The sequence below is a fragment of the Streptococcus gordonii genome, assembly GCF_001553855.1.
Taxonomy (GTDB): domain Bacteria; phylum Bacillota; class Bacilli; order Lactobacillales; family Streptococcaceae; genus Streptococcus; species Streptococcus gordonii.
This window is the reverse complement of sequence record NZ_LQWV01000012.1, coordinates 230,687-288,357: the sequence shown is the minus strand read 5'-3', so window position 1 is coordinate 288,357 and position 57,671 is coordinate 230,687. Positions and strand designations below refer to the sequence as shown.

At 42.5% G+C, this 57,671-nt stretch carries 55 protein-coding genes and 2 pseudogenes (2 of these 57 running past the window's edge); 17 read left to right on the top strand and 40 right to left on the bottom strand.

Features of this window, described 5'->3' with window-relative positions; all coding sequences use genetic code 11:
• Positions 1–835: the 5' portion of a dihydroorotate oxidase gene (locus AWH02_RS04410; protein ID WP_060553134.1), read on the bottom strand. 104 nt of this gene lie to the left of the window's left edge; only the first 835 of its 939 coding nucleotides appear in the window; the start codon lies at positions 833–835; the stop codon falls past the left edge of the window.
• A 235-nt stretch (positions 836–1,070) separates the two neighbouring features.
• On the opposite strand from AWH02_RS04410, the gene gdhA reads away from it, so the two are divergent.
• The 3 genes and pseudogenes from gdhA to AWH02_RS04395 form a co-directional block, all read left to right on the top strand.
• Positions 1,071–2,417, top strand: a complete 1,347-nt coding sequence (gdhA, locus tag AWH02_RS04405; protein ID WP_060553135.1) for an NADP-specific glutamate dehydrogenase — start codon at positions 1,071–1,073, stop codon at positions 2,415–2,417.
• A gap of 30 nt (positions 2,418–2,447) precedes the next feature.
• Positions 2,448–2,933, top strand: a complete 486-nt coding sequence (locus AWH02_RS04400; RefSeq protein ID WP_060553136.1) for a GNAT family N-acetyltransferase — start codon at positions 2,448–2,450, stop codon at positions 2,931–2,933.
• Between the two features lie 15 nt (positions 2,934–2,948).
• Positions 2,949–3,098: pseudogene (locus tag AWH02_RS04395) on the top strand (NADP-specific glutamate dehydrogenase); the annotation flags it as partial.
• 50 nt (positions 3,099–3,148) lie between these two features.
• On the opposite strand, the gene AWH02_RS04390 reads toward AWH02_RS04395, so the two are convergent.
• Positions 3,149–3,517: an EXLDI protein gene (locus AWH02_RS04390; RefSeq protein ID WP_060553138.1), complete on the bottom strand. Its 369-nt coding sequence runs from the start codon at positions 3,515–3,517 to the stop codon at positions 3,149–3,151.
• A 64-nt stretch (positions 3,518–3,581) separates the two neighbouring features.
• Positions 3,582–4,484, bottom strand: a complete 903-nt coding sequence (locus AWH02_RS04385) for a DUF2268 domain-containing putative Zn-dependent protease (RefSeq protein WP_060553139.1) — start codon at positions 4,482–4,484, stop codon at positions 3,582–3,584.
• Positions 4,485–4,866: 382 nt separating this feature from the next.
• Here AWH02_RS04385 and sstT point away from each other — a divergent pair, with 382 nt between their 5' ends.
• On the top strand, positions 4,867–6,081 hold the full coding sequence (gene sstT / locus AWH02_RS04380; RefSeq protein WP_060553140.1) for a serine/threonine transporter SstT: 1,215 nt from the start codon (positions 4,867–4,869) through the stop codon (positions 6,079–6,081).
• Between the two features lie 79 nt (positions 6,082–6,160).
• Here the strand turns inward: sstT and AWH02_RS04375 are convergent, their stop codons facing one another.
• From AWH02_RS04375 to AWH02_RS04335, 9 genes are all read right to left on the bottom strand, one after another.
• Positions 6,161–6,775 (bottom strand): DUF4352 domain-containing protein, encoded by a 615-nt coding sequence (locus AWH02_RS04375; RefSeq protein WP_060553141.1) that lies wholly within the window; start codon positions 6,773–6,775, stop codon positions 6,161–6,163.
• Between the two features lie 36 nt (positions 6,776–6,811).
• The gene (locus AWH02_RS04370; protein ID WP_060553142.1) at positions 6,812–7,651 is read right to left on the bottom strand and encodes a mechanosensitive ion channel family protein; all 840 of its coding nucleotides are present in this window, start codon (positions 7,649–7,651) and stop codon (positions 6,812–6,814) included.
• Between the two features lie 143 nt (positions 7,652–7,794).
• The gene (locus tag AWH02_RS04365) at positions 7,795–9,234 is read right to left on the bottom strand and encodes an APC family permease (protein WP_060553143.1); all 1,440 of its coding nucleotides are present in this window, start codon (positions 9,232–9,234) and stop codon (positions 7,795–7,797) included.
• 250 nt (positions 9,235–9,484) lie between these two features.
• Positions 9,485–9,799, bottom strand: a complete 315-nt coding sequence (gene trxA / locus AWH02_RS04360) for a thioredoxin (protein ID WP_002898369.1) — start codon at positions 9,797–9,799, stop codon at positions 9,485–9,487.
• An 84-nt stretch (positions 9,800–9,883) separates the two neighbouring features.
• Complete coding sequence (locus tag AWH02_RS04355; RefSeq protein WP_060553144.1) at positions 9,884–11,302, bottom strand: C69 family dipeptidase; 1,419 nt, start codon at positions 11,300–11,302, stop codon at positions 9,884–9,886.
• 101 nt (positions 11,303–11,403) lie between these two features.
• A complete protein-coding gene (locus AWH02_RS04350) occupies positions 11,404–12,048 on the bottom strand; it encodes a GNAT family N-acetyltransferase (protein WP_060553145.1) in 645 nt (214 codons plus the stop codon).
• Between the two features lie 10 nt (positions 12,049–12,058).
• The gene (locus AWH02_RS04345; RefSeq protein WP_060553146.1) at positions 12,059–14,392 is read right to left on the bottom strand and encodes an endonuclease MutS2; all 2,334 of its coding nucleotides are present in this window, start codon (positions 14,390–14,392) and stop codon (positions 12,059–12,061) included.
• A gap of 55 nt (positions 14,393–14,447) precedes the next feature.
• The gene (locus AWH02_RS04340) at positions 14,448–14,996 is read right to left on the bottom strand and encodes a CvpA family protein (RefSeq protein WP_060553313.1); all 549 of its coding nucleotides are present in this window, start codon (positions 14,994–14,996) and stop codon (positions 14,448–14,450) included.
• Complete coding sequence (locus AWH02_RS04335) at positions 14,996–15,301, bottom strand: hypothetical protein (protein ID WP_008808274.1); 306 nt, start codon at positions 15,299–15,301, stop codon at positions 14,996–14,998. Before AWH02_RS04335 ends, AWH02_RS04340 begins: the two co-directional genes overlap by 1 nt.
• A 149-nt stretch (positions 15,302–15,450) precedes the next feature.
• On the opposite strand from AWH02_RS04335, the gene rnhC reads away from it, so the two are divergent.
• From rnhC to recD2, 3 genes are all read left to right on the top strand, one after another.
• Positions 15,451–16,341 carry a ribonuclease HIII gene (rnhC, locus tag AWH02_RS04330; RefSeq protein WP_045505412.1) on the top strand — a complete coding sequence of 297 codons (891 nt, stop codon included), beginning with the start codon at positions 15,451–15,453 and terminating at the stop codon, positions 16,339–16,341.
• 3 nt (positions 16,342–16,344) lie between these two features.
• Positions 16,345–16,947, top strand: a complete 603-nt coding sequence (gene lepB / locus AWH02_RS04325; protein ID WP_048776365.1) for a signal peptidase I — start codon at positions 16,345–16,347, stop codon at positions 16,945–16,947.
• A 94-nt stretch (positions 16,948–17,041) separates the two neighbouring features.
• Positions 17,042–19,396, top strand: a complete 2,355-nt coding sequence (gene recD2 / locus AWH02_RS04320) for an SF1B family DNA helicase RecD2 (protein WP_060553147.1) — start codon at positions 17,042–17,044, stop codon at positions 19,394–19,396.
• Positions 19,397–19,446: 50 nt separating this feature from the next.
• Here the strand turns inward: recD2 and AWH02_RS04315 are convergent, their stop codons facing one another.
• From AWH02_RS04315 to dinB, 5 genes are all read right to left on the bottom strand, one after another.
• Entirely contained in the window at positions 19,447–20,085 is a 639-nt protein-coding gene (locus AWH02_RS04315) for a TetR/AcrR family transcriptional regulator (protein WP_060553148.1), read from the bottom strand.
• Positions 20,086–20,160: 75 nt separating this feature from the next.
• Positions 20,161–20,910, bottom strand: coding sequence for a CPBP family intramembrane glutamic endopeptidase (locus AWH02_RS04310; RefSeq protein WP_060553149.1), 750 nt, complete (start codon positions 20,908–20,910; stop codon positions 20,161–20,163).
• Positions 20,900–21,694, bottom strand: coding sequence for a CPBP family intramembrane glutamic endopeptidase (locus AWH02_RS04305; protein ID WP_060553150.1), 795 nt, complete (start codon positions 21,692–21,694; stop codon positions 20,900–20,902). Before AWH02_RS04305 ends, AWH02_RS04310 begins: the two co-directional genes overlap by 11 nt.
• A 317-nt stretch (positions 21,695–22,011) precedes the next feature.
• Entirely contained in the window at positions 22,012–22,338 is a 327-nt protein-coding gene (locus AWH02_RS04300; RefSeq protein WP_060553151.1) for a hypothetical protein, read from the bottom strand.
• Between the two features lie 211 nt (positions 22,339–22,549).
• On the bottom strand, positions 22,550–23,614 hold the full coding sequence (gene dinB, locus AWH02_RS04295) for a DNA polymerase IV (protein WP_060553152.1): 1,065 nt from the start codon (positions 23,612–23,614) through the stop codon (positions 22,550–22,552).
• A 248-nt stretch (positions 23,615–23,862) separates the two neighbouring features.
• Here dinB and pflB point away from each other — a divergent pair, with 248 nt between their 5' ends.
• The 5 genes from pflB to AWH02_RS04270 all read left to right on the top strand — a co-directional run bounded on the left by pflB (position 23,863) and on the right by AWH02_RS04270 (position 30,171).
• Positions 23,863–26,178, top strand: a complete 2,316-nt coding sequence (gene pflB / locus AWH02_RS04290; protein ID WP_045505398.1) for a formate C-acetyltransferase — start codon at positions 23,863–23,865, stop codon at positions 26,176–26,178.
• 137 nt (positions 26,179–26,315) lie between these two features.
• Positions 26,316–27,074 carry a threonine/serine exporter family protein gene (locus AWH02_RS04285; protein WP_045505396.1) on the top strand — a complete coding sequence of 253 codons (759 nt, stop codon included), beginning with the start codon at positions 26,316–26,318 and terminating at the stop codon, positions 27,072–27,074.
• 4 nt (positions 27,075–27,078) lie between these two features.
• Positions 27,079–27,534, top strand: coding sequence for a threonine/serine exporter family protein (locus AWH02_RS04280; RefSeq protein ID WP_045505394.1), 456 nt, complete (start codon positions 27,079–27,081; stop codon positions 27,532–27,534).
• 187 nt (positions 27,535–27,721) lie between these two features.
• On the top strand, positions 27,722–28,900 hold the full coding sequence (locus AWH02_RS04275) for a hydroxymethylglutaryl-CoA synthase (RefSeq protein WP_060553153.1): 1,179 nt from the start codon (positions 27,722–27,724) through the stop codon (positions 28,898–28,900).
• Positions 28,897–30,171 (top strand): hydroxymethylglutaryl-CoA reductase, degradative, encoded by a 1,275-nt coding sequence (locus tag AWH02_RS04270; RefSeq protein WP_060553154.1) that lies wholly within the window; start codon positions 28,897–28,899, stop codon positions 30,169–30,171. Before AWH02_RS04275 ends, AWH02_RS04270 begins: the two co-directional genes overlap by 4 nt.
• Positions 30,172–30,211: 40 nt before the next feature.
• Here AWH02_RS04270 and fni read toward each other — a convergent pair whose 3' ends face one another.
• From fni to gla, 8 genes are all read right to left on the bottom strand, one after another.
• Entirely contained in the window at positions 30,212–31,219 is a 1,008-nt protein-coding gene (gene fni, locus AWH02_RS04265) for a type 2 isopentenyl-diphosphate Delta-isomerase (RefSeq protein WP_111705851.1), read from the bottom strand.
• On the bottom strand, positions 31,200–32,219 hold the full coding sequence (locus AWH02_RS04260) for a phosphomevalonate kinase (protein WP_060553156.1): 1,020 nt from the start codon (positions 32,217–32,219) through the stop codon (positions 31,200–31,202). Before AWH02_RS04260 ends, fni begins: the two co-directional genes overlap by 20 nt.
• The gene (gene mvaD / locus AWH02_RS04255; protein ID WP_060553157.1) at positions 32,209–33,156 is read right to left on the bottom strand and encodes a diphosphomevalonate decarboxylase; all 948 of its coding nucleotides are present in this window, start codon (positions 33,154–33,156) and stop codon (positions 32,209–32,211) included. The genes AWH02_RS04260 and mvaD overlap by 11 nt, the downstream gene beginning before the upstream one ends.
• Positions 33,138–34,016, bottom strand: a complete 879-nt coding sequence (gene mvk, locus AWH02_RS04250) for a mevalonate kinase (protein WP_060553158.1) — start codon at positions 34,014–34,016, stop codon at positions 33,138–33,140. The genes mvaD and mvk overlap by 19 nt, the downstream gene beginning before the upstream one ends.
• Positions 34,017–34,145: 129 nt before the next feature.
• Entirely contained in the window at positions 34,146–35,081 is a 936-nt protein-coding gene (locus tag AWH02_RS04245) for a serine hydrolase domain-containing protein (RefSeq protein ID WP_060553159.1), read from the bottom strand.
• The gene (locus AWH02_RS04240; RefSeq protein ID WP_060553160.1) at positions 35,078–35,815 is read right to left on the bottom strand and encodes a CppA N-terminal domain-containing protein; all 738 of its coding nucleotides are present in this window, start codon (positions 35,813–35,815) and stop codon (positions 35,078–35,080) included. Before AWH02_RS04240 ends, AWH02_RS04245 begins: the two co-directional genes overlap by 4 nt.
• A gap of 127 nt (positions 35,816–35,942) precedes the next feature.
• The gene (locus AWH02_RS04235; protein WP_060553161.1) at positions 35,943–37,223 is read right to left on the bottom strand and encodes a hypothetical protein; all 1,281 of its coding nucleotides are present in this window, start codon (positions 37,221–37,223) and stop codon (positions 35,943–35,945) included.
• A gap of 138 nt (positions 37,224–37,361) precedes the next feature.
• Complete coding sequence (gene gla / locus AWH02_RS04230) at positions 37,362–38,234, bottom strand: aquaglyceroporin Gla (protein ID WP_398576917.1); 873 nt, start codon at positions 38,232–38,234, stop codon at positions 37,362–37,364.
• A 118-nt stretch (positions 38,235–38,352) separates the two neighbouring features.
• On the opposite strand from gla, the gene AWH02_RS04225 reads away from it, so the two are divergent.
• The gene (locus tag AWH02_RS04225) at positions 38,353–40,632 is read left to right on the top strand and encodes a Xaa-Pro dipeptidyl-peptidase (RefSeq protein ID WP_060553163.1); all 2,280 of its coding nucleotides are present in this window, start codon (positions 38,353–38,355) and stop codon (positions 40,630–40,632) included.
• Between the two features lie 32 nt (positions 40,633–40,664).
• Here AWH02_RS04225 and AWH02_RS04220 read toward each other — a convergent pair whose 3' ends face one another.
• Positions 40,665–41,072, bottom strand: coding sequence for a glycosyl transferase (locus AWH02_RS04220; RefSeq protein ID WP_008808251.1), 408 nt, complete (start codon positions 41,070–41,072; stop codon positions 40,665–40,667).
• A gap of 191 nt (positions 41,073–41,263) precedes the next feature.
• Here AWH02_RS04220 and AWH02_RS04215 point away from each other — a divergent pair, with 191 nt between their 5' ends.
• Positions 41,264–41,563 carry a YbaB/EbfC family nucleoid-associated protein gene (locus AWH02_RS04215; RefSeq protein ID WP_048777428.1) on the top strand — a complete coding sequence of 100 codons (300 nt, stop codon included), beginning with the start codon at positions 41,264–41,266 and terminating at the stop codon, positions 41,561–41,563.
• Positions 41,564–41,604: 41 nt separating this feature from the next.
• On the opposite strand, the gene AWH02_RS04210 is transcribed toward AWH02_RS04215, so the two are convergent.
• On the bottom strand, positions 41,605–43,365 hold the full coding sequence (locus AWH02_RS04210; protein ID WP_060553164.1) for a glycerophosphoryl diester phosphodiesterase membrane domain-containing protein: 1,761 nt from the start codon (positions 43,363–43,365) through the stop codon (positions 41,605–41,607).
• A 55-nt stretch (positions 43,366–43,420) separates the two neighbouring features.
• Entirely contained in the window at positions 43,421–43,915 is a 495-nt protein-coding gene (locus AWH02_RS04205; RefSeq protein WP_008808248.1) for a DUF536 domain-containing protein, read from the bottom strand.
• A 267-nt stretch (positions 43,916–44,182) separates the two neighbouring features.
• On the opposite strand from AWH02_RS04205, the gene AWH02_RS04200 reads away from it, so the two are divergent.
• Complete coding sequence (locus AWH02_RS04200; RefSeq protein ID WP_060553165.1) at positions 44,183–45,358, top strand: BaiN/RdsA family NAD(P)/FAD-dependent oxidoreductase; 1,176 nt, start codon at positions 44,183–44,185, stop codon at positions 45,356–45,358.
• A gap of 55 nt (positions 45,359–45,413) precedes the next feature.
• Here AWH02_RS04200 and AWH02_RS04195 read toward each other — a convergent pair whose 3' ends face one another.
• From AWH02_RS04195 to tsaB, 8 genes are all read right to left on the bottom strand, one after another.
• A complete protein-coding gene (locus AWH02_RS04195; RefSeq protein WP_060553166.1) occupies positions 45,414–46,154 on the bottom strand; it encodes a MerR family transcriptional regulator in 741 nt (246 codons plus the stop codon).
• Positions 46,155–46,254: 100 nt separating this feature from the next.
• Entirely contained in the window at positions 46,255–46,926 is a 672-nt protein-coding gene (locus tag AWH02_RS04190; protein ID WP_060553167.1) for a hypothetical protein, read from the bottom strand.
• A gap of 298 nt (positions 46,927–47,224) precedes the next feature.
• Positions 47,225–47,971: a class I SAM-dependent methyltransferase gene (locus tag AWH02_RS04185; protein WP_045505362.1), complete on the bottom strand. Its 747-nt coding sequence runs from the start codon at positions 47,969–47,971 to the stop codon at positions 47,225–47,227.
• Between the two features lie 108 nt (positions 47,972–48,079).
• Positions 48,080–48,412, bottom strand: a complete 333-nt coding sequence (locus tag AWH02_RS04180) for an AzlD domain-containing protein (RefSeq protein ID WP_060553168.1) — start codon at positions 48,410–48,412, stop codon at positions 48,080–48,082.
• A complete protein-coding gene (locus tag AWH02_RS04175; RefSeq protein WP_060553169.1) occupies positions 48,402–49,097 on the bottom strand; it encodes an AzlC family ABC transporter permease in 696 nt (231 codons plus the stop codon). The genes AWH02_RS04180 and AWH02_RS04175 overlap by 11 nt, the downstream gene beginning before the upstream one ends.
• A gap of 9 nt (positions 49,098–49,106) precedes the next feature.
• Positions 49,107–50,117, bottom strand: a complete 1,011-nt coding sequence (gene tsaD, locus AWH02_RS04170) for a tRNA (adenosine(37)-N6)-threonylcarbamoyltransferase complex transferase subunit TsaD (protein WP_060553170.1) — start codon at positions 50,115–50,117, stop codon at positions 49,107–49,109.
• A complete protein-coding gene (gene rimI, locus AWH02_RS04165) occupies positions 50,107–50,559 on the bottom strand; it encodes a ribosomal protein S18-alanine N-acetyltransferase (protein WP_060553171.1) in 453 nt (150 codons plus the stop codon). The genes tsaD and rimI overlap by 11 nt, the downstream gene beginning before the upstream one ends.
• Entirely contained in the window at positions 50,556–51,242 is a 687-nt protein-coding gene (gene tsaB, locus AWH02_RS04160) for a tRNA (adenosine(37)-N6)-threonylcarbamoyltransferase complex dimerization subunit type 1 TsaB (RefSeq protein WP_060553172.1), read from the bottom strand. Before tsaB ends, rimI begins: the two co-directional genes overlap by 4 nt.
• A 276-nt stretch (positions 51,243–51,518) precedes the next feature.
• Here tsaB and AWH02_RS04155 point away from each other — a divergent pair, with 276 nt between their 5' ends.
• The gene (locus AWH02_RS04155; protein WP_060553173.1) at positions 51,519–51,749 is read left to right on the top strand and encodes a DNA-dependent RNA polymerase subunit epsilon; all 231 of its coding nucleotides are present in this window, start codon (positions 51,519–51,521) and stop codon (positions 51,747–51,749) included.
• Positions 51,750–51,752: 3 nt separating this feature from the next.
• Complete coding sequence (rnjA, locus tag AWH02_RS04150; protein WP_011999752.1) at positions 51,753–53,435, top strand: ribonuclease J1; 1,683 nt, start codon at positions 51,753–51,755, stop codon at positions 53,433–53,435.
• On the opposite strand, the pseudogene AWH02_RS10655 reads toward rnjA, so the two are convergent.
• From AWH02_RS10655 to glnA, 4 genes and pseudogenes are all read right to left on the bottom strand, one after another.
• Positions 53,413–54,913: pseudogene (locus AWH02_RS10655) on the bottom strand (IS1182 family transposase). The gene rnjA and the pseudogene AWH02_RS10655 overlap by 23 nt on opposite strands.
• A gap of 208 nt (positions 54,914–55,121) precedes the next feature.
• Positions 55,122–56,456 carry an Nramp family divalent metal transporter gene (locus AWH02_RS04135; RefSeq protein ID WP_002896638.1) on the bottom strand — a complete coding sequence of 445 codons (1,335 nt, stop codon included), beginning with the start codon at positions 56,454–56,456 and terminating at the stop codon, positions 55,122–55,124.
• A 234-nt stretch (positions 56,457–56,690) separates the two neighbouring features.
• Positions 56,691–57,095 (bottom strand): GNAT family N-acetyltransferase, encoded by a 405-nt coding sequence (locus AWH02_RS04130; RefSeq protein ID WP_048778117.1) that lies wholly within the window; start codon positions 57,093–57,095, stop codon positions 56,691–56,693.
• A gap of 53 nt (positions 57,096–57,148) precedes the next feature.
• Positions 57,149–57,671 carry the 3' portion of a type I glutamate--ammonia ligase gene (glnA, locus tag AWH02_RS04125; RefSeq protein ID WP_060553174.1) on the bottom strand. The gene runs 824 nt beyond the window's last position, so 523 of the gene's 1,347 nt are visible here — the last part of the coding sequence; its start codon lies beyond the right edge, outside the window — the gene reads right to left on this strand; its stop codon occupies positions 57,149–57,151.

Here is a 57,671-nt window from a genome sequence, read left to right as displayed (position 1 = left end):
CCACTCCTTCTTTATGAAGGGTTGTTCCGACCTGCACCATACTGGCTCCACAGAGGATATGCTCAAAAGCATCCCGCCCCGTCAGGACACCACCAGTTCCTATGATTTGGATTTCTGGTTTCAGGCGTTGGTAAAAAGCATGGACATTGGCTAGAGCGGTTGGCTTGATGTACTGACCTCCGATACCTCCAAAGCCATTTTTCGGACGAATGACTACTGACTCATCTTCTATATAAAGACCGTTTCCGATAGAGTTTACACAATTGACAAACTTGAGCGGATATTTGTTAAAAATCTCAGCGGCCTGGTCAAAATGCACAATGTCAAAATAAGGAGGCAGCTTGATGCCTAGGGGCTTTTTGAAATAAGCAAAAACCTCTGACAAGATTTTTTCCGTCGTTTCAAAGTCATAAGCAATCTGCGGTTTACCAGGAACGTTGGGGCAGGAGAGATTGAGCTCAGTAATCCCTTTAAAATCACTTGCCTGAACTTTCTTAAGAATGGTATGAGTTTCTTCTGGCGACATACCGACCAAAGAGAGGAAGAAAGTCCGATTTGGTTCGCTTTCCTGGAGTTCCAGCAGATAGTCAAGATAGTAGTCTAAGCCATTGTTGGGCAGACCCATGGAGTTGATAGACCCCAGCGGAACATCCTGATAGCGCGGTTCTGGGTTTCCCTGACGAAATTCTAACGTTGCCGTCTTGGTCACAAAGGTTCCTGCAGCAGAATCTTTGACTTCCGCCAGTTCCTCTTTTGTCATACAGGCAACTCCAGCTGCATTCATCAGGCAATTATCAAATAAAAAACCAGCAATCTGTGTCGATGTCGAAACCATAGTAAAATACTCCTTTTCCCTATGAAGCCTAATGCCTCTATCTCTTTTTCCTCATTATATCACCAAACTTCCCTTTTTCGTTTTTTAAACTGGAATTTTCTAGCAAATGTTCGGGAATCTATCCGAAAGTTAGTTTTGCAAATTTTCAGAAAATTCAACTTTTTTCTTTACACCCCCAAAAAATTCTGCTATAATGGCTCATGTAATAAAATATAACAACAAAAAGGAGAACGATATGACATCTGCTAAAGAATATATCCAAAGCGTGTTTGCAACTGTGAAAGCTCGTAACGGGCATGAGGCTGAATTTCTCCAGGCGGTTGAGGAATTCTTCAGCACTTTGGAGCCTGTATTTGAAAAACACCCTGAGTATATCGAAGAAAACATCTTGGCACGTATCACTGAGCCTGAGCGCGTGATTTCTTTCCGTGTTCCTTGGGTTGACCGTGAAGGCAAAGTACAAGTCAACCGTGGTTACCGTGTTCAATTTAACTCAGCTGTTGGACCATATAAAGGCGGACTTCGTTTCCACCCAACTGTAAACCAAGGGATCTTGAAATTCCTCGGCTTCGAACAAATCTTTAAAAACGTCTTGACTGGACTTCCAATCGGTGGAGGTAAAGGGGGATCAGACTTCGATCCTAAAGGGAAGACTGATGCTGAAGTGATGCGCTTCTGCCAAAGCTTCATGACAGAATTGCAAAAATACATTGGACCATCACTTGACGTCCCAGCCGGCGATATCGGTGTTGGTGGACGTGAGATTGGTTACCTTTACGGACAATACAAACGTCTTAACCAATTTGATGCTGGTGTCTTGACTGGTAAACCTCTTGGATTTGGTGGTAGCTTGATTCGCCCAGAAGCAACTGGTTATGGTTTGGTTTACTATACTGAAGAAATGCTCAAAGCTAACGGTAACAGCTTTGCTGGTAAGAAAGTGGTTATTTCAGGTTCTGGTAACGTAGCCCAATACGCTCTTCAAAAAGCGACAGAACTCGGCGCAACAGTCATCTCTGTATCTGACTCAAACGGTTACATCATTGATGAAAATGGTATTGACTTTGACCTCTTGACAGATATTAAAAATAATCGCCGTGCCCGTCTGACTGAGTATGCAGCTGAGAAAGCAACTGCTACTTACTATGAAGGTTCTGTATGGACTTACGCTGGTAACTACGACATCGCTCTTCCATGTGCAACTCAAAATGAAATCAACGGTGACGCAGCTAAACGCTTGGTTGCTCAAGGCGTTATCTGTGTATCTGAAGGTGCCAACATGCCTAGTGACCTTGATGCGATTAAAGTCTACAAAGAAAACGGAATCCTTTACGGACCTGCCAAAGCTGCCAACGCCGGTGGTGTAGCTGTATCTGCCCTAGAAATGAGTCAAAACAGCCTTCGTCTTTCATGGACACGTGAAGAAGTTGATGGACGCCTCAAAGACATCATGACAAACATCTTCAACACTGCTAAAACAACTGCTGAAACCTATGGTCTTGGTACTGACTACCTTGCAGGAGCTAATATCGCTGCCTTCGAAAACGTGGCAGATGCTATGATTGCACAAGGATTAGTTTAATTAATCGATACATCCTATCGGAGGACTATCATGAACTTACGGCCAATAGAAGTGAGAGACAATCTAGCTGTAGCACAGCTCATTCGAGCCAGCCTTGAAGAATTCGGGCTTGACAAACCAGGAACTGTCTACTTTGATTCTCATCTAGACCATTTGGCCGACTATTATCAACAGCAAGAGAGAGCAGCTTACTTTGTTCTGGAAGATGAAGGACAGATGGTTGGCTGCGGTGGCTTTGCACCTGTGTCCGATAAGATTGCTGAATTACAAAAACTGTATGTCACTAAAAATAGTCGTGGCAAAGGTTATTCCAGTCGGCTGATAAAGCGGATATTCCAGGAAACACGTCAAGCAGGTTATGAACAGCTTTATCTAGAAACCTCTACTGAATTAGCTACGGCCGTGGCTATCTATCAGCACTATGGTTTTACAGCACTGCAACAACCACTTTCTAACGCTGCCGGACACCCAGCTATGAATATCTGGATGATAAAATCCCTCTTATCAGATGAATAGATATTAGTATACTCTGGTCGTCTCGAGGACATCATGACCAAGATCCTCAACACAGCTAAAACAACTGCTGAAACATACGGTCTTGGTACAGACTACCTGGCTGGTTCTAACATCGCTGCCTTCAAAAACGTAGCCAATGCTATGATTGTGCAAGGTATTGTTTAAGCACAATTAAACTAGAATAAATCCGACTGCTTATCAAAGCAGCCGGATTTTTATATATCTAATTTTTCAAAAAATGTGCCTGCTGACTGCTTTTCTTTTAGCTTCTCAAGCAGCTCGTTCTCCAGAAAAGGACTTAGTTCATCAAAATCTTGGCAAACCTTAAAAACCGTCTCTCTGTCCATCTGACCATAAGCTAGTTCGTAATAGTCCTTATTATGATGCCAGTTCTGATCATAGTTGACATCTGTACGTTGATAGTAAACGATATTCTGCTTCGGAGTCAGGTAAAGCTTCTGTGTTAGAATGCTTTTCTGATCTTTGGACAGTTTGCTACGGCTGAAAATCTTAACACCTTGAAAAATCTTGCGCTCATGAATACCTTGATTTGTGACTTTCAATTCAACTCTTTTATAGTACATATAGTCACCTCCAGAAATTACCTACATTATATCAAGTTCTGGTAGATTTTCAAGCAAAAAAATGTTATTGCCAAAAGTCTTTCGTCGCCTCTAAAATTTCTTCTGTCGGTGTCACGGTAGCCTCAATAATGCTCTTGCCAGTCTCTTTCAGATAAGCTTGTATCAGATGATAGCCATAAGCATAGCCCGCAGCATAAGGCATACCGACTGGTATTTGACCTTGAATCTCAGCGATTTCATCACCGTAGAGATAAGGAGCCATTTCCGCCATCCCCGTTAGCTGAAGCTGACTGGAGATGATGGGCTTAATATCTTCTAACTGCTCGGAACTGGTTGAAGTAACCCAAGGCCCAATGAGATCTTTGCCATAGAGTTCAGCAGCAAAAGACTCTGCCAGACCTTCACTGACTACCCAGTCTGCTAGTGTCGTCTGCTGGTTCCATTTGATAAATTGGAAGCGGACATTGTGGTTGCACTCGTGGGCCAACGCTGCCTGCACACGTGGTAAAGTATAGTCATTCGGCAGCAGACTAAGCATGAGGTAGCCTGGAATTCCGCCATCTCCGCTGTAACCCTTATTGAGCTGGAGCATGGGCTTTTCTGGATTGCCTAATAAAATAGTAAAATGGTAATCCTCAACCTCTAAGTCATAGCCAGCTTGCTCGAAAAGACCGATACTCCTTTTGATGGTATCCTGGCAATTTTGCCAGAGTTGATCAGAGCTCAGAGCGTCAATAGACGGTCTATCCTTTTCTGAGAGAGTTGCGGGCAACAGATTCATAAAGCCAAGCAGAAACAGAGCATCAAATCCTCCAGGGTACTTTGCTTTCAGAGGAATATGTTGAGTTTGGTATTTGGTTGCAAAAGGTGCTAATATTTTCGCTCGAAAGCAACCTTCTCTCTTTTCTAAAGGAAGCTCGAGCATCTCTTGATAAACTTTATCTGAACGAATCATATTGATTTGCATAATAATCTCCTTTCTTATCTTGTATTACTATACACCCTCCTCTAAGGTCAGGGTCAAGAAAAAGATTTAAAACTTTTCTAAAATTGTCTTATCGTTCATGAAATCATCTAGTACCACTTGAAGATTTTTGAGAAGATAGGGAATGACCAGCTAGGACCAGCATTGCTTTCACTAGCTTTCTATTGTATAATGGAGAAATACTCTGTGGCGCATTCAGATAAATACGAATCTAATGAGTATGATTTTTACTGCTTTCTAAGCAATTAAAAAGCCACTGAACTAATTTATCTATCAACGAGAGAGCTCTGCTTTCTTACACCCAAGCTTCAGCAATTTCTTTAACTGTTGGAGCAGACTTTCTATCGTAACGAAAGGAATAGCCATGCTTCATCGAATAATTCTTACTTGGAAAAAAACAAATCTTATTAAACGAATTTCACTAGGTATCCTATGCGGGGCTTTATTAGCTGTCCTCTTTCCCCAAGCTTCAGCAATTGGCCTGTTGGGTGAAATTTTCGTTGGCGGTCTAAAAGCAATTGCCCCTCTCTTGGTTTTTGCTCTTGTAGCCAATGCTCTTTCTCAGCAGAAAAAGGGAGAAAAGAGCAATATGAAAACAGTGATTATGCTCTATCTGTTGGGAACATTTGCGGCTGCCCTTGTTGCAGTTCTTGTTGGCTTTGTCTTTCCACTTGAAATTGATTTGGCAGACGCTAAACAGTCCCTCTCACCTCCTGACGGCATCGGACAAGTTCTAAGCAACCTTTTGCTAAAGCTAGTTGACAATCCTCTCAATGCTCTTATTTCAGCCAATTATATCGGCGTTCTCTCTTGGGCTGTAGTTTTTGGAATTGCCATGCGTGAAGCGAGTCATCACAGCAAGGACCTGCTTCGAACCTCAGCCGAAGTTACTTCTAAAATCGTCGAATGGATCATTAACCTCGCCCCCTTCGGGATTTTAGGGCTGGTTTACACTACCATTTCCGGCAAGGGATTTCAGGCACTGCAAAGTTATGGTCTATTACTCTTAGTCCTAATTGCCACCATGCTAATTGTCGCCCTGATCATCAATCCCCTGATCGTCTTTATCATGCTTCGAAAAAACCCCTATCCTCTTGTTTGGCGTTGCCTCAGAGTTAGTGGTGTTACAGCATTCTTTACACGTAGTTCTGCAGCCAATATTCCAGTTAACATGAAACTTTGTCGAGACTTAAATCTAAACCCTGAAACTTATTCTGTCTCGATTCCTCTAGGGGCCACCATCAATATGGCTGGTGCTGCGATTACTATTAATACTTTGACCCTTGCTGCTGTTCATACTTTGGGAATCCAAGTAGACTTTGCGACTGCTTTTGTCTTGAGCATCGTTGCAGCTATCTCTGCTTGCGGTGCGTCCGGAGTTGCAGGTGGCTCTCTTCTGCTGATTCCTGTAGCTTGTAGCCTCTTTGGCATTTCCAATGATTTGGCTATGCAAGTCGTTAGTGTTGGCTTCGTGATTGGAGTCATTCAGGATTCTTGCGAAACTGCCTTGAACTCCTCTACAGATGTCCTCTTTACTGCTGTTGCAGAAATGAGAAACTGGCCTAAAGAAAATCGCTAATAAAAAATCCCCAAGCTCATCCTATCGACAGGAAAGTTTGGGGTTTTTATTTATTTTAGTTGATTCATTGAAATGATCGCTATTTTTTTGATTTGGGCTTCATCCACTTATCTTCACCATAAGTTACGGTATAGGAATGCTCATCCCCCTTCTCACCATCAAACACCAAGTCGAAGCTAATCGTCTTCCCAGGAACTAAATCCATCCCTACCTGAGCATGGTCAAAGGTAGAACCATCTAAAATATAAAGATTTCCTTTTTCATCATATAAGTCGAAATTATAGGGATTTAATAATATCCTCCGATTGGAAGTATTCTTAACCTTTATAGACACAACAACAGCAACTCCAGCAGCATCGTCACTCATCTTTTTATTAGTATCCATCTTTGCTGACTGAACAGTGATTTTAGTTCCATTTTGAAAAAAGACAGCATCGCCAAAATAATGATTAGGATGCTCATTTTTATAATCGTAAGCTCGATTTGAACTATCCATCCTACCATTTATCTTCAAACTATCCTCTGAAAGGCTGAAATTAATGAGCAGTAAAGCAACTGTTACCAAAGATAGAATGATGACCAAGCCAGAACTGATGACACTGGTCCAAAATAATGGCTGTTTAAGTAAAGGCTTCTTAATTTGATAGAGATTCCCATCGGCATCAATCATTTCGTGTGGGGGGGCATATTTCATATTTTCTCCTCTGTCTAAAGGACTAGCTTTAGAATATTAATTTGGCAAATCAATGCCTTCTTTTAGTAAAGCTTCATGATAAAGTCTGTAAAAGGAATGGTAGATTTTAGTTTGAGTCCCACTTTGAACCATCATGCTAACACGAAAAACAAACTGGCTATTTTCTTCTAACTGAGGTCCCAAAATATCTGGCTCTTGTAAAATTTCAGGATAATCTTTAAGGGATGCTTGGTTGACTTTCTCAATCACACGAGCAATATTATCTAAATCTGTTTGTGCATTAATCGGAATATCAATCAAAACCCGCATATCTCCGCGCGAAAGATTGCTGACGACCATAATATTGCGATTAGGAATATAGTGAAGCGAGCCATCTGCATCCCGAATCTGAGTTGTTCGAATCCCAACACTAACGACTGTTCCCGCTATATTGATAGGACCATTGGTCAAGCGAACGCTATCGCCCACATCTAGCTGGCGTTCCAAAAGAATAAAGAAGCCATTGACCAGATCCGATAAAAAGCCTTGAGCACCCATCCCAATAGCTACTCCGGCAATCCCTGCACCAGCTAAAAGACTAGAAACTGGCAAACCTAAAATGGATAAAATCCAATAGATCAAAAGAAAATAAAGGGCATAATTAAGAACATTCTCTATCAAGCGACTAATGGTTTTCTGTCTGGCGATATCAGTACTGGAAAACTTTAAGGATGGGGAGATAATTCTTCTAACAAAGACATGGAGAAGCTTCTTGGCAATGTAAAATAAAATAAATAAAAAGAGCAGAGAAATCAACTTGGAAACAGCATCATCTAAAATAGCCGTCCAATCAAACTGCTTAAAATAACGAGAAAAAATATTGCTTGAAAAAAACATTGCTTACCTCATACAATCACATTTATTCCAGTACCAGAAGAAATATAATCTATTATAACACAAAGCCCATACTTGAAAAAGGCTAGATCCCTAAGACATCTTAAAAAAAGCTGGGACAGTCTTTTGACTTGTCCCAACTTTCTTTATTTCTTCTCATGGCGTGCAACCAGCGGTAGAAGCAAGCCTAGACCCAAGAGAGCTATCGGAGTGATAATATTCGTGATGAGGGTGAACCACCACTCAGTTGGATGAGTTGCCATATCTACTTGTGGAGCCATACCCAGAATACAAGCAAAGGCTGTGAAAGCAAATCCCCAAGCCCCCATTAGAAACCCTAGTCTACGATTTTTCATAAATTTGTATTCAACGTTTTTAAATTTGTCCCATTTACGATACAAGAACATATAAGCTACAAATACCCAAAGGAAACACATGGGAGAAACGATAGCATTGAGATTGGTCATCCATACGACCAGACCATCGATTTCCTTCAATCCAAAAAGTGGCAGTACAATGATAATTGCTACTAGTACTCCTGTTAAAAGATAGCCATTAATCAGCATTCCTGACTTGGTACGCTTACGCAACCAGCTTGGAATAAAATCTTTATCTGCGCTACCCAAAAAGATTTGCAGAGGTGCATCGATACAAATAGCTAGTGTAGCCGCTTGTCCTATTGCTTGGGTAAGAGCATAGATAGTAACTAATAAATTGCCTATTCCCCAATGCTTTCCTAAAACAGCAAAGGCTTGGTAGGCACCATTCCTCATCAAATCGGCTGGAATATGGTTGCTATCAAAAATCATGGCCATGGCAAGAGAGCCTAAAATAGCACAGGCTCCTATCATGACAACCATAGCTATCATACCTTTTGGAAAGCCCTTTTCAGGATTTTTTACTTTATTAACATAAGGAGAGATAGCTTCCGCTCCTCCTACTGAGAAGACTAAGAGTGCAATCGTTGTAAAATAGGAGAAGTCAAATTTTGGAATATAAGTCGATAACTGGTCCATATGTTGAGTGGCCAATTGTAGATCTGGCTTAATCAATGGCACACCAACAGCCATTAGAATAAAGAGAACCGACATGACCAGCATGGCTCCACCGGCTAATGTTCCCAAAAATTTCAAGGCTTTCAAACCCTTGGTCGAAATATACAAAAGGAGTAGGAAAGTTAGTAAAGAAAGGCAGACAATCATTGGCATGGATAGACTATCTAAAATCCTTCCATTTCCTTGAAAGGCCCATCCTAAAGCAATTAAGATTGTTTGAGGTTTTTGAGCCAAATATGGTATCTGCACAACCCAGTAGGTCCAAGCCGCAAAAAAAGCTAGCTGTTTGGTAGAGGTAAACTTAATCCAGTCACTAACCCCGCCTTCACTATCCTTAAATGTTGAACCTAACTGCCCAACCATTAATGTGTAAGGAATAAAATAGATAATCAGCAAGAGAATCCATGAAGTGATCACGACAATTCCCTGCTGAGCAAAATTATTCACGACATTGCCCAAGCCCCAAACAATATTAAAGGCTATCAAGGCTATCATGAGCCAACTTAACTGCTTAGAATCTTTTTCTTCCATACGATTTCCTCCTTCCAATCGTTAAAAGTTCTTTTTGTCTCTCAAATAGAGGCAGCAGTTGGATAAATTATTAATATATTTCACTGTTATTATAACACTTTAAAAAATAAAATAAAGCGCTTTCATATTTCGTTTCTGTTTCAAACTTTTGAATTTCTGTATAAAGGAAGCTATTTTCCTGCCAAATCGAAAGGACATGTTCTCTAAGCAAAAAACCGTTGCAGTAAGCAACGGTTTTGACAAGTTTTTATTAACTCAATTCCGCGATAATAGCCTTGAGCTGGTCTTTGGTGTGAACACCTGCGACTTGCTTAACGACTTGGCCATCTTTCTTGAAGAGAAGAGTCGGAATGGACATAATGCCAAATTCACGGGCAGTATTTGGATTTTCATCCACATCCATTTTAAGGATTTTCAATTCGTCCTCATGGACTTCTCCTGCCAACTGCTCCAAGATAGGCGCCTGCATACGACATGGACCGCACCAAGTTGCCCAAAAGTCAATCAGAACCAGTCCGTCCTTTGTTTCTTCTGCGAATGTTGCATCTGTAACTGCTGCTACCATAAATTTTCTCCTTTAATAGCTTACTTTTGTTAACATTTTACACCAAAAACAAGAGAAAGAAAAATATTTGCTACGGGTAAGGGATTAGTCACTCAATGAGAAGTGGCTGGTCATGAGATTGCTGGCATCCAAGAGAACCTTCTCCAAGAGCTGGTCTGTCGCTTCTTGCACCTTGTCGCTCATAGCTTGATTTTCAGCTTCAAAGTCAACATCCTCGCCCTTAGCCAGAGCTTGGTCTACCCGACCGATCATTTCATGTCCCCAAGCCATGGTCGTTTCCTGATAATCATCCAAGTCTCCGACATGACTACTAAAATGAGCATCAGCCAGCCCAGCAATTAAGCGATTAGCCCAGTAGAAGGAATCCGTCGAAACCTTATCCGTCGTATTGGCAAAGTAGTCTGGTGTAGTTGAGATCTGAGTAAAGAAAGGAACAGCTGTATTGTAAGGCATAGAACCATAACAGATCCACTGGATCCCAGTCGTTTCCTGCGGTTGGTTAGGGCGCAGCTGCAAGATGGCTGTCTGACTGGTCCGATTGATCCCGATAGTCCTAAAGGCCCGCCTGCTATGGTGGTCTCCCTCTGCTCCATAAGGATCATAAGGTGAATCCTGATAGTGACTGCTCAGGACATACTTGACATCTTCGATCGTGATCTTGCGGTATGGCTTGCGGCACCATGGAATGAAGAAACTCCTTGGATCTTGCTCTACTTCTGGATTGAGAAAACGTTGGATGTCCCAAGCTCGCGGTGTATTGTAATGGCGATCCTTATCCTTCTGGCTGCCAAAAGCATAGCGCGGATTGAAACTCTCGTTCGAGTAATTCAGATTGAGATGATTTTCCTCGATAAAGTTTTTAAGATTTGGATGACAGAGGAAGTGTTCTGGATTGTCAAATTCAAAATAATCACTGCCCAGCTGATTTGGATTGGTCACATAGGCATCATCTGGCACGCGCCGCGCCATCCAATGGTGACCGCCAATGGTTTCCAGCCACCAGATTTCGTTGACATCTGAGATTGCAATTCCATTGGACTCATAAGTGCCGTATTCCTCTAGGATTTTCCCTAAGCGTAGAACCCCTTCACGAGCCGTTTTGATATAAGGAAGAACCAGCGTAAGGATATCTTCCTCGCTGATACCTGACTCTACCAAAGGATCAGCCCCCAGCACGCGACTATTGGTTGTAATCGTCTCCGTTGCGCTAACAGCAACATTATAGCTGTTAATTCCAGCCGCTCCCCAAATCCCATCCTTGGGAACTGCATCTGGCACTGCCGTATAGCGGACCGGATTGTCCGGCAAATCCATCTCAAAGGATGTCAAAACTGACTGATAATGGCGAGGCTGGTCTTGGGGTTCCACTACGATAAATTTCTTGGGTGTAAAGACCCCATTTTGCGAATCCTCCGTACGAGCCACAATGGTTGAACCGTCGTAACTGGCCTTCTTGCCTACCAAAATAGTCGTACAGGAATCTGATGCATGCTTTATTCTCATTATTTTCCCTCCGGTACTCTTTTATGCTACTTACATTATAGCAAAAAGCAGGCCCTCATAAAAGAACCTGCTGTTATCTCTACGCTGAAACTTCCAATGCCCTATTCGATTTTCAAGACATAGGTATGCTCTTTGTAAAGCTCATCAATCTCAAAATGCTCTAAATCTTCTTTCCTTGAGACAATATAATGCCCTTCTCTTTGATAATAGCCTAAAGAATTTCCTGACTTGTCTGTCAGGCAGATTGTCTTCTGCTTAGCATCAACGCTAAAAGAAAATGCTATTTGATCTTTGGGGCGTCCTACCACTAAATAATCTTGACAAATCAGCTTGCCGCCCCACTTCTGATAGAGGTGATTTGCTTGTTCTCCGTCTCTGGTAAAGATGATCAAGGCCTCAACTTTCTTTTCATGCAGCCGCTCCCAAGCAGTTTGAAAGAGTTGACTAGCTATCCCTTGATTCTGAAAATCAGGATGGACAGCCAGATTAGCGAAGTAAGCTATCTTTTTTCCTGGATAATATGGATAAGAATGACTTGCTTCTTCGGTGTAAATACCAATATCTAGAAGCCCTGCAACCTGATCATCTTCCACTGCTATGAGCTCAACCGAATCTTGGTAAGGCTCTTCAGTAAACTCGTCCTTGCTGCGGCTCATATCATCAAAGAAAGGCGAAAAGAGATAACTCAAAGCTTTTGTATAAACCCAACTTTTCTCATAAGTCGAGTCATAGGTTTGTATTTTCATTTCTGGCCTCTTACTTAAAGATCACAATCGTTGCACCGCTGCCGCCAGCATTTTGCGGAGCATAGCCGAAGGACTTGACGTGCTTGTTGCGACGGAGGTATTTAGTCACTCCTTCACGGATGACCCCGGTCCCGATACCATGAATAATATCTACCTGAGCCATATTATTAAGAAGGGCCTGATCGATAAATTCATCTAGCTCTTTCATAGCTTCTTCGTAGCGTTTGCCTCGCAAATCCAGTCTAGCTCTTGGTCCAGCAGTATTAGCTCGCTTGACCACATTGACCTGCTTGCGCTTAGGTTGTTGCTCTTTTTCAGCCTTGAGAAGATTAAATTCCTGCTCCTCTAGAGTCATCTTAATGAGACCGACTTGGGCTTCCCAACGGCCGTCTTTGAGCTGCTTGACCAAGGTTCCCCGCTGACCATAGCTGGTGACTAGGATATCGTCTCCCACCTTGGGCGCCCGATTTTTCTTGGCCTGTTTGAGTACCTTATTCTTTGATAAATCAACCGTTTCTGGTGCCAACTTTTTAAGCTGAGCCTTGGCTTCAATAATCTCATGTGGTTTGAGACTGGACTTAGCATGAAGATTTTTAAGAATGCTCTCACTCTCTGACAAAGCCAAATCAACGATTTCCTGGGCTTCCAAGCGTGCCTTATTGAGCTCGGTTTCCTTTTCTCGATTAAACTCATTGTAAAGTTTTTTGAGGGCTCTGTTAAATTTGAGATTTTCCTGCTCCACCTCGCGGATATTATCCAAGCGCTTGCGACTTTCCAGCGTCTGCTCCTCTAGGCGCTCAATAATCCGATTGACATCGCTGTCTGTGTTGGTCTGCTCTTGGGCATGGCTAACGATAACCTCCGACAAGCCTAACCGGCGAGCAATTTCAAAGGCATTGGAGCGGCCAGGCACTCCCTGCATAAAGCGATAGGTCGGCCGCAAACTATCAGTATCAAATTCCATGCTGGCATTTTCCACCCAGTCCGTCTCAATCCCATAGGCTTTGAGCTCAGGATAGTGGGTCGTCGCCATGGTTTTAATCTGCCTTAGCCGTAAATCTTCCAAGATGGCAATAGCCAGAGCCGCGCCCTCCTGAGGGTCAGTCCCAGCTCCCAGCTCATCCAGCAGAACCAGACTCTCGCTATCAACTTGCTCCAAAATAGAGACGATATTGGTCATGTGACTGGAGAAAGTCGACAAACTCTGCTCAATGGACTGCTCATCACCAATGTCTGCAAAAATCTGACTGAAAATCCCGACGCGACTTCCCTTGTCCGCCAGAATCGGCAGACCTGATTGGGCCATGATCTGAGCCAGACCCAAGGTCTTCAACATGATGGTCTTACCACCGGTATTTGGTCCGGTAATGACAATCTCTGTCAAATCAGGGCCGAAATGCAAATCATTAGCTACTGCATTTTGAATCAGGGGATGACGAACCTGTAGCAACTGAATGGCTTGTGTATCGGATATGGCTGGTACTACCGCTCCTCGTTCTCGCATAAAGGCTAACTTGGCCATCACTAAGTCAAGATGGCCGATGATCCAAGCATTGTTGGCAATTTCAGCTGCATGAGGGCGAATCATAGCAGATAGTTCTTGCAAAATTCGCAAGAGTTCGTAGCGCTCGTCTGCCTTGTAGTTGGAAATTTCCTCATTGAGATTGACCACTGCCCTTGGCTCGATATAAATTGTCGTTCCACTAGCAGAAATGTCATGCACCACTCCTGGAATCCGATTCCGATAGGTGTTTTTAACCGGCAGCACATTGCGACCATTCCGGCTAGCTACCACCTGGTCTGCTAGCATATCTCCCTTGTTCTTGAGAATTTCTTGCAAAAGATCTCGTACCTTGCTTTCATTCTCTTGGATCTTTCGACGAATTCTCCCCAGTTCTTCACTAGCAAAACTTTCAATAAAGCCCCCGTCGTTGACAGCTAACAGACTCCCTTGAATAGCTGGGAAGTCGACTAGATTTTCAAAAACACGGTTCAATTCTTGAAGTCGAACATTTTCTAAGTCATTATAAAAAGTAACCAAGTCATGCGAAACGCGCAAAACCTTTTTTAAAACAAGCAATTCCTCGATATTCAGGTCACCATCAAGCTCCAAACGCTTGCTAATAGCAGTGATATCCTTGGTTGCCGCCAAATGAAAATGCGGATCTTCTACTAAAATCTGCTCCATGTCTGCAACTTCCAAAAAGGCTCTCTCAATCGCCTCTTTTTTTGTGGTCGGCTGTAAAACTTGTAATTCTAATTTCCCCTGCTCCGTTTGTAAAGAGCCTTGGAATAAGTCTTTTATTTTATTAAATTCTAAGGTTTCTAAAATTTTTGTATTCATGATAATATCTTTTTCTAGTGAAAAAGAACCCAGCTAGTAGGCCAACTGAGTCCTTTTATCCAATCACCTTGGTAACCCAAAAATACTTCAGGAGACTAGAGGTAATTGGGGTATGGTTAATAATGAAGCTAGCTAGACCACTGTGATTTAAGCGATCTTGAATAAAAGCTAGTGGTACAGTAGCGAAAATCGTTAGGAACATTTCAATGGCAAATAAGGAAATGAGAACAGCAATTGCACCGCTTGCAACATTATACCAACGAGAATCCGTATTCCCTTTAGGTACTAAATGGATAAAAATCCCAATGAAGCGACCAATCGCATAAACAAAAGTGTAAATGATGAAAAAAGCTAGGCCAGCGTAGAAGACTTTATCTAAATGAAAGAGCTGATTGTTAGGAAAATAATACGTTGTAGCTCCTTCTATCGCACTTGAATAAGGGACCCACAAACTTAAAAAGCGGGCTAAACCTTGGTAAGATTGACTAGCGATAAAAAAGGCTACAATAGCTGATAGTAAATAATAAGCCTGAAGAACAATCCCTCTAGAGTAGCCAATATAGAAGCTCCACGCTAGAATTAGTAAAATTAGTAGTGAAATAATCATAAAGGCCCCTCTGTTTGTAAAGATTTTTCTTTTATTTCTGTTAGGGCTTTTCGACGCAAGCTTTCTAATTCTCTTTCCTTGTCATCAAATTCAATTTCACGATTTAACTGAGTTGACAGACTATTAATAGCAAGCAAAATAGCCAAGGTTTCATCATCCGCTTGGGGCATTCTTTCCTTGATTGCTTGGTATTTTTCTGTCGCGACCTTTTCGACTTCCTCCATAAACAGATTATCAAACCCTGTTGTTAAAGTCATGGTCTTCTTTCCAAAAGTAAACTTATATCGATTCAAATTTGCCATAAAATCACCTCGTTATATTATACCAAATATCAAGCCTTTTGTCAGGTCAGGGCCACCCCTCTATCCTGCTTTTCTAAAATATACTTGAAGATAAAAAGTCCGTCAATCTTTTTTTCAACTTTACTCTTTTTTATGTTAAAATAGAAGGCATGGGACAATTCACCTTAACACCGAGTGAGCAGGAGATTCAAGCATTTCTTAAGCAATATAAAAAATATCTCAGCTCTAGTAAAAATCCTTATATCCGCTATTTTTTCCGTTTGGAGCAAGCAACAGCCAGCGTCTATACTTCTGGTAAATTACTCCTTCAGGGAGAAGAGGCAGATAAATATGCTCTTTTTTTCAAAGAGACAGCAGATCTCACTCAACCTCCTCAGAAAATCACCTACCAAGCTATGATAGGAACGGATGAGGTTGGTAATGGTTCCTATTTTGGTGGTTTAGCTGTTGTGGCTTCATTTGTCACTAAAGAACAGGAGGATTTCCTCAGAAAATTAGGAGTTGGAGATTCTAAAACCCTGACGGATCAAAAAATTCGCCAGTTAGCCCCTATCTTAAAAGAAAAAATTAACCACCAAGCCCTGCTCTTGTCACCCAAGAAGTATAACCAAGTCATTGCTTCAGGTTACAATGCTGTCTCAGTCAAAGTTGCCCTTCACAACCAAGCCATCTATCTCTTGCTAGAAAAAGGAATAAAACCTGATCAAATCGTAATTGATGCCTTCACTAGCAGCACCAATTACCAGCGTTATGTCAAGCAAGAGCGAAATCAAGTTAGTCAGGCGATTCATTTAGAAGAAAAAGCTGAAGGAAAATACTTAGCTGTGGCTGTCAGTTCCATTATAGCTCGCGACCTTTTCTTGGAGAATCTAGAGATTCTGAGCCAGGAATTAGGCTACCAATTACCAAGCGGAGCAGGAGCTAAAAGTGATCAAGTGGCCAGTCAGATTTTGAAGGCTTATGGTATGGCCGGTCTTGAAACAAGTGCTAAACTACATTTTAAAAATACTCAAAAAGCAAAACAATTACTAGAAAGGTAAGTTATGTCTGGTTTTAGAAAATTTATGAAAGAATGGGGATTTTTCATCCTCTTCATGGCTACTTTGCTCCTCACCCGCCTCTTCCTCTGGTCCCCATTTTTGGTAAGTGGCCACTCAATGGACCCAACCCTTGCTGATGGAGAGTATCTACTCGAAGTCCGCTATCTACCCATCGACCGTTTTGATATCGTTGTTGCTAAAGAAACAGATGAAAATGGGAACGAGAAACGGATTGTCAAACGAGTGATTGGTATGCCTGGTGATACCATCAAATATGAAAATGACCAACTCTATATCAATGGTAAGAAAACTGATGAGCCTTACTTAAAAGAATATATTTCTAAATTTAAAAAGGACAAATTGCAGTCGACTTATTCTTACCGGAAGATGTTCCAGCAAATCGCTGAACAAGCCAACTCTTTCACTCAGGACTCTCTAGGTAACTCAACATTCACTGTCGAAGTTCCTAAGGGACACTATTTCCTTCTAGGAGACGACCGACTCGTTTCAAGAGATAGCCGAGAAGTTGGAAACTTCAAGGCCAGTCAAATTGAAGGAGAAGCAAAATTACGCTTCTGGCCACTCAATAAGATCGGTATCTTCTAAACACCATTTGTTAAACAAATAAGAAGCAAGAAATAAAAAAGGCAGGACAGCAGGTTTCATTGGCTTGTCTGCCTTTTTTTCTAGGATGAGAGATATGGAATTCTATTTTTCAGGAACCGTCGAACGCATTATATTTGAAAATCCCAACAATTTCTTTCGAATTTTGTTACTGGATATCGAGGACACAGATGCAGAATTTGATGATTTTGAGATTATCGTGACCGGAACCATGGCCGATATCATGGAAGGACAAGACTACACTTTTTGGGGAACTCTTGTCCAGCATCCCAAATACGGGGAACAGCTAAAAGTAACTCGCTACGAAAGAGCAAAGCCAACTAGTAAGGGCCTGGTCAAGTATTTTGCTAGCGATCATTTTAAAGGGATCGGTGTTAAGACCGCCCAAAAGATAGTAGACCTCTATGGTGATAATACGATTGACCAGATCTTAGCTGATCCTAGCCGGCTCGTAAGTATTAACGGCCTTTCTGCAGTCAATCGGGAAGCCTTCGTCAGCAAACTGAGACAAAATTACGGCACAGAGATGTTGCTCTCTAAACTCGCTGAATATGGCATCCCCAATAAACTTGCCTTGCAGATTCAAGACACCTATAAAGAAGAAACGCTGGAAATTGTCCAAAAATATCCTTATCAACTAGTTGAGGACATTCAAGGTATTGGTTTCAAAATAGCTGACCAGTTGGCCCAGCAACTAGGTATTGAAAGCGACGCTCCAGAGCGTTTCCGGGCTGGACTTGTTCATACCCTTTTCAGCCAGTCTATGGAGACAGGTGATACTTATATAGAAGCACGTGACTTACTATCCCACACCATTGATTTGCTGGAGAATGCCCGTCAGGTTGAACTTGACCCTGCCTTGGTAGCGGATGAATTGGCCCACCTCATTGAAGAAGATAAGATTCAAAACGTCGAAACAAAAATCTTTGAAAACAGTCTTTATTTCGCCGAGGAAGGTATCCGTAGCAATCTGATTCGGATTCTAGAAAAAGGCAAACAAGAAACCTTTGATGCCCCAAAACTCGAAAGTATCATCGAACAAGTCGAGCAAGATTTAGGAATCTGCTATGACCATATTCAAAAGAAGGCTATCTGCGATGCCATTAATCATAAGGTGTTTATTCTGACGGGTGGGCCAGGAACTGGTAAAACAACTGTTATCAACGGCATCATTGCTACTTATGCTACTCTTCATAAGCTAGATTTAGCTAAAAAACAGGAATTACCTATTCTGCTTGCTGCTCCGACTGGACGAGCTGCTAGACGAATGAATGAATTGACTGGGCTACCCAGTGCTACTATTCACCGGCATCTGGGGATGACTGGAGATGATGATACCAGTCATTTAGATGACTATTTGGATGCTGATTTCATCATTGTAGACGAGTTCTCTATGGTCGATACTTGGCTGGCCAATCAACTGCTCAGCAATATTTCTTCCAACAGTAAGATCCTCATTGTGGGGGATGCTGACCAGCTTCCGTCTGTCAGTCCCGGTCAGGTTCTGGCCGATCTTTTAAAAATACCTATCTTGCCTCAAACCAAGCTGACAAAAATCTACCGGCAAGGAGAAGATTCAACAATTGTTACCCTGGCTAGTCAAATCCAGCAAGGACTGCTACCAGCTGATTTTACTGAAAAAAAGGCGGATCGTTCCTATTTTGAAGCAACTAGTGAATATATCCCTGATATGATTAAAAAAATCGTAGCCGCTGCCATCCGCAGTGGCATCCCTGCCCAGAACGTCCAAGTCTTGGCTCCTATGTACCGAGGACCCGCAGGAATCGACCAAGTCAACCAACTCATGCAGGATCTGATAAATCCATCAGAAAAAGACCAACTGGTCTTTGAAGCACCAGACTGCCAGTACCGGCAAGGAGACAAGGTCATCCACCTTGTCAATGATGCTGAAAGCAATGTGTTTAATGGGGACTTGGGCTATATCACGGACTTGTTGCCAGCAAAATACACCGACTCTAAGCAAGATGAACTTACCATCAACTTCGATGGAAATGAAATCGTCTACCAACGTAGCGAGTGGTACAAGATTCGCTTGGCTTATGCCATGAGTATTCATAAATCACAAGGTAGTGAATTTCCTGTCGTGATTCTGCCAATCACCAAGAGTAGCCACCGCATGCTCCAGCGCAATCTGGTCTACACAGCCATTACCCGGGCCAAGAGCAAGCTCATTCTTTTAGGAGAATTTTCTGCCTTTCAATTTGCAGTAAAAAACACGGGCACTGCCCGCAAAACCTATCTGGTCGAGCGTTTTGCTGACCTAGAAGCCCCACAGGAACCTATCCACACTCCTATGGATAGGTTGGAAAAAGCTGTGGGAAACTATGTCTTGACAGAAGAAAATTTCCTGAAAATCGACCCCCTAATCGGCCTGACCGAGGAAGATATCCACAGTATATTCATCACATAAATAAAAAGGCTGGGACAGAATTAAATTTTTTAGTTCTGTCCCAGCCTTTTTTAATGCTTATTTTTCTGGCTAAAGAGCTGTATGAGCTCATCATCAAAGATATCCAGACCGACCGAGGTCATCATAAACTGCAGAAAGTGGAAGCGTTCTGGCAGTTTTTCAGGATCACTTTCAAAAACGGTCCCATGCATCCAAAAATTCACCAGCAGCAGAAAAACTTCTGCAGCCTGGTCCGGATACTCGGTCTGAAGGGAGCCATCTGCCATGCCTTTTTTGATAATGTCACTGACCACAGAGGCGCCTATCCGCAGATTGTCCCGTATCATGTTCAAAATAAAGCCCGCGTCCTTCTCATACTCACCCAAAATGCCATCTATGGCCCGGGCTGTCTGACTTCCCATATTATTCTTGAGGATGGTCTGCAGCTGCTCTCTGCCAGTCAGATTTTCCGTATCCTTGAGCCACTGCTTCACCTCTTCTTCCATCATCTCCTGCCGGCTCCTCATCACCGCAAAGACAATCTCATCTTTTGACTTGAAATGATGATAGATAGCCCCCTTGGAGATGCCCGCCGTCTGAGCAATATCCTGCATACTGGTCTTTTCGGACCCCTTATGGATAAAGAGCTGGGTTGCTGTATTTAAAATTTTTTCTCTCATGGCCTGGGATTTGTCTTTTCGTTGCGCCATTCTGTTCCCCTTTGTTTCTAATATAGCTTTATTCTACCAAAAAAGCCGGGGAAATACAAAACCATAAAAATATCTTTAAGCCTTGTCTTGCTGATCCCTTTGATACCAAAGATAGATACTGTAAGCCGCCATCAAGATATAGCCTAGGAAAAAGAGCGGATTTTCCGTCCCCTTCCCCAGGAAAATGCCTTCACCAATGGTATTGATGGCCCCGTGGAAAAGAACACAGTAAAGGATGGACTGACTGACCTTGTAAAGAGCCACCAGCCAGAAACGGGCGAGCAGGCAGGCGGCAGTAAAGACTAGAAAAGAAGTCCCTGCCTGACTGCTGCCGGGCATAAAGAAGAGGGGCAGATGCCAGACAGCCCAGATTAACCCAGTTGCTACAGTTGCCAAAGGGAAGGGCAGAAGCTTTTCCAGAGTCGGCTGCAGGAAGCCCTGCCAGCCAATCTCTTCATTGCCGCCTGTCAAAAAAGTCGTCATGAGAAAAAGCAGAGCAATCCTGAGGGGGCTAAAACCAGGCAGGAGCGGGCTCCAAAAGACTATGGAAAGGGTATAAAGAATTGTCAAAATCAAGAGATGGACCCAAGTCCTTTTTCGGGCCGATCCGATAGAAGCCAAGAGCTCCTTGAACGATTTTCCTAAGACCAGTTTGGCTCCAATGACCGGGCCAAAAACACCAGCGATGGTTAGGACCTGGGAAATAACGGGAATCCTCAGGAAAGCCGAAGCCAGCCAGGCAAACCAGCTGATGCCAAAAGTCCAGAGCAGAAAAATTAGAATTTGCTTGACAGATGAGGAATCTTTATAGTTTCTAGCCTGCATCTTTCTGAACTCCTTTCCGGTTGCCCTTCCAATACCACCAGCCGACCAGCAGGGCGGTCATGACCAGATTAGCAGCCTGGAAGCTGAGATACCTTCCGCCATTTGTAGCACTGCCGACAATCGTCGCCTGAGCAAAGTTAATGCAGCCGTGAAAGACCATGCAGGCAAAGACAGAGGCCGTCTGCTTGTAGAGAACCGCCAGACAGAAACTGAGCAAGATACCAAAGGAGAGATAGAAGGGCAAAGAAACCTGACTTTGACTCGTTCCCGGAATCAGCCAGAGGGGCAGATGCCAGGTCACCCAGACCAGAGCCGTGATGACAGTTGCCAGAGGGAAGGAGAATTTTTTCTCCAGAGCCGGCTGCAGGAGGCCCCGCCAGCCCAGTTCTTCATTCCCGCCTCCAAAAAAGGTGACATAGGTCCAGCCCAGGGGAAACATCAGAACGGCATTGAGCGGCGGTAATACAGGATTGGCGATAAAAAGGGTCAAAACCCGAACCAGACAGAAGGCCAGCATATAAATCCACCAGCCCTTAGCATGAGAAAAGATAAAGTCCAGCATCTTCTTAGGATGAGAAATTTTGAGGCTGATAAAAGTTCCCAAGGTCGGTCCGGAGCCACCGATGAAAAAGAGAGCAAAGCCCAAAGGCTCAGCCCCGCTGGTCAGCTTCAGGGCGGCTAAAATATACAGAATCAGCCAGGCAGACCAGCTAATGCCAAAAGTCCAGGCCAGAAAGGGCAGGATATGCCTTGTCTCTGGCTCTACATGTGTTTGTTTGTTCATACGATAACTCCTTATCAAATGTAGAATAGTGAAAAGTCATCCGAAAACTGGACAAAGGCATCCTTTACTCTCAGTCTTTCAGATGATTCCCTGTTTTGAAACGCAGATTTTTAAATCCGATCATTCGGTTTGTTTTGTTATAAAAAATAAAGACCTGTGCCAAATAGAAAACGTAGTCTTTTAGTCCTTGCTTAAAATAAAAAGCAAAGATAGACTAAATAATGCTAAAAGCTATGTCAGCACCGTTTAGCTACTGCCTGCTGCTTTTAGTTTCTAAGTTGTCCTGACTCTGATGCTTAAGACAGGCCATTTCTCTGCTACTTGCTCCTTTCTTGATTTTGCAATCGCCGAATTTGCCAGAGATTGGAGGCAAGGCTCAGACCCCCTACTGCCATAATACCCAGTCCTCGCCAAGGGCTAAAGACAGAAGTCAGCAAGCCACCAGCAAGGACAGCATAGCTAGCTTTGACTCCCCACTTAGAATAGCGTAGGCCATTCTCACCCTGTGTCATCTTTTCCAGCTGCACCTTACGTTTTTCTGCCTGCTGCTGCAAAAACTCTTTCTGAACTTCCAGCTGCCGATCCAGCTCCTGATTAAACTTGAGGATGTGCTCGCTTGTTTTTTCTACTACAGATTTCTTCATTTCTGCTCCTTTCTTTTTAAAAACCGACCGGACGGTTTTTATTTTACAAACTCAGTATAACAGACACAGAAAACTTTGTCCAGTATTTTTTCAAAAAAGATTATTTTTGCTCAATGAAAATCATCAGCCAACTTAGAAACTCGTCACAAGCAACTCTCTCATGCTAAAAACTATATCTAAAAAAGCCCGGTAACGAACCAAGCCTTTATCTTTATTCAAACCCCGTCACTGTCAGCCCTAGAAGACGGATACCTCGTGGTTGTTCTTCCAAGCTATCGTAAATCTCATGAGCTGTTCGCTCGATTTGCTCCTTGTCTTGAGTGGTTAGAGCCAAACTTTTTCTTTTAGTCAAGGTGGAGAAATCGGCATAGCGGATTTTCAGAACGATGGTTCGTCCTTTCTTATCATGCTTAGTCAAGCTATTTTCTACCTTCTGTGCCAGCAGGGTCAGCTCTTTCTTGATGTCCTCCTCGCTATAGAGCAGTTTGGCATAGGTCCGCTCCTTCCCGATTGACTTACGAATGCGATTGGACTTGACTGGGCTATTGCTGATGCCACGCGCTTTACGATAGAGATCAAAACCAAAACGCCCAAACTTATCAATCAAGGTCATTTCCGGTATCTTGAGCAGATCTGCACCAGTATAAACTCCCATTTCATGTAGTTTCTCAACACTCTTCTTACCAACCCCATGAAACTTAGCAATATCCATTGGCGCTAGAAAGGCCTCTGCTTCCTCAGGTAAAATAACAGTCAAACCATGAGGCTTCTCATAGTCGCTAGCGATCTTGGCAAGAAATTTATTATAAGAAACGCCTGCTGAAGCTGTTAGTTGCAGTTCCTTCCATATATCGTGCTGAATCAGCTTGGCTATTTTGACTGCAGATTTAATCCCTAGCTTGTTTTCCGTCACATCCAGATAAGCTTCATCAATACTCATCGGCTCAATCAAGTCCGTATAGCGTTTAAAAATCTCTCGGATCTGCAAGCCGACTGCCTGATATTTTTCGTAATTTCCCGAAATAAAAATCCCTTGTGGACATCGTTCGTATGCTTCCTTGGAGCTCATAGCAGAATGGACGCCAAACTTTCGTGCTTCATAGTTACAAGTAGAGACGACGCCACGACCACCTGTCAAACGAGGATCGCTACCGATGATGACCGGATGTCCCTTTAGTTTAGGATTATCCCTGACTTCGACAGCAGCAAAAAAAGCATCCATGTCAATATGAATGATTTTTCTTGATGTGTCGTTAATTAAAGGAAAAATCAACATTCTAGTCGCCTCTTATTCTTGTCTTCCAATTCTAGTATAACCTTTTTCTCATTTTTGCCCAACTATTTGCCGAGAAATTTTCCCATCCATCTATATAGTACACTTTTTGAGATTTCAGACAACTGTATTATAAAAGAAAAGGCTTACAAATCCCGAAAACACTTTGTGTAAACGATTACTCTGTGTTATACTTTAACTATACAAATGTAACAGATACTTGTTACTAGAAAGAAAAAGAGGAATTTAACATGGTTGTTAAAACTGTTGTCGAAGCACAAGATATTTTTGACAAGGCTTGGGAAGGCTTCAAAGGTGAAGATTGGAAAGAAAAAGCAAGTATTTCACGCTTTGTTCAGGCTAACTACACTCCTTACGATGGTGATGAAAGCTTCTTAGCAGGTCCAACTGAACGTTCTCTTCATATTAAAAAGATTGTTGAAGAGACAAAGGCTCACTATGAAGCAACTCGTTTCCCAATGGACACTCGTCCAGCTTCTATTGCAGGTATCCCAGCTGGCTACATCGACAAAGATAACGAGCTAATCTACGGTATCCAAAACGACGAACTCTTCAAATTAAACTTCATGCCAAAAGGTGGTATCCGTATGGCTGAAACAACTTTGAAGGAAAATGGTTATGAGCCAGATCCAGCTGTTCACGAAATCTTTACTAAGTACGTGACAACAGTTAACGATGGTATCTTCCGTGCTTACACTTCAAACATTCGTCGTGCTCGCCACGCTCACACAGTTACTGGTCTTCCAGATGCATACTCTCGTGGACGTATCATCGGAGTTTATGCTCGTCTTGCTCTTTATGGAGCTGACTACTTGATGGCTGAAAAAGTAAACGACTGGAATGCTTTGACAGAAATCGACGAAGAAACAATTCGTCTTCGCGAAGAAATCAATTTGCAATACCAAGCACTTGGTGAAGTTGTTAAATTAGGTGATCTTTACGGAGTTGATGTTCGCCGTCCTGCTTTCGATACTAAAGAAGCTATCCAATGGACAAACATCGCCTTCATGGCAGTTTGCCGTGTTATCAACGGTGCTGCAACTTCTCTTGGACGTGTACCAATCGTTCTTGACGTCTTTGCAGAACGCGACCTTGCTCGTGGCACTTACACTGAAAGCGAAATCCAAGAATTTATCGATGACTTCGTTTTGAAACTTCGTACCGTTAAATTTGCTCGTACAAAAGCTTACGACCAACTGTATTCTGGTGACCCAACCTTCATCACTACTTCTATGGCAGGTATGGGTAACGATGGTCGTCACCGTGTTACGAAGATGGACTACCGTTTCTTGAATACACTTGACAACATCGGTAACTCACCTGAACCAAACTTGACAGTTCTTTGGACTGACAAATTACCTTACAACTTCCGTCGCTACTGTATGCACATGAGCCACAAACACTCTTCTATCCAATACGAAGGTGTGACAACAATGGCTAAAGACGGATATGGCGAAATGAGCTGTATTTCATGCTGTGTATCTCCACTTGACCCAGAAAATGAAGAACAACGTCACAACATCCAATACTTCGGTGCTCGTGTAAACGTTCTGAAAGCTCTTCTTACTGGTCTCAACGGTGGTTACGACGATGTTCACAAGGACTACAAAGTATTTGACATCGATCCTATCCGTGACGAAGTTCTTGAATTTGAATCAGTTAAAGCTAACTTTGAAAAATCACTTGATTGGTTGACAGACACTTACGTAGATGCTTTGAACATCATCCACTACATGACTGATAAGTATAACTACGAAGCTGTTCAAATGGCCTTCTTGCCTACTCACCAACGTGCTAACATGGGATTCGGTATCTGTGGATTTGCTAACACTGTTGATACATTGTCAGCTATCAAGTACGCTACAGTTAAACCAATCCGTGACGAAAATGGCTACATCTACGATTACGAAACAATCGGTGAATACCCACGTTGGGGTGAAGACGATCCTCGTTCAAACGAATTGGCTGAATGGTTGGTTGAAGCTTACACAACTCGTTTGCGTAGCCACAAACTATACAAGAACGCTGAAGCTACAGTATCACTCTTGACAATCACATCTAACGTTGCTTACTCTAAACAAACTGGTAACTCACCAGTCCATAAAGGAGTATACCTCAACGAAGATGGTACAGTGAACTTGTCTAAACTTGAGTTCTTCTCACCAGGTGCTAACCCATCTAACAAAGCAAAAGGTGGCTGGTTGCAAAACTTGAACTCACTTGCTAGTCTGGACTTCAGTTATGCAGCTGACGGTATCTCATTGACAACTCAAGTATCACCTCGTGCGCTTGGTAAAACTCATGACGAACAAGTAGACAACTTGGTAACAATCCTTGATGGTTACTTTGAAAATGGTGGACAACACGTTAACTTGAACGTTATGGACTTGAAGGACGTTTACGACAAGATTATGTCTGGTGAAGACGTTATCGTTCGTATCTCTGGTTACTGTGTAAATACTAAGTACCTCACTCCAGAGCAAAAAACTGAATTGACTCAACGTGTATTCCACGAAGTTCTTTCAATGGATGATGCTTTGAGCTAATAAGTTATTAAATTCAACTATAAAGGAAGATTGGTTTATTTCCAGTCTTCTTTTTTGATTTTGCATGGGATTTTTATGAAGAAGCTTCTGAATTTTGCTATAATAGAAGAAAGTTTAGAAACACTTGGAAAGAGATTATGGAAGAGTCAAAAGAATTTAATCTAGCCGTAGATGTCATCATGCTAGCCGGCACCCTCTTATTGCAAAGTGGATCCGAAATCTACCGAGTTGAAGATACCATGATTCGTATCGCTCATTCACAAGGGATTATCGATTGCAATGCTCTAGCAATGCCAGTAGCGATTTTCTTCTCAGTTGAGAATACGAATTTCTCTCGTATGAAACGTATCGTGCATTCAAATTATAATATTGAGAAAGTCTGTGATGTCAACCAAGTCTCCCGTCAGTTGACCAGTGGTCAATTAACCTTGCAAGAGGCTTACGATGAGCTCTTGCGTCTCAAAAACAAACGTCTGCCATACAACAAAAAACAATTGACCATTGCAGCTACGCTCAGTGCCCCGTTTTTTTCCATCATGTTTGGAGGAAATTTTTACGATGCACTTGGAGCTGCTGTGGCAACCTTCTTTGGCTTTACCTTTTCACTATATGCTGAGAAGTATGTACGAATTCCTTTTGTTACAGCCTTTGCAGGTGCCTTTGTTTTTGGTTTGTTAGCACAGGCCTGGGCCCGCTACTCTGGTTTTAACTCAACTGCAGACTTGATTATAGCAGGCTCTGTCATGCCTTTTGTCCCTGGGATTGCCCTGACTAATGCTGTCCGTGACATCATGACCAACCACATTAACTCGGGAATGAGTAAACTTTTTGAATCTCTTCTCATTACCCTAGCTCTTGGTGCGGGTACTTCCGTTGCCCTTGTATTAATGAAATAAAACTATGACAATACTAACATTTTTCCTTCAAGCTCTTGCAAGTTTGTTGGCTATTATCACTTTTCTTATCGTCTTAAATGTCCAACGCAGAATGCTAATTCCAGCTGGTCTACTGGGGATGTCTATCTGGCTTCTTTATTTACTTTTAAAAGGTCCGACCAATGTTATCGTAGCCACCTTTGTAGCTGCTATCGTCGGATCTTGCTGTAGCCAAATTATGAGTGTTATTTATAAAACTCCTGCAGTTGTATTCATCCTGTCAATTCTGGCCCCCTTAGTCCCTGGCTACCTCTCCTATCGAACAACCGCATTCTTTGTAACTGGCGATTATAGTAAGGCCATGGTTAATGCCACCTTAGTAGTCATCTTGGCCCTAGTTATTTCGATTGGGATGGCCAGTGGTACAGTTGCGTTAAAACTTTTTAAGTATATTCAAAAAAGAAAGCACGTCCACTATTGAGTTGACTATAAAGTCTAAACAATTTTGATGCTTCTGATTAAATCTTAGTAAAAATAGGTTTTTCACTAAGATGTTTTAAGTTCCCTGTCTTTGTTCGACGGGGCTTTTTTATCAGTTTTATTTTGAATTATGGTAAAATAGATGTTGAAATACTCTTGATAATCATATCAAGATATGAGGTTTTAATATGAAAATAGGAATCGATAAAATTGGATTTGCAACCTCCAATTATGTCTTGAAATTAAACGATTTAGCGGCAGCGCGTGCTACCGATCCAGAAAAACTAAGCAAGGGACTCCTGCTTAAAGAACTCAGCATTGCTCCTCTGACAGAAGATATTATCACCTTAGGAGCTGCAGCTGCAGATCCCATTTTGACAAGTGAAGACAAAGAGAAGATTGACATGGTCATTGTAGCTACGGAGTCAAGCATTGATCAGAGTAAGGCAGCGGCCGTTTTTATTCATGGCCTTTTGGCGATCCAGCCCTTTGCCCGGAGTTTTGAGATTAAAGAAGCCTGTTATGGTGCTACTGCAGCACTTGACTACGCAAAACTCCATATTGAAAAATATCCAGATAGCAAGGTCCTCGTTATTGCCAGTGATATTGCCAAATATGGTATTAATACTCCTGGTGAACCAACTCAGGGAGCGGGAGCTATTGCAATGTTAATAAGCAAGGATCCTCGTATCTTAATTTTTAATGAAGATAATGTCGCTCAAACTCGTGACGTTATGGATTTTTGGCGCCCAAATTACTCGACAACGCCTTATGTAAATGGACTTTACTCTACTCAACAATACTTGGATTGTTTGAAAACAACCTGGGATGAGTACCAAAAGCGCCACAATCTTTCTCTCAAAGATTTTGCAGCCTACTGCTTCCATCTTCCTTATCCAAAATTGGCCCTTAAAGGCCTCAATAAAATCATGGATAAAAGCCTTCCTCAAGAGCAGCAAGATCAGCTTAAGGAAAATTTTGAAAAGTCAATCCTCTACAGTCAAAAAGTCGGAAATATTTACACAGGTTCGCTTTTCCTAGGCCTTTTGTCCCTCTTAGAAAACTCAGATAAACTTAAGGCCGGTGACAAGATTGCTCTCTTTAGTTATGGTAGTGGTGCTGTAGCAGAAATTTTCAGTGTTTCCTTAGTTCCAGGCTATGAAAATCAGCTGTCACGGACACGTCTGGAGGAACTAGACCAGCGTCAAGCTCTTTCTGTTGAAGAATACGAGCATATCTTTTTTGCAGAAGCCGAGCTGGATGCGGAGGGCAATGCTAGCTTCTCTGGCTATGAGGAACAAAGCTTTGCTCTGGCGGAAATTGCAGAGCATCAGCGTAAGTACATTAAAGTTGAGAAATCATCATGAAAATAAACTGGACTGGATTTTCCAAAAAAACTCCTGCTGAACGGCTACAGATGCTGAAAGAAAAGGAACTTTTACAAGATGAACATTGGCAGCTGCTAGACAGTCAGCAGACTTTGCCTTTGGAAACAGCCAACCAGATGAGTGAAAATGTGCTGGCCACTCTAGCCCTACCCTACTCTCTGGTGCCAGACTTTCTGGTGGATGGTAAGACCTATCAAGTTCCATTTGTGACAGAAGAGCCATCTGTGGTAGCAGCGGCTAGCTTTGCCGCTAAGATTATCAAACGTTCAGGCGGATTTGAAACTGAAGTTCACAAACGCCAGATGATTGGGCAAATCGCCCTCTATCAAATTGATAATGCAGACCAAGCCATCAAAGATGTTCTCAGGAAAAAGAAAGAGTTGCTGGAGCAGGCCAACCAAGCCTATCCATCGATTGTTTCCCGTGGTGGTGGTGCTAGAGATCTCTGGCTGGAGCAAAAGGATGACTTCCTCATTTTTTATCTGTCTGTGGATACTCAGGAAGCCATGGGAGCCAATATGCTCAACACCATGCTGGAGGCCCTCACCCTTCCTCTGGAGGAGCTAACTGGCGGCAAGAGTCTGATGGCTATCCTGTCAAACTATGCAACAGATAGCCTAGTAACAGCCCGCTGTGTCATCGACTATCGCTTTCTCAGCCGGGATACGGCTGAGGCGGAGCTTCTTGCGGATAAGATGCAGCTGGCTAGCAAGCTAGCCCAGGTCGACCCTTACCGAGCAACTACCCACAATAAAGGCATCTTTAATGGTATTGATGCTTTGGTACTGGCTACTGGAAATGACTGGAGGGCTATAGAAGCTGGTGCTCATGCCTATTCCAGCCGAGAAGGAAGCTACCGTGGCCTCTCTACTTGGACGGCAGACCCAGACAAACGCCAGCTTCATGGTCAGATGACCCTGCCCATGCCCATTGCAACTAAGGGAGGTTCCATCGGCCTCAATCCCGCAGTAACAGCCAGCTTTGACTTGCTGGGGCAACCTCAGGCTAAGGAATTGGCATCCCTCATCGTATCGGTTGGATTGGCACAAAACTTCGCTGCCCTCAAAGCCCTAGTCAGCACTGGCATCCAAGCCGGACACATGAAATTGCAAGCCAAATCTTTAGCATTGCAGGCTGGAGCTCAAGGCGAAGAAATTACTGCTGTAGCCAATCGCTTAACAGCCATGAAGACTTTCAACCTCGCTACTGCTCAAAAAATTCTAACTGACTTACGAAAACAGGACAAGTAAAAAGGCCATTAATGGCCTTTTTTGTACGTCTTTATGCTATTTATTGAATCTGTTCCTGAGCTTCTTTCAGCCGCCCATAGAGTAGATAGGGAACACTCCTTAATTCTTGCAAGTTTCGGCAGGACAGGGCGCACATGATGAGGCGCAAGTCTGATTTCCAGCCTTCTACAATAGCAATAACCTCTTCCACCGAATGATTTTCTACCAAGTCTAACATGGTGCGAGAGAGGCCAACTGCCTTAGCTCCTAAGACCAGAGCTTTGATCATATCCAAAGGATGGCGGACACCTCCGCTAGCCAAAAGTTCGACATCATCGCGCAATGGCTGAAGAGCTAGCAGACTTTGCAGAGTAGATTGCCCCCAATCATTGAGGTAGTCACGATTACCACCTCGCTGATTTTCAATATAGGCAAAGCTAGTGCCACCACGGCCGGAAATATCAAAAGTCTGAATCCCCAAGGAGCGCGCTTCTTCGACAGTAGAGCAATCCATGCCAAAGCCAACTTCTTTAAGAATTAAGGGAAGATCCAGTCGCTGACTATAATCCGTCAAGTGCTGGCGCCAAGAACGAAACTCCCGCTCACCCTCTGGCATCAGTAATTCCTGCATGAGATTGACATGGACTTGCAAAAAGAGGGGCTGCAAATCAGCTATCGCCTGCTGAGCGGCTTGATAAGGCTTGTCCAAGCCGATATTAGTTGCTAGTAATAAATTAGGCCGACCAACCGCTACCTGATAGGAAGAATCAGAAGGATTTTTCAAGGCTGCGCTGTAAGAGCCAGTCACAAAAAGAAGACCACAACTTTCAGCTACTTGAGCCAACTTTTCATTGATCTGACCGCCTTTTTGGCTGCCGCCAGTCATGGCATTGATGTAAAAAGGAAACTCCCAGTCACGACCAGCAAAGTGAGTAGATAGGTCAATCTCCGCCAAATCGTACTTGGGCAAAGAGCGGTGAACCAGTTCCATTTCATCAAAACTGTTGTAACTCGGACGCTGCTCTAAAGCATATTTGATATGGTCATCCTTACGATTCTGGCTCATCATGGTCCATCCTTTCTCTATATAATAGCTCAATGCCAGCTGCTTGCCAGGCTTGAATCAGTTGGTTGCTAGATGCGGCATCAAAGCTGAGAGCAATCCCGCAGTCGCCACCACCGGCACCGCTGCTCTTAGCCACACAGTTCAGTCCCTCTGCCGCTTCTTTTAAGACTTTCAGCCTGTCTGTATAAATAGCCGGGCTGAGCCTTTCTAAGAGCTGGCTAGCCTTTTTCAGACTAGACTTAATAGCAAGCTTATCTCCTGCTAGTAAAGCCCTCTCCAAAGCATCAACCTGTGTCCTACTGCCTGTCAAAAAGGACTCTGAAATAGCTGACTTAACCTGATTGACCAAGTCCTTAGAAATTGCCGGCTGCTTGGTCCAGCCAACTAGAAAATCCATGGCTAAGCAAGGCTTAATACTGCGAATTTCAAAACCCCAATTCTCTACTAACAGCTGTGGCAAATCAACTTCGTCCATACGCTTACGGATCAGTTCTCTATCAAAAGACCGGTAGTAAATCAAATCTTCATAAGCAATGCAGGCTAGATCTCCCATGGAGCCATTGTCTCCGCGCTTGAGGAGAACGTAAGAAGCCAGCTTAAAGAGTAGCTCTGGCTCTAAGTTCAGCTCATAAAGGGTTGCCATGGCCTTAAGAGTCAGAATAACCACACTACCACTGGAGCCAATCCCGAACTTCTTGCCGTCTCTTTCCATCTTGCCACTAATCTTCAGTGAAAAAGGCTGAAGTTGGTAGCCTAAGGTCAGCAAATAAGTGTTCATAACTGCTATCGTATCCTGAATCAAGGCATAATCAGGGTCTGGCTCTAGGCTAGCGCTGTGTTCAAACATATCTGATGTCAAGTGATAGCCAGGTGATGTCTGGATTTCTCCAGTCATATAGATAGGGATGTCCTTGATAATGGCCGGCTGACCAGCCGTCAGCACTGCATATTCACCTGCCAGATAGAGCTTGCCGCAGGTTTGGACTCTTGAACTAGCTTTCATCTGACAAGTCCTTTGTTTTGGAGACGATAAGCCGGTAGTCCTTCTCAAGGATAGCAGCCAGATGGTCTAGGTCTTCCTCCAAGCAGAGGACCTTGACATTTGGTCCCGCGTCCATGGTAAAGTAGCAACGCTCGCCCTGCTCCCGCAGCTTTCTAACAGCATCCATAGCCTGATAAGACTCCTCTGTCAGATAAGAAAACGGCGGATAAGCTTTTTCTGTCGTAGCATGCATCCGAAGAGCATTTTCTTCTGTCAGCTGACCAACCTTAGCAAACTCATTGTCCCGTAAATAAGCCAGCATAGCCTGATAATCCAAGGCAGACTGGGCAATCCAATCTGGGAAAATGGTGGAAGTTTTAGCACAGAGCTCCATACCGTCACGGCTGGAAATGGGCTTTTTCTCATCGTGCAGAACCAACATAATCATGGCTAGCTTCAAATCCGTCTTGACTGGATAGATGGCTCCACTGTCCTTATCCCAGGCCGCTAGCGGGCCAAAGAAAGACCGAGCAGACGACCCCGAAGCAAACTTAGCCAGTTGGGCCAACTCTTGCGCCTGATAGCCCGTCTGAAAATAAGCATTGCAGGCCTTGACTAGGGCTGATAAACCACTAGAGCTCGAAGACAGACCTGCTGCTGTTGGCATATTATTGCTGGTATCAACGCGGACAAAACCATCTTCTGGAGAGCGGAAGCGGTCAATAATCTTACTGATTTTAGTATGTTCTGCCGGACTTTGCAGCTGACCGTCAATATAAAACTCATCTCCAGTCGCTGTAGCCGGCAAAGGACTCAGCTGAGTCTCAGTATACATATTTTCCAGTGTCAGTGAAATACTACTGGTAGACGGAATCATCTTTTCTGCATCTTTCTTGCCCCAATATTTGACAATTGCAATATTGGCATAGGATTTGACACTTACAGGCTTTCGATCCATGTGTTAATGGCTCCTTTCTCTCTCAATACGGTGGCTAAGACATCCGCCTGACTTCTTTCTCCTACAAGAGCAATGACACAGCCACCCAGACCGCCACCGCTCATCTTAGCTCCCAAAGCTCCATTTTCAAGAGCTGTTTCAACTAGTTCATCAGCTTTCTGGCAAGACACTCCTAGTTTGGCTAGCTTCTCATGAGCCTTGGTCATAGCTTGTCCCATCGTCATCAGGTCCTTGATAGAAATGGCCTTCTCAAGGATTTTCGTTAAATTCCCCAATTCCTGCAGCAAAGGCAGAGCCTTTTGCCCCTGACTTTCTACAGCACGGATGGCTTCGCGAGTATGACCATGAATACCTGTATCTGCAATCACTAAAAAGGCATCCAGATCCAGCTCAATTTCACTGAAACCAAAGTTGCGGATAAATTTGATAGCTACATCACTAAGGCAGGTCTTGGCATCAAGGCCGCTGGGATTCATATGGGCAATCATCTCTGCCCGATTGGCTAGAATCTCCAGGGTTTGGTCATCCAGCTCTTCTTCAAAGTAGTCAAAAACAGCCCGAATAGCTGCAATACTAACCGCAGCCGATGAACCCATCCCTCTCTTTTCAGGGACCATGGACTCCACCTGACAGCGTATCTTAGCACCTTGCTGGCCTAGATGTTCTAGACAGGCAAAAACAGCCATAGACAGTGTATCCTCAGCGTAGAGGGTCCAGGCCCGCTCAGACGGAAAGACCCGGCAGGTTACTTCGATATGGTTGAGTGGCAAGGAAATAGCTGGATATCCATAGACTACCGAATGCTCCCCCATCAAAATAATTTTACTGTGTGCCTTTCCGACACCAATTTCTTTTGTCATGATCTTTCCCTATATTTATTTCTTTAACTATTATTTTAATATACTTTGAAAAAAAAAGCGATTTTTACGAGAAAAATCTTTAGGATTCAAGGAACATGATAAAACTCCGAACTTAGAAGTCGGAGCATCTTATAATTCCGTTTTTATCAGGTCCATCAGCTGGTTGCGATCTACAATCCACTGAGCCCGCTCGTCTTTTTCATAGGTCCGGTTGGACAAGAAAATGACTGCCTTTTGCTCCTTGCGATTGTACATGATAAAAGTTCCCGTGTAGCCAGTGTGATCCAGCCAGCCGTCTTCCAGATTCCAAGCTAGACTGCGCCTTTTGCCAGGATCCTTGGAAAAATTCTGGGTCAGATTGGACGCAAAGTTATCCTGCAGATAATGCTCCAAAAATATTTCCAAATCCTTGAGAGTTGAAAATAAGCCAGCACTGCCAGCATGGATGCCTAGAACACGCGCCTTGGGATCATGAACCTGACCATCCTGGACACCGCGAACGGTCGGTACAGCTCCTGGAACTGGTCCAAAGCCTGTCTCAGCCAAGCCCCAAGGCTGGAAAATCTGATCTTGAAAAATCTGGTCCAAAGCTTGACCATAGATTTCTTCCAGCATAAAACCCAAGAGCAAGAAATTCACATCTGTATAGCGAAAGGTCTTATCTTCAAGCACCGTCAAATGATTGAGTGCTGCTTTCAACTCGGGAGCTGTCAGTTGGTCACGATTGGGAATAAAGGGATCCAGCCCTGACGTGTGAGTCAAGAGTTGGCGCACAGTCACATCTTCTCGATGAAAGTCCGGATAATAGTGTTGCAAGGGCAAATCCAGATCCAGCTTTCCCTGCTCATATAAAAAGGCTACTATAGTCCCCACTCCGACCACCTTGCTGACGCTAGCCAGATCATAGACCAAGCCCGCTTGAGTGGCTTTTTTTTCTTGCGGATCAGCCAAACCAAAGTAGAATTCCTGCCACTGGCCAGCTTGATATAGGGCTAGGCTAGCCCCAGGATAGATTTCCTGATGAATCTGCTCTTGAATTTTCTCAAAAATTTTTTGCTTTGTCATGCTTGTTCAAACCACAAGTCAATCTGACTATCATCTGTCGCTAAAAGAAACTTCTTAGACTTAGGAATGAACAAATCACGCCCTTCAAGAAGCTCAGCCAATTGATTTACGTCAAAACGTTCTAGAGAAAACTTAATCATAGACAAGTCCCAAGTTGCTGCATTTTTAGCTAATAAATCCTGGCCTTCTTCCTCTTTAAACTCAATTGGTAGCGTATGGCCAAAAGGTTGATAATAAGTTTGAGCTACTGATTTATTTGGAACATTGAGAATCACTTTTTCAATATAAAATTGTGTTAAGCCAGTGAACTCAGCCTGTGTCTCAAATACAGGAATCTTTTCTAGAGCACGGAGTGTTTGAGAATCATCCTCAGCATGAACTAAGAAAGTATCTCCCTCTGGGGAAACAGCCTTGAAAGCATAGCCTTTCTCACCTTGGTAGACCTGTAAAACAGGATGTGCTTGTCCTAGCAAGGCTTCAATTTCTTTTGGCTCTTCAACCTTTATAGTAATCTGAGCTAGTTTTTTAGGGCCAACAACCTTACGCGAACGCGCGCCTGGTGATTCTTCAATCACTAATCTTTCGCTCTTTGTCTGATCTCCCAAACTGACACCTGGGCCTTCTTCCAACAGGTTTTTCATCCCTAATGTCTGACAATAAAATTCTAAGTTTAAACGACGATTGTTCGTTTTTAGTACTGGTACAGCCTTAATCGTTTGATGATTTCGTGTCATAAATTCCTCCAAGTCTCTTCTATTTTAGAGGATTTTCTCCTATTTGACAAATAATTATATAAAAAATTTAAAAAAACAAACACAAGCTTAAACAAAAAGTAGCAGGTCTTTCCCTGCTACTTGTAAATTAACAATAAACATTGTGAGCGACAACTAAACCATTGGCAGATTCAAATTCATACTGTAAGTAATTTTGATAAGTTCCAGGCGCTATAATCCCTCTTACATTCAAAATAGCAGTCCCAGCCTGACCAACAATCGAGTCTGCCAGCAAACAACAATTGGTCGAAAGAATAAAATAGCTTTTAAAATGGCTACTCTTGAATTTATAAAGCTCCGCCTCTAGCTTATGCTTTAATTTATAAGCATAGGTGGGACTACCATTAAGCTCCTGATCACTTGGTTCCCATGGATCTAGCAAGTCATCGATTTCCCTCAGACGCTTTTCAACGGCCTCTCTTTCCTGATCAGTTAAGGCCAGAGAATAGCCAAATAAGGTCTTTTTACTCTCTTTTTTACACAAATCGATATAAGCATCTTTATCCACTTTAAATAGTACCCCGTCACCAATGGTACCAAATAGTTTATGAGAAAAAGGATCATAACTGCCATAGGAAATCACCTTCCCCTTATAGCAAATATCAACATGACCAATCGCTCCAAACAGGTTTTCCTTAGAAGTATGAACAAGAACCTCTAAATCAGCCTGCTGCTCTCCTTTGAGGACCCGATAAACACTTGATAATTCCTGCTCCTTCGTCCCGCGCAAAAAATGGTTGAAGCGTTCCAGTTGTTCAAAAGGAATAAAGGCCGCTATGATGACGGGCAGATTGACCCGAAAATGCCTGCGTAAATGCTTTTTTTCCTTATCAAGGTCAAAGAAGAGTCCATCTCTCATATTGGAAATTCCAAGCAAAATCAAATAAATACCTAAAAATAAAAATTGCTGACGACCATCTGTAGCTGGCGAAAAAATGCTTGTTAGAGCTACCAGTCCCTGAAGAACCGCATCAAATAAATAATGAAAACCTCCCTTAGCCCGATCACAACGGTAGAGGTAATAAGTAATGGCATAAACCACAGCTGTCGCCAACTGATAAAGTCCTAAAATAATAATGACAACATTTACCGAAAGGTTACCAAGTTCATTCAAGCCTGCTAAAAGCAAGCCAAAGATGATTCTTAAAATCTCAGATGTCAGCGGGATATCTTTCTTACCAGCAAAAAAGTAGAGGATACTATTAAACAAGCCTACTAGAAAAAAATAGAGACTGAGCAAGTCCAGAGCCAGCTTTGTAAATCCTGCTCCATTTATGATAACAATCATTCCCAGTAGAATGGCTAAGAGACCGAAAAGCAAGGTCCGCCGTCCACTTAATCGATCCATTTTAAATGGGACAATCTTCATTCTCTTCCCTCCAGACTATACCTGTATTCTTCCTTACTATGAAAAGATAAGAAAGCAAAAATATATACCAAAATCACTTCTTTCCCTCTGCCTTCAAGTCAGCTAAGTCTTCTAAAAAAAGGGCTTGCGCCCTTTTAATTATCCATAGATAAATTTGTACAACATAACAGCGGTGATACCTGCAAGGATTGGTGCCACGACTGGTACCCAAGAATACCACCATTTTGAATCACCCTTGTGCTCTCCAAGAACAGACTTAGGCAAGATTTCATGAAGAATACGAGGTCCCAAGTCACGAGCTGGGTTCAATCCAGGACCAGTAGGTCCACCAAGTGAAGTAACCAAAGCCATCACAAGGAAACCAAGTGCCAAGTGCGCTACTGCTGATGAACCATTAGTTGTATTAGCCATTTGAAGCTTAATTTGTTGTGCGAATTCAGCTTTACTCATTTGCTGACCTAATTCAGCTAATTTATTTTGAAGAGAAGTTGTAAAAGTTGATTCGAGTTGTGCCCCAAAAAAGTTCTTTGTCATTGCAATTGCAGCAAAGAAAAGAACGAAGGAACCAATAAACTCATTTACAAAACCATTGATAGTTGCTGCTTTGCGAGACTCAGGTGTTCCATGATCAAGACTTGAAATTGTTGAGAAACTTCCCAAAATTGCATTTGGATTTGTTGTTTGCAAGTAGTAAGGACGGTGAGTCGCAACCACAAGAGCTTGACCGAAGATAGCTCCCAAAATCTGAGCTGCAATGTAAGGAGCAACATGTCCCCATTCAAAGTAGCCGCTGACAGCCAATCCCAAAGTAAAGGCAGGATTAATATGGTTTCCTGAAACATTTCCAAACATCAAAGCAGGAATCATAACACCCATTCCGTAACCAACTGCGATTACCAACCAACCGCTTTGATGACCTTTAGTACCTTTCAATTCAACGTTAGCTACCGCACCGTTTCCTAAAATAATCAAAATGGCCGTACCCAGAAATTCTGTGACGTATTTCGCCATCCATGTAACATCCATGTGTTCAATCTCCTTATAAAATTTTTAGACAAACTTTATTGTATCAGTTATAATGGAGAATGTAAAGGTCAATTTTATATAAATACAAAAAAGGAGTAGATTCATGCGTTACAACCAGTATAGTTACACAAAAGCAAGTGAAGAAGTTATGCTGGACGAATTGGCTCGTTTAGGATTCACTATCCAAGCAACTAATTCTCCTAAGGAAAACCTTCATCACTTTCTTCAAAAAGTTCTCTTTCGCTATCAGGACGTCAACTATGTCCTCTCTAGCTGGGTAGCCGACCGACAAACAGATCTGTTAACCTTCTTTCAATCAGACCAGCAACTGACTGAAGAGGTCTTCTATACCGTAGCCCTACAGGTCTTAGGTTTTGTTCCCTTCGTAGACTTTGACGATGTAACAGCCTTCTGCAAGGAAATTCATTTCCCAATCACTTATGGAAATATCCTCGAAAATCTTTATCAACTGCTCAATACTAGAACCAAGTTAGGGAATATTCTAATTGACCAGCTTGTCAGTGAGGGATTCATTCCAGAAAGCAATGACTACCACTTCTTCAACGGCAAAAGTCTAGCAACCTTCAGTAGCCATGAGGCCATTCGTGAGGTCGTTTATGTTGAATCCCGTGTGGACACAGATGGAGATGGCAAGCCGGATTTAGTCAAGGTTAGTATCATCCGCCCTTCTTATGAAGGGAAAATTCCAGCAGTCATGACTGCCAGTCCCTACCATCAAGGTACCAACGATAAAGCTAGTGATAAGGCTCTGCACAACATGAATGTAGACTTAGCCTGCAAAAGCCCTAGAACAATTACTGTTCAAGAATCTAGCATTCAAACAGTAGAACCCCAAGGACAGGCAACTTTAGTTGAGACAGCTGAAGAAAAGCTGGGCCATATCGGCAGTTACACCCTCAATGATTACCTCCTTCCTCGCGGCTTTGCCAATCTCTACGTATCTGGCGTTGGAACTAAGGATTCAGAAGGGATGATGACCAGTGGAGATTATCAGCAGATTGAAGCCTACAAAAATGTCATCGACTGGCTCAACGGTCGCTGTCGCGCCTTCACAGATCACAGTCGCCAAAGAGAAATCAAGGCAACTTGGTCTAATGGAAAAGTTGCCACAACTGGAATTTCTTACCTAGGAACCATGTCAAATGGTTTAGCAACAACGGGGGTAGACGGGTTAGAAGTCATCATTGCTGAGGCTGGTATTTCTTCCTGGTATAACTACTACCGTGAAAACGGACTTGTCACTAGCCCTGGTGGCTATCCAGGCGAAGATTTTGAATCACTGACTGAGCTGACCTATTCACGCAATCTCCTAGCTGGCGAATACCTACGTCACAATCAAGCTTACCAAGCCTACCTTGACCAGCAAAGAAAAGATTTGGAACGAGAAACTGGTGACTACAATCAATTTTGGCACGACCGCAACTACTTGATCCATGCAGATATGGTCAAGGCTGAAGTTGTCTTCACTCATGGCTCTCAAGACTGGAATGTCAAACCTCTCCACGTCTATAATATGTTCCATGCTCTGCCAGCTCATATCAAAAAGCACCTCTTCTTCCATAACGGTGCTCATGTTTATATCAACAACTGGCAGTCCATTGATTTTCGTGAAAGCATGAATGCTCTTTTATCCAAAAAGTTACTAGGGCATTCATCCGACTTTGACTTGCCACCTGTCATCTGGCAGGACAATAGCCAGGCGCAAAACTGGATGAGTCTAGATGATTTTGGAAATCAAGAGAACTACTCTCATTTCCATCTTGGTGAAGGCTCTCAAGAGATCCAAAATCGTTATTCAGACGAAGACTACAATCGCTTTGCCAAGAGTTATCAAGTTTTCAAAAATGAGCTATTTGAAGGCAAAACCCAGCAGATCACCCTTGATTGGACTCTGGAACAAGATCTCTTTATCAACGGGCCTGCCAAGCTCAATCTCCGCCTCAAATCTAGCACCAACAAAGGGCTCATCTCCGCCCAGCTTTTGGACTATGGCCCTGCCAAACGCCTAACCCCAATCCCAAGCCCCTTGGAACCAAGAGTGATGGATAACGGTCGCTACTATATGCTGGACAATCTGATGGAGCTTCCTTTTGCGGACACTCCACACCGCGTCATCACAAAGGGCTTCCTCAACCTGCAAAATAGGACTGACCTCTTAACTGTTGAAGAAGTAATCCCTAATCAATGGATGGAACTATCCTTTGAACTTCAGCCAACAATCTACAAACTGAAAAAAGGCGACCAACTGCGTCTCGTCCTCTACACTACTGATTTTGAGCACACTGTCCGCGATAAGACAGACTACCATCTAAGTGTTGATATGGAGCATTCTAGCTTGAGTCTGCCTCACAAGAAATCTTGATAAATAAAAAAATAAAAGCACAAGATGTGCTTTTATTTTTCTCGGATATAATTTTTTGCGTACTTATCGTAGTTTGGTTTTTCCTTACGATTCATTGCCAAAATCATTGTTCCTTCGAGATAGTTATCCTCTGAAGTTGGCTGTAACAGCACAGCAATGTTTTTGTCTGCATCAGGGAAAATAATTGAATATTTCTTCCCTTCCATTTCAATCACGATATATTGAACATTATTTTTAAATCCAACCTCTACCTGCTTATACTCTGCTTCTTGTCCATTCACACTGACCTTCTTGTCAGTAAAGGTTACTGTAGTATACTCATGGTTAGAATCCTGAACATTCCACTTGCCTTTAAGGTTTTGTTTGCTGTTGCATCCAGCTAAAATAAAGAGAGGAATCAAAAGACTAAGCAACAAAAGGCTCCATTTGTGTTTTTTCATTAAGAGATTTCTCCTATATCTAAATTTTTAAATATTCTATCATAATCTCAACTTTTTCGTCAACACTGCTTTGAAACGATTCTCTAAATTTTGAAGCAGATTCTTGCCACTTTTTTAAAAAATGATATAATTTGAAGAGTGTAGATTACCAAATGTTAATCCTCAAATAGGAAAGGAATTATAAAAATCTTATGATGAACATGCAATCAATGATGAAGCAAGCGCAAAAGCTTCAAAAGCAAATGGAACAAAGCCAAGCAGAATTGGCAGCTACTGAGTTTGTAGGCAAATCTGCTCAAGACTTAGTGACAGCAACTTTGACTGGCGATAAGAAAGTTGTAAAAATCGACTTCCAAACTGCTGTTGTTGATCCAGAAGATCTTGAAACCTTGTCTGATATGACTGTCCAAGCGCTTAACCATGCACTAGAGCAAATCGACGAAGCAACCAAAAAGAAAATGGGTGCCTTTGCAGGTAAACTGCCATTTTAATCACAAAACCCTCACTCTGGTTAGAGAGTGAGGGTTTTCTTTTAGCTTCCGGGAAAGTTCAAAAGATCAGCTGCTTTATTTTCTAATAAGGTTGAATATTTAGGATTATCCCTCAGCTCTTTAATCGAGCTTTGAATGTATTCAACATCGTCTGTGATAATCCCATCCACCCCTAGTCTAAAGGACTTAGCTACGGCATCTTCTGTATTAATGGTCCAAGTATAGAGTAGTTTGTCTGAACTCCATAGCTTATTGACAAAGTTCTCATCTAGGGTCGAATATTCCATGGTATAGCCAGATGCCTTGGTTCGAGGGAAAATGGTATTATAAGGTAAAATGAAGAAGGCTGGTATATCCTTATCATAATCCAGTATCTTATCTATCACTTGATAATCTAATGACTGCATTTGATGCCCATATATTTTGATATTAGCTGCATATTTCTTCAAGAAACGCTCCATCATATCTGAAGAGTCAAATTTACTAGTTTTAATTTCAATCAAAAGGCGCTGTCCCAGTTGATTGGCTCTTTTTAAATAAGCATCAAAACTTGAAATCTTAGTTCGATGGCCATTTTCCGAAATGTCTAGAGCTGTTAACTCTGCTAGAGTCAATTCCTGAGGATGTTTATCTACCCCTGCTAGGTCTTTTAAGGTGGCATCATGCATCATGACGAACTGACCATCTTTCGTCTCCTGGACATCCATTTCGATATAGTCTGGCTTGAGCAAGGCTGTTTTTTCTAAGGACTCAATTGTATTTTGTACCCCGTTTCCATTTGAAACTCCCCGGTGAGAGATGGTCAGAGGAATGGTTTCCAAAGGAAATTGCAGATAAACATAACCTTCTAATCCAAAAATCAAGCACGACGCTAGAAGTATCAAAGCCCGTAACCAAGGATTCCCCTTTTTTCGAGGATAGTCTGCCAGCGACTTATCAGTCAAGAAAGATAGAAACTTGATTAAAAAGTAGCTCAGCATGAAATAATAAGCCAGCTTCATGACTACAAAATTGAAAACTCCGACACCAAGACTAATTGCATTAGACTGATTATCCGCATATTTTTGAAGAAAGACAATACCAATGACAAAGAAGGCGTAGATAAACAAACTTTTGAAAACAATCCAAGATAGGTGCCATGAATAGAAAATGAGCCGTTTTCTGGTCTTATCTAGGCTAAATCGGATGGCTTCTCTAACAGAGATTCTTTCTGAAAAGATTTTGGGGATGGCAAACATAAAGCGCACCGCCATTAAGAATAGCATTATTGCTAGGATCCCTATCACCCAGCCCAAATAGTATTGATTACTCAGATATTCCTGTATAAACTCTGGAATTAAAATCTTATTGAGGTAGTATATTTTTAAAATCTGTCGGAAAAATGGAAAAAGAATCCCCATATAACATACAATAAAGAGGACCTTTCCTGGTCTAGCTCTTAGTAGCATAATCCAACTGTCTCTCAAAATCGCTTTAATAAAGCCCCAATGGGAACGTTCTTCCTTATCCAACAAGTTGCGTACGCCCATGAAGATAATGCCTGTCTGGAAATAAGCGACTAATAAATTGACCAAAAATAGGCCTAGAAACTGGGCAGTCACAAGCCAATTTGCTGTGAAAATACTTACAGCGTTGTTATAAGATAAGAATTCGTAGCCTGTCTGCTTGAGCAATGATTCAGCCGCCCAAGACGTAAAAGGAATCCAGGCAAATTCCATGGCCATAAAAACCATGAAAAAGAGTAACAAGATCTTATCTAAATTTCGATAGAGACGTTTGAAGCCTAACTTTTGCGGTTTCATCTTCATTCCTTCTTTTTTAAAACAATAAATCTCAGTTTTTCAACTGAGATTTTTCTTACTTCCCAAATAAACGCGCCCAGAATCCTTTGTTTTCCTGCTGTTGGACCTGCTCTTTTGCTTCGTCCAACTCTAACAGTAACGTTTCGCGCTCACTCATAGCCTTGGCTGTCAGCTGTTGTTGCTGATCCAGTTGCTTGTCCTTCTCCGCAATCTGAACGTCCTTAATCCGAAGTTGTTCGTCTTTGCGTTTTAATTGCTCATCTTTTGACTTGAGTTGATCATAGAGACGGAGAATCTCTGCATTTTTCTCGTCTACCAAAATTTCCATCAGTTCGCGCTGTTTGACGTCTTCGCTAACCGGTTCATCCTCAAAAATGGTCTTCTTGTATATCTCTTCCAGTTTAATTAATCCACTGCGAGTAACAACTGTTACTCCTTTTTCATTTTTTGTTGTATCTTCTTCTGGGAGAGCTTTGACACGATTGTTAATCGCTTGGCGACTAACTCCGAGAATCTCAGCTAACTCGCTGACTGTCTTTTCAATTGCCATAATTTCCTCAAATACTTTTTCTAGATATAGATACCTAAATCTTATCATATCAAGGCTTCCCTGTCAAATTTCCCAATATTTTCTAAGCTTAACTCCTATCCATTTTTCGCCCTTTTATGATACAATGAGACAGATTAGATTACTTTGAAAATGAATAAATCCACCAAGCTTAAAACGACCATTTAACTGCTCATTAGTGGACAATATTTCCTAAGAAACATTCACAATTAAACCTTGGCCAAACTTATCTCTGAAAGGATAACATAAATGAACCATTTTGACACAATCATCATCGGCGGAGGACCAGCTGGCATGATGGCTGCCATTTCCAGCTCTTTCTACGGACAGAAAACCTTGCTTATTGAGAAAAATAAACGACTAGGCAAGAAACTAGCCGGTACAGGTGGCGGACGTTGCAATGTGACCAATAATGGAGATTTGGATGACCTCCTGGCTGGTATTCCTGGTAACGGACGCTTTCTTTACAGCGTCTTTTCCCAGTTTGACAACCATGATATCATCAACTTTTTCACTGAGAATGGTGTCAAACTCAAGGTTGAAGACCACGGACGTGTTTTCCCAGCGACAGACAAGTCCCGCACCATTATCGAAGCTTTGGAAAAGAAAATTGCAGAGCTGGGCGGCACTGTCATCACCAACACCGAAATCGTCTCTGTCAAAAAAACTGATGACCTTTTCACTGTCAGATCCAGCGACCAGACTTGGACCTGCCAGAAATTGATTGTAACGACTGGCGGCAAGTCCTATCCTTCAACAGGCTCGACAGGCTTCGGCCACGATATTGCCCGACACTTCAAGCACACAGTAACTGACTTAGAAGCTGCTGAAAGTCCCCTTCTGACTGACTTCCCCCACAAAGCGCTTCAGGGGATTTCGCTGGACGATGTGACCCTAAGCTATGGTAAGCATGTCATTACTCACGACCTGCTCTTTACCCACTTTGGCCTATCAGGTCCGGCAGCCCTGCGCTTGTCTAGCTTTGTCAAGGGTGGCGAAACCATCTATCTCGATGTTCTTCCTCAGATGAGTCAGCAGGATTTGACAGACTTTTTAGAAGAAAATCGGGAAAAATCGCTGAAGAACTGCCTGAAAATCCTCCTGCCCGAGCGAATGGCAGACTTTTTTGCCCAGCCCTTTCCTGAGAAAGTCAAACAACTCAATCTCAGTGAAAAAGAAGCCCTCATCAAACAAATCAAAGAACTGCCCATCCCTGTCACTGGCAAAATGTCCCTGGCCAAATCCTTTGTAACCAAGGGCGGTGTCAGCCTCAAAGAAATCAATCCCAAAACTCTAGAAAGCAAGCTCGTTCCCGGCCTCCACTTCGCTGGGGAGGTCCTAGACATCAATGCCCACACGGGCGGCTTCAACATTACCTCTGCCCTCTGCACCGGCTGGGTGGCAGGGAGCTTGCATTATGAGTGATAGGTAAAATATTTAACAGATTAAAAAACTGGTCGAGGAAAATCCTCGCCAGTTTTTATTCTGCACCTGCCCGAACATAAGCAGCAATCACATCTGACGTATACTGAGCTGTGCCAACTCCAAATTTGTCGATGTTTTCCTTAAACTCTGGGTTATAGACATAGCCTTTACCGATATGACCAAAGACTTGTAGCGAGCAGTCAAAGCCATAAGTACGAATGGCTTGTAAAAGACGCCCTGCCTGCTCTTGATTTTCTGACGCTTCAACTGGCAAGCCTTGTCGCATATTCTCTGCCAGACTTTGAAAAACTTGATTGAAGGCTTCAGTAGATTCTTCTTCCCTTCCATTTTGACGAGTCAATGCTTCTGCCATAACTTCTTGACCGTATTCTTCGACAGCTTCTTGATGATATTTGTGATTGTCTTCGTAGGTAAAACCTGCGAATTTTTCTTTCATTGTCATTTTTCTTTCTCCTTTTTGAGCTTGAATTGTTTTTCGCAAGGTCGAAATCAAAGTATCCAAGCGGTCTCTTTCTTGCTCAAGACAATCCAACTGCCTTACCAGATGTGGCAATAGGGCATGATCGTCCTGACTCAAGAGCTCTGCTATTTTCTCCAAAGAAAAGCCCAGATACTTGTAGTAAAGAATGACTTGCAACCTCTCTAAATCAGCTTGGCTGTATGTCCGATAGCCATTTTCTGATTTAGCAGGTACTAAAAGCCCGATTTTGTCGTAGTGATGTAGAGTTTTGACGGAAACACCTGAAAGCTGTGCAGCTTCTTTAACATGAAACATGAAAGACCTCCTTGCTACTATAGTATAATCCCTAACCTTAGGGTAGGGTCAAGTGTTGTTAAAAAAACTCCCCACTTAGATTACAAGGGAGTTTCATAGCTTAGTTTTTAGTCAAAGAAAATTCAAAAGCATAATAATTTGAATAATCAAGAGGTTGATCAGCAGGACCAGTAAACATGACAGGTGTGAATTTACCATTTTCTAAAGTAAAGCCTGGCTCAGCTTTCCCTATACCACCAAGGCCTGTTATACCAGGAGTCAAGGCACTATATTCTCCTGAAACCAACTCCCACCGATAGAGGTTTTGACTGATTTTAATTGCTCTTGCAACAGCCTTTACATCGCTCTTTTGCCCATAACTGCTAAAGTTAGCCTGAGTCCAAATAGATCCATCTGCACCAACAGTCATTGTAATCTCCTCAGCTTGAGGGCTTCTTCCTTTCCAGGCACCAACCAATTCTGATGGAACAAGGGAGTCCGCTGTTGGAGTTTCCTTAGTGCTAGAACCGGATGAACTAGTTTGGCTAGATTTTGAAGCTTCCTCGCTAGAAGAGACTGAAGTTTGGCTGGATGAAGTTGATGACTCCTTGGAACTGCTCTTACTAGACTCACTAGACTTACTAGACTTACTAGACTTACTCGATTTGCTGACCTTATCACTGGATGAACTCTTTGTTGCGCTATCTTTTGGCGAACTGCATGCTACTAAAATAAATGACAAAGCTAGAAATAAAGATGCATAAAGGAGTTTTGACAATGATTTCACCATCATGGTTACCTCTTTTCTACGTTCTGAAATTATTATAGTTCTTTTTATTCAAAAAAATCAAGTTATTTTTGGAATTAGCTTAAGATCTTTACTTAGATAAAACCTTTTGTAAAAAATAACCAAACTAGGTAAAATCTATAAACACTTTATCAACTGCGAATAAGTTCAATCATCCTATTCCTTAAGATATGCAAAAGCAAGGGAGGATAAAGTGATTGATACTTCTTAAATAAAAAGTAAAAACAAAACCAAAGTATTTTTGAAATCTTTCCTAAATCAATAAAATGAGGAGACTGATTTTCTATTTACGAGAAACCATGGCAATAAAGCCCAGTTTTTCTTGATTCTTTTGGAACATCTTAAACATCTTCATAAATTGGCTGTAGTTCTCTTTCTTAAGAGCATTAAAGCAGATTTTCAGAGTGCCACCCAGTCCTTCGTCATATATCATGCCTCGAAGGCTCATCAAGGTCATTTCGCCGACAAAGGTATCTACACGATCAAACGAGTGAGATCGCGCCAACTGAATCCAAGATCCTTCTGTCAACGGACCAACATTGACATTAATTGCGCGAGACAACTCTTCTCTGACAGCTTCATCTTTTTGCTTAAGCATGACATCATGAGTCAGAAGCACACCGCCTGGCTTCAGCACTCGGTAGTACTCTTCCATACATTTAGCTTTCCCCTTCTCTGTCTGCATGGTCAGCATGGCTTCATTGATAACGATATCAAATGAATTGTCATCATAAGGCAGCTTCATAGCGTTGGCTTGTTTAAATGTGACGAGTTCACCAACACCAGCCTTTTCTCCATTAAGCCGAGCTTGCTTCAAGGCAGACTGATCTAAGTCTATAGCTGTAATTTGGCAACCATATTTTTTTGCTAATTCAATCGTTGTAGTTCCCATATTGCAGGCAACTTCAAGAACCTTTTTATCACTGGAAAATTTCCCTTGCTCTATCAACCAGTCCGTTGCTAGCTTACCTCCGGGTCGAAGACGCTTCTTTCCTAATTTTGCTAAAAATTTATGACCTGCTTCTGCCATAATCCACCTCCTTAGTCTAACAACACCATTATACCACTATTATGAAATTTTCTGACATTTCTAATAATAAAAAATCTCTCTACCTGAGATAGAAAGATTTAGAAGTTATTAGATCATTTGAACTACTAAGCGTATTAGAGCAACTAAAATCACGCCACAAACCACTGTCAAAATTAAGTTTTTATACTTAAATGCTATGTAAGTTGTTGGAAAAATCGCTAGCAAATCCAGCCATTTAAAACTTGGCAGCTGACCTGTTTTAGCATTGGTGACACTGGACAGGATAAGAGCAAAGATAATGGAAACAGGCAGATATTTGAGGAAACGCTCTGCCATAGGCGGAAGCCCCTTGTACTTGACTAGGATAAAGGGTAAAACCCGCGGAATCCAAGTGACTAGGGCTGACAAAAGAATAGCCAGCAAAATATACTTACTTATCATCCAAAATCACCCCCACCGTACAGCCTAGCAAGGTTGCAAAAAGCACCGCCAGCGAATTTTGAAGTAGCATAGTTAGGACTAAGTAGGCAAGGCCCACAACACCCAGAACTAAAAAGAGCTTCTTTATCTTGACCCGTCGCAGCATGATTGTAAACTGAGAAGAGAAAATACCGATAAACATGGAGACTAGGGCAAAGTCCAGGCCAAAGCTCTCAGGATTGGGCAGAAGGGCACCGAGGGCTGTTCCTAAAATAGTACCCAAAATCCAAGAAGTATAACTCATGAAATTGTTACCCATCATCCAGCTAGCCGCAATCTCTTTTGTGTGCACCTGCTCTCCCATCAAGACTCCATAAGATTCATCCGTCAAAAAAGAGCCAATGACAATGTTCTGAGCTAAGCTAGACTTACGAAAAAAGGTTGATGCATGCAGACAGAGCAAAAGATGCCGGATATTGATGAGAAAAACAGTCAGTGCGATAGCCAAGACAGGCGCCTGCTGGGCAAATAAGCCAATCATAGCAAACTGGGCACTACCGGCATAAACCAGAATACTCATCACCCCCATCTCCAAGGGATTCATATGAGGTGCCGCCATGATGCCACAAGCTAGACCAATTCCAATATAGCCCAGAGCCGTTGGCACTGCCGCTTGTGCCCCTTGTTTAAATGTCTGTCCGCGCATTCTTCTCCTTTACTCCATCGTTTCAAAAGCCAGACTCGGCTTAGCATTCAGATCCAAACTGGCAAAATTCTTCTTGTTCCATTCACTGACACTAGCATAAGCAATCATACCAGCATTGTCACCGCAAAGGCGAAGAGGCGGAATAATCACCTTAACATCCTGAATCTCAGCTGCCAAGCGTTCTCTCAGCCCTTGATTGGCCGCAACACCGCCCGCAACGACCAGAGTCTTGACTGGATATTTTTCCAGTGCTTTCTTAGTCTTGGCCATGAGAATATCCATGACCGCTGCCTGAAAGCTTGCTGACAAGTCTTGATTAGATAAGACCTCTCCCTTTTGCTGAGCATTGTGGTGCAGGTTGATAAAGGCCGACTTAAGGCCGGAAAAAGAAAATTCCAGATTGTCTTCCTTGATCATTGCTCGCGGAAAATCATACATATCCCGTCCTTGATGAGCCAGCTGATCAATCTCCCGACCTGCTGGATAGGTCAGCCCCATGACTCGACCGACCTTATCATAGGCTTCACCGACTGCATCATCGCGAGTTTCCCCCACAATCTTATAGTCACCAGCCTGACTGACATAGACCAGCTCAGTGTGACCACCGCTGACCAAGAGAGCCAGTAAGGGAAACTCTAAGGGTTCCACGCTCTGGGCTGCCATCAGATGCCCAGCCATATGATTGACTGGAATCAAGGGAATATCATGAGCCCAGGCAAAGGACTTGGCCGCCGCCAAGCCGACCAGAAGCGCCCCGACCAGACCAGGACCGTAGGTGACGGCCACCGCTGTGACTTGCTCTTCGCTAATCCCTGCTTCTGCCAAGGCTTCCTCTATACAAACCGTAATGACCTCCACATGGTGGCGGCTGGCTACTTCCGGTACCACTCCGCCAAAACGCTTGTGGCTCTCAATCTGGCTGGCAATAACATTGCTCAAAAGCTCAGTCTCATTCTTCAAAACCGCCACACTGGTCTCGTCACAAGACGTCTCAAAAGCTAAAATATATCTATCTTTCATGGATCTCTCTTTTCATGACAATCGCATCTTCCACCGGCGCATGGTAGTAGGCCTTCCGCCGTGCGATTTCTTCAAATCTTTCTTTTTTGTAAAATAGCAGAGCTGGCTTGTTGGACTCCCTCACTTCAAGGAAAATTTCTTTATCTGCTGGCAAAAAGTCAAACAAGGCTGTCGCGATTTTCTGCCCCTGATAGCTAGGCAATACAGCAATCTGCAGGACTTCTGCTTCAAAGTCTGTCTCCTGCCAGACTAAAAAACCGACAAGTAGCCCCTCATCTTCTGCTAGCGCACAGCTGTTCACATCCGAACGCAGAACCTCTGCCACTTGGTTCGCCGTCCAAGGACTGACCTCATAGACTGCAAGTAAGAGCTGTTCCAGCTCTTCAGCCAAAACTGCCACGTCCACATCCGAGTTAGCGCTCCATTTTTTCATCTCAATCATAGGCGCTGAATGTAAGAATCGCTGGATTCCTGATGGGTCTTGAGCCAATTTTCCTCGGCTTCTACTCGCTTAAGGTAGTTAGGGACAAAATCATGAATGGACTGGGCTGGCAAGTCTAGACCGAGACGACCAATAGCTGCGGCATCTGGCAAAGTTGACTGAATGGCAGCCTGAGGAAGAGCATCTTTGATCTGCTCCGCAAAAGTTGCTGTCTCTCCGACAAAGGTGACTGGCTGGTCAGCAGCGCCAGCTATTCCCAAAACCTCTGCCAAAGGTAGATGAGCTTCCGGCCGTACAGCCTGACCAGACTGGTAAAAGCCAGCATAGACATTATTGCGACGGGCATCTACGATGGGAATGACCAAGCCTTCCACCTGCTCTGGGACTAGAGCCAGTAAACTAGACACACCGACCAGCTCAATTTTGAGGGTATGCGCCAAAGTCTTGGCTGTCGCCACCGCAATTCTCAGACCTGTGTAGCTGCCTGGCCCCTGAGCCACCGCGATCCGATCCAAATCCGTCGGTTTCATGTCCAAACTATTCATGAGAAAATCAATAGCCGGCATAAGGGTGATGCTATGATTTTTCTTGATATTGAGCGTTGTCTGAGCCAATAGATGCTCATCTTCTAAAATAGCTAGAGACAGTGCTTGATTAGAAGTATCAAAAGCTAATAATTTCATTCTTATCTTTTCCTTACTCGATTGTCTGCATTATATTATACTAGAAAGAGAGGGATTTTCCAACTTCTTTCCCCTTTAGGTAGAAGGGAAAAATGAAAACGGCTTCCTCTTCTTTTTGGATTTCTAACTTTTACTAATACCGTATTTTATGATATAATTGTTATAATTGTAACGAATCAAGATTAATCTATTACCCAGAAAACTAAATATAAAAAAACAGCTGATAACTTGGCTGCATGTTTGTTGTAGATTAATCGTGAAATGAAAGGAAATAGAATGATTTACAAAGTTTTTTATCAAGAAACAAAAGACCGTAGCCCACGTCGTGAAAACACTCGCTCTCTTTACTTGGAAGTTGAAGCAAATAACGAACTCGAGGGACGCATTAAAGCCCGTAAATTGGTTGAAGAAAATACTGATTACAACATTGAATTTATCGAACTCTTGTCTGACAAACACTTAGAATACGAAAGAGAGTCAGGCACTTTTCAAGTAACGGAGTTTTAAACCATGTCCTATACTTTAAAACCAAAAGAAGTTGGCGTTTTTGCCATTGGTGGTCTAGGAGAAATTGGTAAAAACACCTACGGAATCGAATATCAAGACGAGATTATTATCGTTGATGCAGGTATCAAATTTCCAGAAGACGATCTTCTCGGGATTGACTATGTCATCCCCGATTACTCCTATATTGTAGAGAATATCGACCGTGTCAAAGGTGTTCTTATTACTCACGGTCACGAAGACCACATCGGTGGTATCCCATTCTTGCTTAAACAGGCTAATGTACCTATTTATGCTGGACCTCTGGCACTAGCCCTTATTCGTGGCAAATTGGAAGAGCACGGACTTTTACGTGATGCCAAACTCTACGAAATTAACCAAAACACTGAACTGAAATTTAAAAACCTTAAAGCAACTTTCTTCCGTACGACCCACTCTATCCCAGAGCCTTTAGGAATTGTGATCCATACTCCTCAAGGTAAGATTGTCTGTACCGGTGACTTTAAGTTTGACTTTACTCCAGTCGGCGAACCAGCTGACCTGCACCGTATGGCAGCTCTAGGTGAAGAAGGGGTTCTCTGTCTCCTCTCTGACTCGACCAATGCTGAAGTTCCTACTTTTACTAATTCTGAAAAAGTGGTCGGACAATCGATTATGAAGATTATCGAAGGCATTCATGGACGCATCATCTTTGCCTCCTTTGCCTCAAACATCTTCCGTCTTCAACAAGCTGCAGAAGCTGCGGTAAAGGCTGGACGCAAGATTGCGGTCTTTGGTCGATCTATGGAAAAAGCGATTGTTAACGGGATTGAATTAGGCTATATCAAGGTTCCTAAAGATACCTTCATTGAGCCAAATGCTATCAAAGACTACCCTGCTAGTGAAGTCCTGATTATGTGTACTGGAAGTCAGGGTGAGCCTATGGCAGCCTTGTCACGTATTGCTAACGGTACTCACCGTCAGGTTCAGCTACAGCCTGGAGATACAGTCATCTTCTCATCTAGCCCTATCCCTGGTAATACGACTAGCGTTAACAAGCTGATTAATATTATCTCTGAAGCTGGTGTAGAGGTTATTCATGGTAAGATTAACAACATCCACACCTCTGGACACGGTGGCCAGCAAGAGCAGAAACTTATGCTCCGCTTGATCAAGCCTAAATATTTCATGCCAGTCCACGGTGAATACCGCATGCAGAAAGTCCATGCTGGGCTAGCCGTTGATACTGGAGTTCCAAAAGACAATATCTTCATCATGAGCAACGGCGATGTGCTAGCTCTGACAGCTAATTCTGCCCGCATAGCTGGTAGCTTCAATGCCCAAGATATCTATGTCGATGGTAACCGTATTGGTGAAATCGGTGCTGCTGTCCTGCGCGACCGTAAAGACCTGTCAGAAGACGGGGTCGTACTTGCTGTCGCAACAGTCGACTTTGAATCACAAATGATTCTAGCAGGCCCAGATATTCTCAGCCGTGGCTTCATCTACATGCGTGAGTCTGGTGATTTGATTCGCCAAAGTCAGCGTCTTCTTTTCAATGCTATCCGCATTGCCCTCAAAAATAAAGATGCCAATATCCAGTCTGTCAACGGTGCTATCGTCAACGCCCTTCGTCCTTTCCTTTATGAAAATACTGAGCGCGAACCAATTATTATTCCGATGGTGCTTACACCAGACGAAGACAACTAAAAAATAGCTTTGCCACTTGGGCAAAGCTCAGATTGAAGACAAACATCGTTTGAGTGTTTGTCTTTTTATATCTTCAGCGCTACTATTCTCAAAATAGGCTGGAATCTTTATCAAAATAGTTTTCAGCGAAAAATAAAAAGGCTTCCCCGCCATCATTTTTACCAATTTTTTGATATTCAGGCATGCCAAAGTAAGTCCAACTTTTGCCTTCATTTTGGACTTACCTACTTCTCTCGTATAACGTAGATTGTGGTATTCTTTGGCCGTGCCAAAAAGCCGCTCCACCGTTTCTTTACGTTTCTGGTAAAGTTCCTTGCTTCCCTTTTGATGCCGAATCTCCTCACAAATCTCTAAATACTCCCTCCAAATATGGCGAGTAACGACTTTCTGTTTCTTTTTACTTTCTGTGCAACTGGATAACAGAGGACAAATTGCGCAAATCTTAGGATCACTTTTATACTCACGATAGCCATCGCGATTTGTTGTAGAGTAAGCTAACACTTGATTTTCAGGGCAAAGATAACAGTCATAGTAGTCATCATAGATAAAGTCCTTAGGGCGAAGCTTCCCTTTCTTTCCACGAGGGCGAGTATAAGGGAATACAGGTGTAATATTTTGGTCAAGGAGGAATTTTGCAATACTTGGAGTCTTGTAGCCAGAGTCGGCGATAAGGTAGTCAGATTGGAGCCTTTCCAACTGTTCAAAAAGTGCAAGAAAAGCCTGACTGTCATGCACATTGCCAGCATCGATACTATAAGCTAGTGCCCATCCATGCTTATCGCATCCTACTTGGGCATTGTAGGCGAACACTTCCTTATGCTCCCCTTGTGAAACCAACCACTTTCAGGGTCTGTAGTAGAATTCTTCTTCGGTTCAGCCTCGCTTTCTTTTGCGGGCCCGAGAGACTTTTTTCAGTACTTTTTCCGATCTAAGCCAATCTCAACTTCCAGTTGCTCACTCATAAACCTAGCTTGCTTGTCTAGAACTTGATGAGTATATTTATGGTTATTGGCTGTGGCCTTGATATGAGTCCCATCAATAAAAATCTCAGTCGGGTCAATCAAACCTTGCCCCCATACAATGGATAGGACATAATGAAAAAATTCCTCGATTACTTCCTTATCTTGAAAACGACGATTGTAATTTTTGCCATAAGTGGTAAAATGAGAAACCTTATCGTTTAAACTCAAACCCAAAAACCAGCGATAGGAGGGATTGACCTCAATGTCCCTGATAGTTTGGCGCATGGAACGTATACCGTAGAAACATTGGATGAGAGGGATTTTAACTAGCATAACAGGGTCTAAACTAGGACGACCTTTATCTTCAGAATAAGTATCTGCGACTAAGTCATAGATGAAGGAAAAATCGATCACTTGCTCAACCTGACGAAGAAAATGGGCTTGCGGAACGAGTTCATCTAGCGTGTAAAAACCAACTTGATTGCGGTTGTAGTCTAGATTTTCTTTGTGAAACATAGGGAACACCTCACAACTTTTCTTACCTCTATTATACGACTTTACACAAAGAAAAGCCCTTAGAAATTTGTAGTTCTAAGGATTTTGTCTTCAATCTGAAAGAACAATTTCAACTGTTCTTTTTTTGTACTTATTTTTATGAACCAACCACTACTCTTTCTCTTTATTAAACTTCACGCCGCTTCCGATACTTGACTTCAAAACCACTCTAAAAAATATCGAAAAGAAGTTTGATATTGAGAATGGTTAAGATAATGGAAACTGCGTAACCTAGGATTGTGTTCCACTTGGCATTAGTAAATTCTCCCATCAGTGACTTCTTAGAGGTTAGATAAATCAAGGGGAAAATTGAAAACGGAAGAGCGATTGAAAGAAAGACCTGTGAATAGACCAATAACTGATCCAAGGTTTTTTCTTGATGCCCAAACAAAACGGCGACTATAATCACAGGTAGCAAGGCAAAAATACGTGTACCGATACGGATAAGCCACTGAGGCAATCTTAGATGTAAGAAACCTTCCATGACAATCTGTCCTGTCAAGGTACCTGTAATGGTCGAATTCTGGCCACTTGCTAAGAGGGCTAAAGCAAACAAAGTTGACAGAATTGAGCTAGCTATCGCTCCTGCTATCGTCGAATCCTGTAAAGCATTGTACATTTGGGAGAAAGCTGAAATTTCAGATGCATGACCAAAAAAGAGGGAGGCACCTAAAATGAGAAGCAAGGAATTTACAATAAAGGCTAGAGACAACTGAAGATTTGAATCCCAGGTCATAAAGCGCACTGCTTTTCGAACATCCTTCTTATCTTTGTGATTTATTTTCCTTGTCTGGGATAGAGAGGAATGAAGATAGAGATTATGGGGCATGACTGTCGCACCTACAATCCCTAGAGCCAAGGTCAATTGACTTTCATGACCTGGTAACGGTGTTTCAAATAAAGTTGAAGTTGGTAAATAACCACCAATAATCCCTTGGATACTTGGATTGGATAAGGCCACAAGATAGGTAAAGATGGCTAATATGGTTAAAATAAGGGTCGTAACAATAGCTTCAATTTTTTTGAAACCAAATTTCATCAATAAAAGTAATAAAAATACATCTAAAACGGTTAGAAGGATAGCAATCATAATCGGTATTTTAAACAAAAGATTTAAGGCAATCGCTGAACCTAGAACCTCAGCCAAGTCTGTCGCCATTAAAGCCAATTCTAAAATCACCCACAAACTATAGCGAAGCCACTTGGGAGCATGATGAGCTGTTGCCTGCGCTAGGTCCATCCTAGTCACGATACCGAGCTTTCCAGCCATCTGTTGTAACTGCATAGCAATGATGGATGAAATCAAAATAACAAATAAAAGACTGTACTTGTAGGAGGCACCACCAACCACGCTGGTGATCCAGTTTCCTGGATCCATGTAGCCAACTGCCACAAGTGCACCAGGTCCTAAGAATGCTTTTAGATTTTGCCAAAAATGATTGTTATTTGGAGTCTCAATAGATTGATTGATCTCAGAAAGAGAGACTTTTTCATAAGAGGACATAGGGATTTCCCACTTTCTAATCTGTCTTTACATATTTCTTAATATAATATTTTTTGAAAGAATGATGAAAATAGTTTACCTATTTCCAATTCACCCTTATTATATCACATTTTGTAATGATTCCTAAGAAAAGAAATGATAGTTGAAATAGGCAATATCAGTATTGTAAAAGCCAGCGTTTTTTGTAAACTTTAATGGTGTTTGGCAATTGACTTCCATCTATTTGAAACAAGCTCAGCCTAATCTCTTAATAAAATGATATTTGGTAATGCCCTTTTGTGGGACATCTGCTAGACTAGCGTAGATTTCATAACCTTGTTTGAGGTAAAAATCCTTGGCCTGATAGGATTTGGTGGATAAAGTAATACTAGTTGCTCCTGCTTCTGCAGCCTTTTCTTCTAATTCTGACAATAGAGATGCTCCCAAGCCTTTTTTCTGGTACGCTTTATCCACCACCAAAGCCTTGATATGAATATTTTCTAATACCTGCTGGCCATGGAGCAAGGCAATTAATCGACCATCCTCCTCCCGCGTCAGATAATAATCTCTGGGCTCTAGTTTTTCAAGCATGTCTGGACCAAAGCAGACTTCATATTGCTCATCAAAAACCCGCTTAATAAAATCATCAAATTTTTCCATCTTTCTCCTCCTCCACGAAAAAGCAGGGGACTTTCAGGCCACCTGCTCTATCATTAGTATAGATCTAAATAGTTATCAATTTCCCATTGCGAAACAAAAGTTGCGTAGCTAGCCCACTCGATACGCTTAGCCTCTACAAAGCTAGTATAGATGTGGTTGCCGAGGGCATCCTTAACGACTTCATCCTCAGTTAGAGCCTTGATAGCATTGTGTAGAGTTGAAGGAAGGTCTGTAATGCCAGCTTCCTTTCGTTCTTCTGCTGACATAACATAAATATTCTCTTCAACAGGAGCTGGTGCCTGAATCTTATTTTCAATTCCGTGAAGACCAACTTCAAGAAGAACAGCCATAGCAATATAAGGGTTCGCCATAGGGTCTACAGAACGCAATTCCAAGCGAGTTCCCATGCCGCGAGATGCTGGCACACGAACCAAAGGAGATCGATTTTGCCCTGCCCAAGCAATATAAACTGGTGCTTCGTAGCCAGGAACCAAACGCTTATAAGAGTTGACGGTTGGATTCATAATAGCTGTATAGTTGTAGGCGTGTTTGATCAAGCCACCCAAGAAATAGTAG

Excerpts from the sequence above, each read along its gene's own strand:
- gdhA (WP_060553135.1), top strand. The coding sequence starts at position 1,071 with ATGACATCTGCTAAAGAATATATCCAAAGCGTGTTTGCAACTGTGAAA.
- AWH02_RS04400 (WP_060553136.1), top strand. The coding sequence starts at position 2,448 with ATGAACTTACGGCCAATAGAAGTGAGAGACAATCTAGCTGTAGCACAG.
- AWH02_RS04390 (WP_060553138.1), bottom strand. The coding sequence starts at position 3,517 with ATGTACTATAAAAGAGTTGAATTGAAAGTCACAAATCAAGGTATTCAT.
- AWH02_RS04385 (WP_060553139.1), bottom strand. The coding sequence starts at position 4,484 with ATGCAAATCAATATGATTCGTTCAGATAAAGTTTATCAAGAGATGCTC.
- sstT (WP_060553140.1), top strand. The coding sequence starts at position 4,867 with ATGCTTCATCGAATAATTCTTACTTGGAAAAAAACAAATCTTATTAAA.
- AWH02_RS04375 (WP_060553141.1), bottom strand. The coding sequence starts at position 6,775 with ATGAAATATGCCCCCCCACACGAAATGATTGATGCCGATGGGAATCTC.
- AWH02_RS04370 (WP_060553142.1), bottom strand. The coding sequence starts at position 7,651 with ATGTTTTTTTCAAGCAATATTTTTTCTCGTTATTTTAAGCAGTTTGAT.
- AWH02_RS04365 (WP_060553143.1), bottom strand. The coding sequence starts at position 9,234 with ATGGAAGAAAAAGATTCTAAGCAGTTAAGTTGGCTCATGATAGCCTTG.
- trxA (WP_002898369.1), bottom strand. The coding sequence starts at position 9,799 with ATGGTAGCAGCAGTTACAGATGCAACATTCGCAGAAGAAACAAAGGAC.
- AWH02_RS04355 (WP_060553144.1), bottom strand. The coding sequence starts at position 11,302 with ATGAGAATAAAGCATGCATCAGATTCCTGTACGACTATTTTGGTAGGC.
- AWH02_RS04350 (WP_060553145.1), bottom strand. The coding sequence starts at position 12,048 with ATGAAAATACAAACCTATGACTCGACTTATGAGAAAAGTTGGGTTTAT.
- AWH02_RS04345 (WP_060553146.1), bottom strand. The coding sequence starts at position 14,392 with ATGAATACAAAAATTTTAGAAACCTTAGAATTTAATAAAATAAAAGAC.
- AWH02_RS04335 (WP_008808274.1), bottom strand. The coding sequence starts at position 15,301 with ATGGCAAATTTGAATCGATATAAGTTTACTTTTGGAAAGAAGACCATG.
- rnhC (WP_045505412.1), top strand. The coding sequence starts at position 15,451 with ATGGGACAATTCACCTTAACACCGAGTGAGCAGGAGATTCAAGCATTT.
- lepB (WP_048776365.1), top strand. The coding sequence starts at position 16,345 with ATGTCTGGTTTTAGAAAATTTATGAAAGAATGGGGATTTTTCATCCTC.
- recD2 (WP_060553147.1), top strand. The coding sequence starts at position 17,042 with ATGGAATTCTATTTTTCAGGAACCGTCGAACGCATTATATTTGAAAAT.
- AWH02_RS04315 (WP_060553148.1), bottom strand. The coding sequence starts at position 20,085 with ATGGCGCAACGAAAAGACAAATCCCAGGCCATGAGAGAAAAAATTTTA.
- AWH02_RS04310 (WP_060553149.1), bottom strand. The coding sequence starts at position 20,910 with ATGCAGGCTAGAAACTATAAAGATTCCTCATCTGTCAAGCAAATTCTA.
- AWH02_RS04305 (WP_060553150.1), bottom strand. The coding sequence starts at position 21,694 with ATGAACAAACAAACACATGTAGAGCCAGAGACAAGGCATATCCTGCCC.
- AWH02_RS04300 (WP_060553151.1), bottom strand. The coding sequence starts at position 22,338 with ATGAAGAAATCTGTAGTAGAAAAAACAAGCGAGCACATCCTCAAGTTT.
- dinB (WP_060553152.1), bottom strand. The coding sequence starts at position 23,614 with ATGTTGATTTTTCCTTTAATTAACGACACATCAAGAAAAATCATTCAT.
- pflB (WP_045505398.1), top strand. The coding sequence starts at position 23,863 with ATGGTTGTTAAAACTGTTGTCGAAGCACAAGATATTTTTGACAAGGCT.
- AWH02_RS04285 (WP_045505396.1), top strand. The coding sequence starts at position 26,316 with ATGGAAGAGTCAAAAGAATTTAATCTAGCCGTAGATGTCATCATGCTA.
- AWH02_RS04280 (WP_045505394.1), top strand. The coding sequence starts at position 27,079 with ATGACAATACTAACATTTTTCCTTCAAGCTCTTGCAAGTTTGTTGGCT.
- AWH02_RS04275 (WP_060553153.1), top strand. The coding sequence starts at position 27,722 with ATGAAAATAGGAATCGATAAAATTGGATTTGCAACCTCCAATTATGTC.
- AWH02_RS04270 (WP_060553154.1), top strand. The coding sequence starts at position 28,897 with ATGAAAATAAACTGGACTGGATTTTCCAAAAAAACTCCTGCTGAACGG.
- fni (WP_111705851.1), bottom strand. The coding sequence starts at position 31,219 with ATGATGAGCCAGAATCGTAAGGATGACCATATCAAATATGCTTTAGAG.
- AWH02_RS04260 (WP_060553156.1), bottom strand. The coding sequence starts at position 32,219 with ATGAAAGCTAGTTCAAGAGTCCAAACCTGCGGCAAGCTCTATCTGGCA.
- mvaD (WP_060553157.1), bottom strand. The coding sequence starts at position 33,156 with ATGGATCGAAAGCCTGTAAGTGTCAAATCCTATGCCAATATTGCAATT.
- mvk (WP_060553158.1), bottom strand. The coding sequence starts at position 34,016 with ATGACAAAAGAAATTGGTGTCGGAAAGGCACACAGTAAAATTATTTTG.
- AWH02_RS04245 (WP_060553159.1), bottom strand. The coding sequence starts at position 35,081 with ATGACAAAGCAAAAAATTTTTGAGAAAATTCAAGAGCAGATTCATCAG.
- AWH02_RS04240 (WP_060553160.1), bottom strand. The coding sequence starts at position 35,815 with ATGACACGAAATCATCAAACGATTAAGGCTGTACCAGTACTAAAAACG.
- AWH02_RS04235 (WP_060553161.1), bottom strand. The coding sequence starts at position 37,223 with ATGAAGATTGTCCCATTTAAAATGGATCGATTAAGTGGACGGCGGACC.
- gla (WP_398576917.1), bottom strand. The coding sequence starts at position 38,234 with ATGGCGAAATACGTCACAGAATTTCTGGGTACGGCCATTTTGATTATT.
- AWH02_RS04225 (WP_060553163.1), top strand. The coding sequence starts at position 38,353 with ATGCGTTACAACCAGTATAGTTACACAAAAGCAAGTGAAGAAGTTATG.
- AWH02_RS04220 (WP_008808251.1), bottom strand. The coding sequence starts at position 41,072 with ATGAAAAAACACAAATGGAGCCTTTTGTTGCTTAGTCTTTTGATTCCT.
- AWH02_RS04215 (WP_048777428.1), top strand. The coding sequence starts at position 41,264 with ATGATGAACATGCAATCAATGATGAAGCAAGCGCAAAAGCTTCAAAAG.
- AWH02_RS04210 (WP_060553164.1), bottom strand. The coding sequence starts at position 43,365 with ATGAAACCGCAAAAGTTAGGCTTCAAACGTCTCTATCGAAATTTAGAT.
- AWH02_RS04205 (WP_008808248.1), bottom strand. The coding sequence starts at position 43,915 with ATGGCAATTGAAAAGACAGTCAGCGAGTTAGCTGAGATTCTCGGAGTT.
- AWH02_RS04200 (WP_060553165.1), top strand. The coding sequence starts at position 44,183 with ATGAACCATTTTGACACAATCATCATCGGCGGAGGACCAGCTGGCATG.
- AWH02_RS04195 (WP_060553166.1), bottom strand. The coding sequence starts at position 46,154 with ATGTTTCATGTTAAAGAAGCTGCACAGCTTTCAGGTGTTTCCGTCAAA.
- AWH02_RS04190 (WP_060553167.1), bottom strand. The coding sequence starts at position 46,926 with ATGATGGTGAAATCATTGTCAAAACTCCTTTATGCATCTTTATTTCTA.
- AWH02_RS04185 (WP_045505362.1), bottom strand. The coding sequence starts at position 47,971 with ATGGCAGAAGCAGGTCATAAATTTTTAGCAAAATTAGGAAAGAAGCGT.
- AWH02_RS04180 (WP_060553168.1), bottom strand. The coding sequence starts at position 48,412 with ATGATAAGTAAGTATATTTTGCTGGCTATTCTTTTGTCAGCCCTAGTC.
- AWH02_RS04175 (WP_060553169.1), bottom strand. The coding sequence starts at position 49,097 with ATGCGCGGACAGACATTTAAACAAGGGGCACAAGCGGCAGTGCCAACG.
- tsaD (WP_060553170.1), bottom strand. The coding sequence starts at position 50,117 with ATGAAAGATAGATATATTTTAGCTTTTGAGACGTCTTGTGACGAGACC.
- rimI (WP_060553171.1), bottom strand. The coding sequence starts at position 50,559 with ATGATTGAGATGAAAAAATGGAGCGCTAACTCGGATGTGGACGTGGCA.
- tsaB (WP_060553172.1), bottom strand. The coding sequence starts at position 51,242 with ATGAAATTATTAGCTTTTGATACTTCTAATCAAGCACTGTCTCTAGCT.
- AWH02_RS04155 (WP_060553173.1), top strand. The coding sequence starts at position 51,519 with ATGATTTACAAAGTTTTTTATCAAGAAACAAAAGACCGTAGCCCACGT.
- rnjA (WP_011999752.1), top strand. The coding sequence starts at position 51,753 with ATGTCCTATACTTTAAAACCAAAAGAAGTTGGCGTTTTTGCCATTGGT.
- AWH02_RS04135 (WP_002896638.1), bottom strand. The coding sequence starts at position 56,456 with ATGTCCTCTTATGAAAAAGTCTCTCTTTCTGAGATCAATCAATCTATT.
- AWH02_RS04130 (WP_048778117.1), bottom strand. The coding sequence starts at position 57,095 with ATGGAAAAATTTGATGATTTTATTAAGCGGGTTTTTGATGAGCAATAT.